The sequence below is a fragment of the Micromonospora arida genome, assembly GCF_003857035.1.
In the GTDB taxonomy this organism is placed as follows: Bacteria; Actinomycetota; Actinomycetes; order Mycobacteriales; family Micromonosporaceae; genus Micromonospora; species Micromonospora arida.
Genome location: NZ_QGSY01000275.1, coordinates 1 through 56,347 on the forward strand (window position 1 = coordinate 1; position 56,347 = coordinate 56,347).

The following is a 56,347-nucleotide window of genomic DNA, read 5'->3' on the forward strand; positions in this document are numbered from 1 at the left end:
CTATCGTTCTGGCGTGCAGATCCGTTTTGACGTCCCCGCCGATCCCGCCTACCCGAGCCGGGTGGCCGCGGCGCTCGGCAACGTCCGGCTACGCAGATTCGGCTACATCGGAGCGGTCCTGACGGCGGTCGGGGTCATCGGTCTCGTCGTCTCGCGGGGGTTCGGGTGGGGCGAGCGGAGTTCGCCGCTGTGGACCGCGCTGGTCGTGGCCGGCGTGCTGTCGATGCTGTACCGGCCGTGGGTGCTGGCGCGCGCCCGACGCCGTTCCGGTAGCTACGCCGTCGAGGGCGCCTACGACATCACCGAAGACAACATCATGATGCGCAGCGGCTCGGAGTCCGGCGGCATCGCCTGGGACGGGGTTGCCCAGGTGCGGGACGCCGGAGATTTCTGGGTCGTGTACGTCGGCCGAATGCCGGCGACCGTGATCCCCCGCTGGCTGATGTCCGCCGAGGATGCCGAGACGTTGCGCGCCTACATGACCGAACGAGGGCTGCTGCCCCGTCGCTGAACTCGGCTGCCGCACGCCGCCGAGGATCGGGTTACCGCGTCCTAGCCGGTCACGAGGGGGCGCCGAGGAGTACCTCGTACTGGTGGAGATCATCGTTGCTGCCGGTGTGCCGGAAGCCGGCACGTTCGAGGGTCCGCCGGGAGGCGACGTTGTCGCCGGTGGTCTCGGCGACAACGCGGGACAGCCCGTGCGCGGTCGCGAGGTCGAGCAGGGCGGCGAGTGCCTCCGCCGCGTAGCCGTTTCCCCGGGCTGACGGGGCGAGGCCGTAACCGACCTCGATGCGTCCGTTCTCCGACCGACCCTTGAAACCGATTCCTCCGATGGCCTTTCCGTCGGCGGTGCGGGTGATCCGGTAGTGCCCGAACGGACGTCGGTCGCCGTAGGCGGCGGCGGCGGCGAGAAAGCCCCGCACGCCGAGGACGTCGCCGTCGAAAGGGAAGTCCTCGGCCCAGTCGTCCCCGGCCCCGGCGCGTCGCCCGACGATGCGTTCACCCTCTGCGGTGTCGATGGGGTGCAGGCGCAGTCGCGGCGTACGAAGCTCGGTCACGGGCAACAGCGAAGCAGCCCTCAGGAAACAGTACAAGCCGATTTACGCGCCCGGCACAGGCCGGCTTCGCGGAATCGAACCTCCGTGTCGGCGTCCCAGCCCCTAATCGTCTGCGGCTACCTATCCTCGACGGAGATGCACCGATCCGAGTAATGGCCGTCGGCCCGACGGCTCACAGGAGGCCGTCATGAGCACCAAGGATCGACCTGAGGGGATCAGCCCCACAGCTGTGGAGTCAGCACCAGGGCTGTGGCGGATCGATCTGCAACGGCACGACCTCAGCATCCCCGGGCGAGAGGTCATTCAGACCCGGGTGGAGTTCACTCCGGATTCGCCACCGTTCAAGCATTTCCACCCCGGCGAGGAAATCATCTGCGTTCTGCAGGGAACGCTCGAATATCGGCTGGAGGGGCAGCCACCCGTGGTGTGCAATCCCGGCGACGCGCTCACGGTCCCCTACGGTGTGCATCACCAGGCGCGCAATGTTGGCGAGGGTATCGCCGTCGAACTGGCCACGTACGTCGTCGAGAAGGGGAAACCACTTCTCACCAAGGTGAAGTGAGATCTCCACGGGCGGCCGTTGATCGACGGGTGCGGCGCTCGCGCCAAGGCCGCCCGCCCTATCAATGCCAGCGCTTTACACCAACCGCCCAGTGCCAGGAGCACGGGGGTACGGGGAACAGCGGCGGCGGCACGAACCTTAAAGTGAACGGATGTCGGTCAAGCAGTTCCAAGTGACTTTCGACTGCGCCGAGCCTGTGCGCGTCGGTCGTTTCTGGTGTGAGGTGTTGGGGTACGTCCCGCCGCCACCCCCGGAGGGGGTCGCCACCTGGGACGATGTCAGTTCCGAGCAGGGTTCGTGGTTCGCGGGCAGTGACCCTTCGGGGGTGGGTCCGCGGCTGTATTTCCAGCGGGTGCCCGAGGGGAAAACTGGTGAACCAAGAACCGGTCGCCCGGATGCATCTTGACGTCATGTCCACCGACCGGAGTCGCGATGACGCGGTTCCCCGGTGAGCGGACGAGTAGCCCGGCGTCGTCCGCGATCGCCCCGGCCGACCGGGCCGCCGAGGCAAACGGGGGCACCCCGGGCGGCGCGGGCCAGCCTGCTCCGGGCGGGATCGGCGACCCGGGCGGCCGGGGCGGCGGGGTCGGTCGGCATCCGCGCCGTGGCGCACCTGATACCGGCGGCGCGGGCGGCCCGCGCGAGCCTCGCCACCAAGGGCCGGTCACTGTCGCGGGACAACCTCGCGGACGCTATGCGCGACGACGGGCACGGCGTGTCCAACGCACGCGCGTCACTCCTACTCAAGATCCTCAAGGCAGAGCACGACGTGACTACCATCGGCCCGGTGTCCGTCCGGCCCCGTCGGCAAGAGCCGGAACCGCTGTCGGAGGTGGTGGCGTAGCGTCGGCCGTGAGGCGTCGATAGCGAGGGGCCCCACTGGCCCGTCAACGGTCCGCCGCCAACGCGGAGGATCGCGCAGGGGAACGCAACGACACCGGGGGTGCCACCGAGATCCGGTGGCACCCCCGGTGTCGTTGTCCATGATCGCGGAAGCCTTTGCGTCGCCAGGTACGTTGGTTTGGTGACCGCGCGCACTGCCGTCCCGGACGGCAAGACCTACGAGGCCCTGATCTTCGACTGGGATGGCACCCTGGTCGACTCCCGCGACGTCTGCTTCGGTGCCCTCGCTCGTGCGATGGGTGATGCGGGGGTCAAGCTCGACCCGGATTGGTACTGGCCGCGCCAGGCGATTGCCTCGCCGGACATGCTGATCGTGTGGGAGCAGGAGTTCGGGCCGCTGCCCGAGCCGATTGACGAGATCATCGGCAGGTGTCGCTTTTACGTGCAGGCTGCTGCTCCTGACCTGAAAGTAGTCGAGGAGATCGCGCGGGTGGCTCGTGCTGCGCGGCGTCGCGGTCAGCGGCTTGGCATCGGCTCGAACGCGTCCACGAATACCGTGTGGGCAGGGCTGGAAGCCACGGGTCTTGATGCCCTGTTCGATGTTGTCGTGACGTGGAGCGATGTTCCGCAGGGCAGAGGTAAACCTGAGCCGGACATCTTCCTACTGGTGGCACAGCGACTCGGTGCCGATCCGGCCCGCTGCTTGGTGTACGAAGACGCCGAAGTGGGAGTCACGGCGGCCCTCTCGGCTGGCATGACGGCCTACAACGTGCAGACCGGTGTTCTCCACAGGCCGGTTGGCAGTCCGATCAGTGCCGCTCCGGTACATCGGCCCGCGTTCGCGGCACCAAGCTTGGCTGATTGATGAGCCTCGCTCGCTGTATGGAATCCTTGCGTAATGCGTTCTGTGGACGAGGTTCTGGCGGCTTTTTGCGCTGACGACATCCGGGCCGCTGAGCTGCCGGTCCTGGCTCGCCTGCCCGAGGGCGGCTTGATGGACAGGGCCGCTGCGGCACTCAACTCGGTGTGTGCCCGGATACTGCGGGAGAACAGCGGTGGAGTCTACGGCCGCCGTGTCGTGATGCTGGTTGGTAGCGGCAACAACGGAGGCGACGCGCTTCTTGCCGGTGCTCGTCTTCAGCGTGGCGGTGCGCAGGTCACCGCCGCAATGGTCGGAGGCCACGCCTATGAGCGTGGTCTCCGAGCGTTCGTCGGTGCTGGCGGCCGAGTCATAGATGCACGGGAACCCGCAGGTGAAGACCGGGTAAGCCGCCTTCTCGAACGAGCAGAACTCGTGCTCGATGGGATTGTTGGCATAAGTGGTCGGCCTGGCCTGAGCGGGGTGTCGAAGCGACTGGCAGCGGCGGTTCCACGCGCAGCTACGGTCGTCGCAGTGGACATGCCCAGCGGTCTTGACCCGGACACCGGCGAGATCCATGGGGACTGCCTGGCCGCCGATGTGACCGTGTCCTTCGGCACGTTGAAGCCTTGTCTCCTCCTGCCACCAGCGGCCCACGTCGCTGGACGGCTCGTGCACGTGCCGGTCGGCATTGACGAGGGTCTGCCGTCTCGGCCGTACGTGCGCCGGTTGACCGACGCCGGTGTGGCGGCGCGGTGGCCGGTGCCGAACCACGCCGGTCACAAGTACACGCGGGGTGTCCTCGGCGTGGTGGCGGGCTCGGACGCCTACCCCGGCGCGGCCGTGCTCGCCGTGCTGGGCGCGCAGCGGGCGGGCGTCGGGATCGTGAGGTTCATCGGCCCGCGCCAGGTGACGGACCACGTGCTTCGCGCCGTGCCGGAGGCGGTGCCTGGCAAGGGCCGCGTTCAGGCGTGGCTGTTGGGCTCGGGTGTCGAGTCGGACACCGACCAGGACGAGGCGATCGATCAAGCTCTGGCATCTGGCCTTCCATGCGTCGTGGACGCGGGGGCACTCGCGGCGTGCGTCAGGCAGCGGTCCGGTGGAGTTCGAGCCGCCGAGGCGGACACCGTACTGCTGACTCCGCACGCCGGCGAGGTCTCGCAGATGCTCGGGCAGTTGGGCACGCCGGTCCCGCGCAGCGAGGTTGAGGCTCGGCCGGCCTTCTACGCAACGCTGCTGGCCAAGCAGGTGGACGCGACGGTCCTGCTGAAGGGACCGACAACGCTGGTTGCCAGTCCAGAGGGCTGGCTATCGAGTCAGAATGACGGGCCGTCGTGGTTGGCGACGGCGGGAACGGGCGACGTGCTGGCCGGGATCGCTGGCGCGCTCATGGCACAAGGGGTCGGGGCGATGGATGCTGGTGCGATGGCGGCCTTCGTCCATGGGCGGGCCGGTGCTCGGGCGTCGGCGGGCGGCCCCATCGCTGCGGGCGACGTCGCGGCGGCGACTCCGGCGGTCATCGCTGGCCTCCTGACGAGCCGCTCGTCCGGCACCGATGGCTGGATGCGAGGTCATCGTTTCAGTTCGCTGGGATGAGGCCAACTCGTTGGGCGAGTGCGCGCACATGTGTCCGTGCTCTCGCCCTGTCCCGGAAGATCAGTTCACGCAGGAGTTCGCGCACCAGTGTCGAGTCCCGTACCTCCTCCTGCGAGATCTTCTCCGCGTCGAGCAGAACGAGGATTGCTGACTCGTCCTCGCCTCGGCGGACGAAGCCGCGAGCGGTGTTGATCAGCGCGGCGGCCCGACGCTCGACACTTGGTATGTCATCGATGTGTAGACGCGCGGAGTACTCGACGACGTCATCCGCCCGACCAAGTTCGGCGCTGATGGCCAGGCCATGGATGTCGACGTTGGCGGGACCGAAGGCGGTCCATGGATCGTAGTGACGGCCGATCGCGCGGGCGGCTTCCTCGGCGACTCGGTGGAATGCCCACGCGCGCCCGTCGTCGTCGGACTGGGCGGCGCTGATGGACGCGGCTAGGTGAAGCATCCCGTAGTCGGCGAGCAGCTTCGGATCGGGCGCAGATTGATCAATGTGCGCCCTCAGTTCGTCGGCGGCGGCGAGGCACAGGCGGGTGGCCTCGTCTTGTTGCCCGGCCCGGCGATAGGACGCCGACAGCGCCCACGCCCCGATCGCGATCAAGTGGGGATCGTCGGCTTCGCGTGCGGCGTTCATGGCTCGGTCGGCGGCGATCCAGGCGAGGTCTCCGTCTGGGATGTGGTGTAGCCACTGCCGGGCGACCTGGTACGTGCCAGCGAGGTTGCGGGCGGCCGAGCGGCGGTCCTCGGCGGCGCGGTAGGCGGCGACAGCGTCGACGATCAGGCCGGGCAGCACGCCGCCCAGGATGGTGTGCGCGGTCGGCGAGCTGTGCCAAATCGTCCACGCCGCGATTACCCGTTCGCCGATGTTTGGCACGGGCTCGGCAACTCGGGGGAAGGCGGCGGGTGCCGCTGCCCGCATGATCGCTTCTCGGACGGCGGCTACCGCCTCGCCCGCGGGGCGAGGTCCGGGAACGAGGTTGTCCACGGAGCGGCCGATCAGGTCCTCGATCGTGCACTGCACGACCTGCGCGATCCGAAGCAGGTCGGTAAGCCGCTCCGCGTGTCTGCGGCCCTGCTCCACAGCCGACACCCACTGGACCGACTTGCCGATCCGTGACGCGAGTTCCTGCTGCGTGACCCCGGCGGCACGTCGGTGAGCAGCGATGTTCGCCCCGATGCCGCGAATGAGGCTCGGCTCAATATCCATATCCACCACATTCCATGACCATCACGATACGGACACTGCTACCGATGTAGTAGTTCCGGTGCGCGACAGCTCCATAACGTCAGGTCACATAGATCGACGCCGTAAATCGGCGGCAACCAAGGTGGTCGCCCTGGCCGGGCGTGACAGGAGCCTCCGTCCGGCTGGGTGCCCTCACGGTGAGAGGGGGGAACAAGAGATGACAGAGATCGCCGGGAATGGAGCGGGCGCGGTCGACGCCAACGTTCGGTGGGCGATGCAGGCAGTGCGAACTATTGCCCGATCGAGTGGCCGGAATGCAGCCGCTGCTTGAACTGTCACGCGCGGTTCCCCTGCGCTACCTACGGGTGGGCCTTCGACGTGGCTGGTCAACGTCGGATGGAACGCCAGCCAGATTGACGCTCTGGATGCGAGGACAGGCCCATGGTCGTGATCATCGAAGCTGATAAGGCGCACGCCGACGAGATCGCCGACGCGCGGTCGGTCCTGCTGGTGCATCGGGCGGAGCCCGATGGGCTGTGCTGGGGATGCCATGAGGTGTCGTGCAGGTTCGCCTGGTTTCCGTGCCCGCAGGCTCGCTGGGCGCAACGGGTGCTCGCAGCGGACGGGGGTGATGGGCGGTGAAAGCCTTGAGCGCCAACGTGTTGACCGTGGCGAGCGTTCCGCGTCAGCGCATCTATGACGCGCTGCTCGCTGAGCCGGGGCGGGACTGGACGGTCAGCCAGCTCGCCGCGCTGCTGCACGACGTGTCGGTGGAGGCGGTGCGCACGACGGTGCACCTGCTGCTCGGCGACCACCTGATGGAGATCGTGCCTCGCACCCGAGCCCTGACGGTGCGGTTGACCGGCGAGGGCCGGGCCACGGTCGCCGAGATCCGGTCCCGGTGGGCATCAACCCAGACACCGCCTGGCGAAGGAGGATCGTGATGGCGACGGCGACCGTGCGGGCGTCGGTGAACGGCAGCGCCTTGCATGGAGTGGAAGCGGCCCACAGCGTGATCGCTGCGCATCTGCGCTGCGATCGCGGCGGCCGGTGCCTTGCCTGCGGCGAGTTGGAGCCGTGCAGCCAGCGCAACACCGCGCACGTCGCGCTGTTCGGCCACGACCGGCAACTTCCCCGCAGGCGGCCCCTGCAACTGATCGGCCCCAACGGTGACTTCACAGCCGCCGACCGCACACCGTTTCACGCGTTCGGCGCTCCCGCCGATCGAGAGGCTTCCGGCCGTTGACGCCTCGCCAAGGCGGCCGGATGGTTGCCCGCGCGGAGCTGCGTACCGCGCGGGCAACCCACAACCCCTAGTTCGATGCCGCCGACGTGGCGGCAGGAAGGACCACCGCGATGAGAACCCCAACCCTGCCCAGGGTGGTCGCTCCGCTGTTCTCGCCCCCGGCGCTGTTGCCGATGGGTGAGCCCGGCGGCGTGGCCTACCCGATGTCTCACATCCCGGGCGAGCTTCGGCCGTATGCGGCGAGTCTGGCTGTGCCGATGCCGCTACAGGGCAAGCACAACACCACTTCCACCTCGCCACGGACTTCCATGGCGACCGAGACGTCTTCGGACGGCAAGGTGTCCCGCGACAGCCAGACCGACACCGGCTCGGACAGCTAGGAAGCGGGGGCGACGGCCGTGAACACCAAAGACACGATCCTGGTCCTGACCAGCGCTGACGACCCGACAGCCGACGCTGTGGCGGCTGCGTTGGCCCACGCCGGAGGCAAGGTCGTGCGACTCGACACCGGCGACTTTCCGATGGAGCTGCGGTTGTCCGCGACGACCACGGCGGAGGGCGGCTGGGCCGGCATGTTGAGCACCGCCGCGGACACGCTCGATCTGGAGCGGGTGCGCTCGGTGTTCTACTGGCGGCCAACCAGCTTTCGGCTGCCTGCCGGGATGTCACCGGCCGATGAGGTGTTCGCGGCCGTCGAGGCCCGTCACGGCCTCGGCGGGCTTCTGGCCAGCCTGGATGCGCTGTGGGTCAACGACCCGGTCAAGTCCGCCGCTGCCGAGTACAAGCCGCTGCAACTGACGCTGGCCGCCCGGTGCGGGCTGGCGGTGCCGTGCACGCTGCTGAGCAACGTGGCCGCCGATGTGGCCGCGTTCGCCAAGCGGGTCGGCGGGCAGGTGGTGTGCAAACCGCTGTCGTCGCTGGTGTTCACCGAGGACGGCCACCAGGCGACCAAGCCCTACACCACGATCATCGACCCCGCCGACATCTCCGCTGAGGCGTTCGCGGCGACCGCGCACCTGGTGCAGGAGTATCTGCCGAAGGCGTTCGAGGCCCGGGTGACCGTGGTCGGCGTGCTGCCGATCGCGGTCGCGATCCGCTCGCGCTCGCAGGCTGGACGGGTGGACTGGCGGGCCGACTACGACTCGCTCACCTACGAGCACATCGACGTGCCGGAATCAGTCGCAACGGGCGTGCGCCGCTTCCTGGAACGGCTGGGGTTGAGCTACGGCGCGTTCGACTTCGTTATCACCCCCGAAGGCCGCTGGGTCATGCTCGAATGCAACCCGGCAGGTCAGTGGCTGTGGCTGGAACATGAGACCGGTGCGCCGATCGCTGCGGCACTGGCCGATCTGCTGGTGAAGGGAACTCGCGCATGAGTAGGTGGCAGGACCACGCGAACGCACTGGTTGCCGAGCTGACCCGGCGGGATGTGCTGGCTCCAGGCTGGCGGGAGGCGTTCGCCGCGACGCCCCGGCACGTGTTCGTGCCGCACTTTTACGACGACGACAACGAGCGGGTCAGCGCCGACACGCCCGAAGGGTTGGCGGCGGTATACGCCGATGAGTCGCTGGTCACCCAGATCGCCGAACACCCGGGCGGCGGCTTCTGCTGGCCGACCAGTTCCTCGACCCGCCCAAGCCTGATGGCGCAGATGCTCACCCTGCTCGACGTCGATAGCGGAATGCGCGTGCTGGAGATCGGCACCGGAACCGGCTTCAACGCCGCCCTGCTGTGCCACCGCCTCGGCGACGCGAACGTGACCAGCATCGACATCGACACGATGCTCGTGGAGACCGCCCGAGCGCGGCTGGCTGGCCTCGGCCACCGGCCGTTCCTGGCCGCAGGGGACGGGGCGCTCGGGGTGCCGGTCCGCGCGCCGTACAGCCGGATCATCGCCACCGCCGCCGTCGCCACGATCCCACCGGCCTGGATCAGCCAGCTCGTGCACGGCGGGCGCATCGTCGCCGACGTGCGAGGCGAACTCGCGTCCGCGCTCCTGGTCGCCGACAAGACCACGCCCAGCTCGGTGCGGGGCCGCTTCCACGACACCCCCGGCCACTTCATGTGGCTGCGCTCCCGCGCCGACCACCCGCTCCGCGACGGCACCGACCCGGACACCAGCTTCGACTTCACCCAGCCGACGCAGACCACCAGCGACATCCCCGCCGACGCGTTCGACGAGCGCGAGCTGCGGTTCCTGCTGCAACTGGCCGTGCCCGGTCTCGGCCCGATCAGCAAGAACCTGCCAGATGGCGGCGAGGGCATCTTCCTGCACACCGAGACCGACTGCTCGTGGGTGCAGTACCGGCCCGGAACCGACAAGGCCACCGTCACCTACGGCGGACCCCGCGCCCTGTGGCCCGCCATCGAGGACGCCTGGCAGCGTTGGAACCGCTGGCAGCTTCCTAGCATCCGCCGCTTCGGGATGACCGCCTACGACGACGGACGCCACCACATCTGGCTCGACCACGACCAATCGGTGATCCTCACCGGCGAGCCGGTCGCCTAACAACCTAACCCGGCCTAGACAACACACGACGCCCCGGCGGGCGGCACCCAGCAGGCCCGCCGGGTGCCTCACCCTGGCACGCCCACACACTCCGCGCGGGCGGGGCTAGGAGAGGGGCCCGCGCACCGCTGCGGAGTGCGCGTACCGCTCGCCTAGCCCGTGCCTGCCACCACAACCACGCATTTCAGGGACGGATGTACACAGTGGCGTATCAACCGGGGCCGAACGAACTGCTGCGCAACGCTCGGCGGGCGCGGCGGTCCCCATCGGGGTCGGGTCGGCCGATGTCGCGGCAGGAGTTAGCCGAGGCGGTCAACGCCTATCTGTACGAGCACGCGGGACGACACTTCGCCATCCATGCTGGCTACATCGGCAAACTCGAACGTGGCGAGCATCGATGGCCGGCGGCGCACACCCGCACCGCGTTGCGGGCGGTGCTCGGCCGGGACACCGATGCCGAACTTGGGTTCTACATCATCCAGGGGCACGCCAGCGACGCGCCGACGGTCGAACCGGACGCGTCCGGCGAGGCTGGCCCGGCCGAGCCTGGCGCGGCGACGACGGGCGTGGGCATCGCACCGCCCGCCGCGCCGGTGGCCGAGGCGCTTGCCGCCCTCACCGGGGCGGACGCGGACGCCGGGGCGGCGGTGCAGGTGGACGTGAGCGCGGAGGCGGGAACGGCGGTCACGGTGGTGTGCCAGGACGGCGCGGCGGGCCGGGTGGCGGTGCTGGCCGGTGGGGTGTGGGTGCTGATCGACGCGTCCGGCGCCGGTCCGGCGAGCCTCACCGCGGCCGTGGTCGACTTCCCGGCGGTTGCGGGTGGTGCGCAGGTGTACTCGCTGGCTGAGCGGCGGGCGCGGTAGCGGTGGCGGGTACTCAGCTCACGCGGCCGGGCAGGATGGCCCGGCAGGTACCCGGCAAGCCGCGCCGCCTCGGCGCGGCGGGTGGAATCACCCCGGGTCAGGTGGCCGAGGCACGCAAGGATCTCGGCCGGCACTTGGCCGCCTGGCGTGGCGTCGCTGGGATGACGCAGGTCGAGCTTGCCAAGCTCATCTGCTACTCCCGCAGCCAGATCGGCAACGTCGAGATCGGCCGGGAGAGCACCACCCGCCGGTTCTGGCAGGGCGCCGACGCAGCGGTCGGCGCGGACGGAGCCCTGTTGGCCGCGTTCGATCAGGTGGACGCGCTCGTGCGGGACTTCCATGCCCAGGAAGTACAAGCCCGCGAACGGCAACGCCGGCACCACGCGGCGCCGCCGGCCGTGCCCACTGCGGAAGCGGAGTGTCCGGGTGAGTGCGGGTGCACGCCGATGGTCGTCGGCCGGTGGACCGGGCGGGAGGTCCGCGCGTTGCGCGAGGCGCTGCGGATGAACGTCCGCGCGTTCGCCGAACACCTCGGCGTGACCACGGCGACCGTCTCTCGCTGGGAGCACCGGAGGGCGCCCGCACCGCCGAGGGTCGCGGCGCAATCGGCGCTGGATCAGGCACTCACGCTCGTCGACACCGACTCCAAAGCCCGGTTCCGGCTGCTCCTCACCAGTGCTGACGACACCACACCTCGCGCGCACGGTGGCCGAGCCACGAAAGGCAGGTCCACCGTCACCCCGATCCACCAAGCGGACCGGACACGCCCCGCCTCCTGACACCCCAGCGACGGCCGCGACGAGAGGAACGGGGGCCGCGATGCATCGACCGATTCCGACCTTGCGCGGCACTCTGACCCACGCAACAGCTGTGGAGCTGTACCAGCGTCACGAGGGCACAGCGGCTGAGGCGTGCGCGAGGTGTGGCAGACCGACGCCGTGCGCGGTGCGGGCGTTCGCCGCAACGGTCATCGCGGCGGCCGGGGAAGACCCCCGCTGGTACGACGGCGGACGCGCTCTCCCTGCACCTGCCGGACCGGTAGCCGGTCAGAGGCTCGGCAACCCGATCCCATTCCGGCGACCGATCAGGACCGGGGGCGGGCGCAACCGGAGTACGGCGGCTATGCGGTCGGCGGGCGTAGTGCGCCGTTGGACGCCGAGAACTTGCTGTACGAGCGGGAGCACTGATGATCCGCCACGGCAGACACCCGGAGGCGATGCATGAGCGTGCCTGGGCACTGGCCGAGTGGGATGCCGTAGCCGTCCACACCGGTCGAGCGCTTCATACCTTTGCCACGGTCGACCGGGGAGCGGCCGGCCCGGTCCCCACCACATGGGGCCTTGGTGATCGCGCCGTCAGCGCTGACGTCTGCCAGGTCGAGGCCGATCATGCGGTCATAGGCGTCCAACGCGAGTTCGTGGAGTTGTTCGCCCAGCCCGGCCTCGGCCCACAGGTGCAGGCGTCGGCGGATCGTGCGGTCCGAGCACTGGTCGGTGGCTACCCGTTCGTACCCGGATCCATGGACCAGAGAGGCGATGAGCAGTTCGAACACGACCCGGTTCGGGATCCGGCGGCGGTGGCAACCGAGGGGATGGCCCGGGTCGAACCCGGGTTGCTCGGGACACAACGCGGCGAACTGGAGGAAGATCGGTTCGAGCAACGATGATGGCAGCGCAGGCACGGGACGCCATCGGTCACAGAGCGTAGAGAACTCCGATGATCGATGGACCCGTGCCTGCTTGCTGCCTGCGGGTACCCGCCTGTCCGGATCTTGGACCTATTGCCGGTCGCTCTTACTCGAAAGTGAGCATGTACTCCTCGGGCTGGCCGAGTCCGCACACGGAGGGTGGGCGCGACGCCTACCATACGGTTATGTCGCCCTCGACCAGGGAACTCAGCCGGGAGCGGGAGGTCTTCTTCAGGGCCTTGCCGTCGCGTGCGGGCCGCGTTTTGCCCGGTTGGGTGGCCGGCACGTTGTTGATCAGGGTGGAGTACGCTGACAACGCGGAGCTGTGGCGGTTCATCATGCGCGACCGGGCGGTGGCGTTGGACCACGGCGTGGAGCCGGCTGAGGCGACGTTGGCGGTGCCCGCCGCTCTTCTTCATCAGCTGATGGCGGGGAGAGAACAGGTGATCGCCGCGCTGTTGCGGAACGAGGCGACTCTGGTCGGTGACGTCAGGCTCTTGTTGGCCTTCAGGCGGTTTTTTCCCTCGGCACCGGGGTCGGGCGACCCGAGGGGCCGATCAGGTAGCAGTTGGTGGCGGGAGCGGATGAATGAGACCGTCGCCCGCGGTAAGCCCGCGGAGGGGTTATGAACCCTTTGGTCAACATCCTTGACGGCAACACGTTTCTGGTCAGCGACCGGCAGGGAGATGTCGATCCCTCGCCCGTCTTTCCCACGGGGCTCTTCTCCTACGACACCCGGTTCTTGTCGGTGTGGCAGCTGACCATCAACGGCGACCGCCTGACCGCCCTGTCGGTGGATGACCTGCAGTACTACGAGAGTCGGTTCTTCCTGGTCCCTGGTGAGCCGACCCACTACGTTGACACGGAGATCTCCGCGATCCGTCATCGCAGCATCGGCGGGAGTTTCGTTGAGGATCTCGCGGTTCTCAACGAGGGTAACGAACCGGTGGACTTGGTGGTCAGAGTAGAGATGGGTGCGGACTTCGCGGATCTGTTCGACGTCAAGAACCCGACAAACAAGGTCGCCCCGATCAGCGTTGTTGTCCAGGACGGTCTTCTCTGTTTCGCCTACCGTCGCGGCAGCTTTCAACGCGAGACAGTGGTGTCCAGCAGCGTTGCCGGCGATGTCGACGAGCACGGCATGACGTTCCGCATCCGGATCCCAGCGCACGCCGAGTGGCGCACCCGTTTCCATGTGGCGACGAACATCGTAGGCGCGCAGGGACACGACTTCCGTGACAGCCTGCGTCTGCATCGCCCCCGGTCCGCGACGCAGATCGGCGAGGCGCTGAGCACCTGGCTGAGCGAGACGCCCCGGCTGATCAGCGACAACGAGTCGATCACCACCGCCTACCGTCGCAGCCTCACCGACCTGGCGGCGTTGCGCTACACCTCCGTCAGCACGGGCACCCAACTCGTCGCCGCGGGCCTTCCGTGGTTCATGACCCTGTTTGGCCGTGACAGCCTGTTCACCTGCCTGCAGTCCCTGTCCTTCCTGCCGCACCTCGCGCCGCCGATCATCACCACGCTGGCCCTCACCCAGGGCTCTCGCTTCGATGACTTCCGGGACGAGGAACCGGGAAAGATCCTCCACGAACTGCGGTACGGCGAGTCCGCCGCTTTCGGGGAGCAGCCCCACTCGCCCTATTTCGGTTCCGCCGACTCGACAATGCTCTTCGTGATCCTGCTCGATGAGTACCACACGTGGACCGGTGACGATTTGCTCCCGCAACGCTTCGAGATGGAGGCCAGGGCGGCGCTCGACTGGATCGACACCTACGGCGACCTGCTCGGCACCGGCTACGTGTGGTACCAGACGAGGAACCCCGACACAGGGCTGCAGAACCAGTGCTGGAAGGATTCGTGGGACTCGATTTCCTACGCCGACGGCCGGCTACCCGGCTTCCCGAGGGCTACCTGCGAGTTACAGGGCTATGCCTACGACGCGAAGATGCGCGGCGCTCGGCTCGCCCGTCTCGTGTGGAACGACCCTGCCTACGCGCAGCGACTTGAGCAAGAGGCAGCCGACCTCAAAGCCCGGTTCAACCGGGACTTCTGGGTTGATGACGGACGATACTACGCCCTGGCCCTCGACGCGGAAGGCCGGCAGGTAGACGCCCTGTCGTCCAACATCGGGCACCTGCTGTGGAGCGGCATCGTCGATGAACAGCGGGCATCGGACGTCGCCGCCCACCTGCTCGGACCCCGGATGTTCTCCGGCTGGGGCATCCGCACCCTCGCCACCGGCAACGGCCGCTACAACGGGTTGGGCTATCACGTCGGGACGGTGTGGCCATTCGATAACTCAATCATCGCGTGGGGCCTGTGGCGGTACGGGTTCCGGGAGGAGGCCGGCGTCATCTGCCAAGCGATGTTCGACGCGGCCCGTTACTTCGAAGGCCGCCTGCCGGAGGCATTCGCCGGATACGATCGTGAACGAACGAAGTACCCGGTGCAATACCCGACAGCCTGCAGTCCACAAGCATGGTCCGCCGCAACCCCTCTTCTCCTCATCCGGGTGATCCTCGGGCTGCAACCCCACGGAAATCACCTCGTCGTTGATCCCGCGCTGCCCAGCGGCACCGAACGAATCGAACTGCTCGACATCCCAGGCCGGTGGGGAAGGGTGGACGCCCTCGGCCGTCGCCGGCCAGACACCAACCACAACGAACGCGGTATCGCCTCAGCCAACTGAAGGAAAGCCCGAACACGGGCGAAGGAGGCAAGGGATGAAAACAGCAAAAGAGATATTCTTTTTCGAACTCGCGGCGATGCAAGACCTCGAACGCGAAGCGATATCCATCCTCGGGCTCCTTGTCCGATCTCGGGTCCGCGACGACACACTCAAGCAAATCCTCGGCGATATGGTCAGCATGAGTGATCGACACTCCGCCAGAATCGACACATGCCTGCGCCACCTCGGCGTGACTCCCTTGCATACCCGGTCGGGACCGATCCACGGAGTGCGGGAGGACTTCCAGAATCTCCTGCGGATACCTCACGACGACGCGGTTCGCGACCTATTCGCGCTGAACTCCGCACAACGCATAACCAATCTGGCCATCGCAGGCTACGAACACCTCACCGACTGGGCCATCACCATCGGATCGGTGGCCTGCACGAGGTGCCTGATCAAAAACCTGGCAGAGAGGACAAGAATCGCGCAGCAGTTAAGAGAACGGAACCAGACCCTCAGCGAAGAACTGCTTACCAGTCACACTTGACCCTCCGGCCGGGCTCCGGCCGGAGGGGCGAATCTCGTATGCCCAACATCGGCCGGTTCCGCCGAGCGCCCTGTGGTCGGTGTAGAGCCAGGTGGGATGCGGCACTGGCTCGACAACCCACCAAGAGCCGCCCCACCACCCGGTTCCACTACACCCGCGACGTCGACAACGACCCTCTCTGTCGGCTCCGTGCACTTCGATGGACGCCCCAACGGGGACACCCCTTCCTCTGGGGATCAACATCCAGTCTCAGGGTGTCCACATCTCAGAGGGAAGCCCAGGCCGTCGACTTCCCCGACGACAAGGACATGTGCATCAGCCACGAGGCGATCCAACAGGCGCTCTACATCCAAGGACGCGGCGCGCTCAAGCGTGGGCTGGTGGCCTGCCTGTCAATCCTCTGGAATCGTGGAGGGCTCTGTTGCACCGCTGGTTCGCTGGGTGGGACGGTATCGGGGGCCGTGGCGGAGGTGGCAGGCTGACGCATGTGAGCGACCATGACGCTGATCGGCGCGCCGGGGCGGCCGTGCCCGTCGAGGGGGGTGAAGCGGCGCGGCGGCTGGCCGAGCGGCGGGCGTGGCGTATCGCGCGTAGCGCCGAGTTCGCGCTGGAGCTGGCGATTCTGCCGGGGCGACGGTGGGAGTCGTCCAAGGGGGCGACCTTGGCGTTGATGGCGCGGGTCAGTGCGGTCCCGGCGATCGAGGAGGCGGTGTTCGCGGTGTGGGACCTGGCGCGCGAGGACCCGCCGCCGGGTCGTGATCGCGTGTACGCCGCCCGTGGGGACGAAGCCCCGATCGTGGTGGGGCACGCCGAGTCGGCGACGCTGGTGGCCCGATCTGGCGGGCCGGTGCTCGTCGTGGCGGACGCGCTCGGTCGGACGGTGTGGCGGGTCGAGGCTGATCAGATGTGGGCCGAGGACTTGGCGGAGATCTTCCGCGAGTTGTGGGAGGTGGCTCACGGCCGACCCGCCGTGGACGAATCCGCGGTTCCGGCTATGCCCCCTCTGCCGTGGCAGCAGGATCGCGTCTGACGGCCTTGGCGCGCCCACTGGCCGGGCGGCGCCCGGCGATGCAGTAGAAGGCGGCGATGGCCTCCTCGGTTCGGCGGCGGCGTTTGTAGGCGGCATCGACGCTCAGGCCGAGGTCCGCTGCGGCCTCGGTGAGTTGTTGCCGGTCGAGCAGGGTGCGGGCGATCAGCTCCAGACCTTGGGGGTCGAGACGGCGGCCGGCGGCGGTGAAGTCGTCGGCCATGCCTTGCACGGCTTCGGTCCAGTTGTGCGGGCCAGTGCCGGGCGTGGCGGTGGGGTCGGGCGCGTGGAGGGCGTACTCGACGGGAAGGTGGGTGCGGCGGGCCTTGCGGGCCTTGCGCGCGTTGTACCTTGCGGCGTCCACAAGCCTGCCCGCGATGTTGGGCCTGCTGGTGTCGACGGTGGCCAGGCGGTTGAGGAACCCTTCGAGCAGGTCGGCGTGGATGTCGCCGCGCTCGTCCACGGTCGCGGCGCGCATACGTCGGTCCACGGCCCGCAGTCGTTTGAGCGCGAGCCCGCACGCCAGCAGCTGCCACACCCGCCCGGCCTCGCCGGGCTGACGCGCTTGGGCGATGACGGCGGTCCATAGGTCGTCGGTGGGCTCCTTGTCGTCGGTGCGGCGTTCGAGTTCGGCGCGCAACAGCTCCGGGGTGCAGTCGGTCGGCGGGAAGTCGGCGGTCAGCGCCAGGGCCGGGATGTGCACACGCTGGGCGAGGGTGAAGAAGACCGGGTCGAGCCAGCCCAGGATCGGCCGCTCGGCGACGAACACCGGGGCGACCGCGACAGGCTCCACAGCTCTCGATTGTCGCGGCGACAGGCTCGCCACAGAGCACCCGCCGTGCCGCTGCCAGGTGGGCGTTAGACGTGAACTGGATCACACCTTGTCCAGAGACGCGGGTTTCGGTTGCCCAAGAGGGGTGCCAGGCGAACCTGTCAGGCCGCACGCCGCACCCCCGCTGAGCTGCGTTGTCAGGTCGCATCCGGCCGTGGTCAGGTCGGGTCAGGTTCGGGTGGCGTTCGCCAGACCGGACAGGCCGGGTACTGGAGTGCAGCGACGCTCTACTCGACAACCCGCCCCGCGCCAATCCGCCGCGCCCCGCCCCGGCGAGGCCATACCGAAGGAGGAACCCGCAACCGAGCCTATCGTTCGACCGCGTCCGATCGCAGACCAGTCCCCGTGAGGATGACGGACCCGACAGCCGCGACGACCACGCCGAACCCCACCCACGGCTGTCGGCCGCTGCACACAGCGGCCCTCGCCCGTGCCACCCAGCACCGCCGCACCGCCGTACCCGGACCGTCGAGGCGCGGCCGGGAGCGTCGGTCAGCGGACATGAGTCCCGGTCCCGTCCGTCCGGTCCTCGGTCGCGTCCAGTATGGCGCGGACACGGACGAGACGGCCGAGGACTCGTCACGACCGTCCGCACCCGACCTGTCAGCACCTCGACCGGAGCGCTGACAGGACCTCGACCGGCGCATCACGCTTCTGCCGGACCCCGCAAGCACCACGGACATGCCCATCAGACAGATGTCTGGCTCTCGAAAGGCTTCACCCGATGAACATCGTTCGCTATCTCACCCACCATGCCGACAAGCTCTTCCCCACAGACCCGGATGCCTTGTGCCGCTTGGCGTTTGCTGCTCGCGGTGCCGGTGTCCGTGGCGGGGTCGGTGTTGGGCTCCGTCCGGCCGTCCGTCTTGACACCGACCCCCAAACCGACCCCATCAAACGCCTAACAGTGCAGGTCGGGCCGCCCAACAGCGGTCCGCGAAGTATCCAGACAGACCCTTCACGGGGTCTCTCCCCCCAGGGGTGTACGTGAACACATCCAGTAGACGAGCAACGCTCGTGCCACCGCTGCTGCGGCTGCAAGCCTCCATCACGAACCGAGACGATCGCCTGCTCGCCTGGCTCTACGACCACGGAGTCCTGACCACCGACCAGATCGCCAAAGCCCTGTTTCCCTCCCTCGACTTCGCCCAACGCCGACTCCTGCGCCTGAGCACTCTGGGCGCGGTGGCCCGCTTCCGGCCGAACAAGCTCGACGGAGGTTCCTACCCCTATCACTACGTCCTGGCCCAGCTCGGCTACGAGCACGTCATGGGCCAACGCGGCGAGGGCTTGCCCCGCCGGGACCAAGCCCGCCGCCGCTACCAATCGTTGATCTCCCGGCCGGATCTTCCGCACCTGCTCGGCGGGAACAGCGTGTTCATCGACCTCGCCTTCCATGAGCGCACCCACCCCGGCGCGAGGCTCGCAGTGTGGCGGCCGGCAGCGGCGTTCCACGAGCCGGGGGCCTTGTTCCGCGACGGCTCCGACCACAGGCTGATGACCAAGTTCCTTGGCCTACCGCGCCCGGACGCAGCGGGCGTGTGGGTCGAGGACGGGCGGGCGGTGCCGTTCTTCGCCGAGTACGACACCGGGAGCGAGCGCCTCGACCTGCTCACCGAGAAGGTGAGCAAGTACGGGCTGCTGTTCGCCTACGCCAAAACGTGGGGCTGGCCCGTGCTCTTCGTGCTGCCGACCGTGCTGCGTGAGCAGCACTGGCATGACCGGCTCCGCGTCGCCTACGCCGACCGGCCTCCGGCGATCGTCGCCACCACAGCCGCCGACTACCTCACCGGCACCGGCAAGACTCCCGCCGAGGATGTGTGGCACGTCTTCGGCAGCACGACCACCGGGCGGCAACGCCTCATCAAGCTGCCCTACATCGACCCCGACCACGACGCCCGCTGGAACCCGACAAACAAAACAGTTCATCGATGAGTCCAGGCCAAGCCTTCCTCCAACCCGCAACCCACCTTCTGCACACCGAGGGTCCGAGCCTTCCGCCGCGACCGTCGCGGCGGCCACGAAGCGCCCCCGAGGCGCAGAACAGGAGAACCCCGTGAACGCAACACCGAGCCCCAGCCAGACACACACATTGATGGAGCCGTATGGCCGAAGACGTCCCGGCCACTGACGCCGGAACCCCAACCCCTCAACGCCAGGCACTGCCAGATCCACAGTCCGCATCCCACCCGAGCGCCGCAGCGCCCACCGTCGCCGTCGGCGCTCGGCCCGATGCGAGCCACGCGACCACACCCGAGCCGCAGGAGCCATCGCTGGTCGGCCGGCAAGCAATGCGGGTCTTCCGGTCCGCACGCCGCCGCAGGCTGGCGATGCCTGCCGATCAGCGACCCCGGCTCAGCCGCGGGCTGATCGCCGAACTCGTCGCCCGCGGCTGGGACGTCCCCGCCGAGCTACGCCCCGTCGACACCACCTCGCCAGCAGACAGCGAGAATCCCGAACCCGGATGACGTCACGTCGTAGCGTCAGCCGCCAGGCCGGGCGTGCAGCGGCTTCCGCCAGATGACCTTCACCCGGTCGGAGTCGAACCGCTGCAACCCCGGCCTGGCGCGCTCGATGACCACCTTCTCGATGTAGTCATCGATCACCTCACGTCGCTCGTCCAGCGTCATCACGGCCCAGTCGGCCAGGATCGCCGCCGGATCACGACCCTTGCCAGCCGTAGGAAGCCTGCGAAGTTCGGACTCCAACCGATGCTGCTCAGCATCCAGAGCAGAACGCGCCTCAGCCCACTCGACACCGGTCAACTGCTTCAACGCCCACATCCGAGCGAGGTCCTTGCGCTGCTCATCCACGTCGTTCAACGCATTGTCGAGTTCGTCGCGCCGAGCACCGACGGCCCCATCGTCAATCTGCTGATCGTCCTTGCGGCGCCTGATCTCATCGAACAACTCGGCAACCACAAACTCCTCGGTCGGAATCGCCATGATGCCGACGCAAGACTTGCCGCCGGTCTTCGGATGACAGAACAGGTACGGCACGGTGTAGACGCCCCGAGACTTGTTGCGCAGCTGCTTCTCCGAGCCCACCAGCTCGGCCTTGCACACGCCGCACCGGGCCTTCCCGCCGGTGAGCAGGTACCGGCGGCCAGGAGCCCGGCCACGATGACTGTCACCGATGACGTACGTGCGCCCCTTGACCGTCGTCACCTGCCGGTCGCCGCCCAGCTTCGCGCCCACCAGACGCCACGTGGACCTGTCGAGGATGGGCGTCCAGTTGCCGTCGCCGACCTCGACGTCCCTGCGCACGTTGATTCCGGCGACCGCCCGGTTGGTGAGCATGCCCTTCACCGTGGCGCCGGTGATCTCCGATGGGCGAGTGACCGGCCGACCGGTCTCGTCGGTGACGACCTCGCCGTTCTCATCGCGGACCTTCACCCGGTGAGCGCCACAGACACCCCGCTTCCGCAGCCGTCGCGCGATGTTCTCCAACGACCAGCCATCCAGAACCAGCCCGGCCGCCTCGCGAATCACTGCCGCCTGATCCTCCACGATCACGTACGTCCGGTCGCCGTTGTCCAAACGACCGTGTACATACCCGTAGGGCCGCGAGCCGGGCGGAACGCCACGAGCCGCCTGGGCATCGAACTTGTCCGCGATGCGCTTCTTCATCTTGCGGACCTCAGACGCCGCCAGCACCGCCTTGATACCAGCCACCTCGTCCTGAACCCGCACAACGCCGTCGCGGTGCGTGTGCAGCAACTCGATACCCACCGAGTCCAGCAGCGCCGCCATCTGAAACCACGGCACCTCCCGCCGCTCGATGCGAGTCTGCTCCACCGCCCACAAGTGCCGCACCAACCCGGCCTTGATGGCCTCCTTCAACGCCTCATAACCCGGCCGATGAACATCGTCGTCGAACGCCGACAGGTCCGGATCGGAGTACACCACCACCGGCACACCCGGCCACATCCTGTCGGCATACCTCCGCCCGATCGCTTCCTGATCGAAGCAACTCTCGGCGTTGCCGTACTTGTCCTTACTGATACGCGTGTATAGCGCGACGTGGGGATACGTCACGCCGATCGGGGCCTGGGGATCGATCGCTGCCACAGGATCAGCATACCCATCGGTTCTTACCGAATCTAGGTTGCCCGAGGGCAAAATCGTCAAGAACCGGGTGCACCTCGACGTGCGGGTCGGCACCGGGCTCGTGGGCGAAGAGCGACTGGCCGCCCTTGAGGCCGAATGCGCGCGGTTGATCCCGCTCGGCGCCGTACGCGGGCAGCTGTTGCTTGCCGACGGCGAGAACGAGTCGTGCCTCAACATGCAGGACGTCGAGGGCAACGAGTTCTGCCTCGACTAGGGCCTGGCTCCAGCCGAGGGGCGCTAGTCTCGGCCCTCATGACCTGGCTGCCCGAGGAGTTCGTCCACCCCGTCCACGTGCCGGTGCCCGGCACCGCGTTGCATCTTCGGCCGATCCGCGAGGCGGACACCCCGCTCGACTACCCCGCCGTGATGGGCTCCCGTGAGCGCCTGTGGGAGATCTTCGGTCCGGCCTGGGCGTGGCCCAGCGAGACGATGACATACGAAGAGGACCGCGTCGACCTGCTGCGGCACGAGATGGAGATCGCCGCGCACCAGTCGTTCAACTACGCGTTGCTGGACGAGGGGGAGACGGCGATCCTCGGCTGCGTCTACGTCGACCCGCCGGAGCGCACCGGCTCCGACGGCGAGGTCTCCTGGTGGGTGGTGGACGACCTGGTGGGCAGCGAGGTGGAGGCCGCGGTCGACGCGCTGGTGCCGCAGTGGATCGCCGCGGACTGGCCGTTCCGCCAGCCCCGCTATCTGGGCCGCGACATCACCTGGCAGGACTGGCTGGCGTTGCCGCGCGTCCCCTGAGTGCGACCGAGCCTGATGGGGGCCAGGCGAGGTCGCCCGGCCCCCCTTCGGGCTCGGTCAGCCCAGGTACTTCTCCCACGGGCCGGTGATGGCCAGGGTGAGGCCCGGGTCCTGCATGTTGACGAAGAGCACCTTGCCGTCCGCGCTGAAGGTCGGCCCGCAGAACTCCGAGTCGTTGAGCTGGTTGCGGGCGATCGCGTAGGTGGGCCCGCCCGGGATCGTGCTGAGCACGTGCGAGGCGCCCGAGCCGTCCTCGGCGAGCACGAGGCTTCCCCACGGGGTGACCGTCACGTTGTCCGGGCCGTCGAAGGTGATGTCGGTGTACTTGACCGGCGTGCCCTCCTCGGACTGGGTCTGGTGCGGGAAGTACGTCACGAGCTGGATGGTCTGGTCCTTGAAGTTGTAGAACCAGACCATTCCGTCGTGCGGCGCCGCGTCCGCCGGCAGGTCACCCTCGTCCCAGGCGTACGAGTTGACCACGTACACGCCCTCGTCGGTGGCCCACACGCCCTCGAACTTGCGTCCGCGGGTGACCTGGCCGTCGGCGAACTGCTCGCGCACCGACCTGGTGCGCGCGTCGCGGTCCGGCACCTCGATCCAGCGGACCGGGAAGGGGCGGCCCAGCTGGGCGGAGGTCAGGTAGGCGACGTCCGGCAGCACTGAACCGTCATCCATGATGATCTGCATCGCGGCGAGGACGCCGGCGTTCGGTGCGAGGCGGGTGAGCACGCCCGGGCCCAGCTTGACGCCGTGTGGCGCCGTCCAGCGGTAGAAGAGGCCGTTGGGCTCGTCGGCGTCCTCGGAGAGGTAGATCCGAGTGCGGTCCTTGTCGACGGCCACTGCCTCGTGGGAGTAGCGGCCCAGGCACTTGATGGGCTTCGGGTCGGCGCTGCCGTCGGCCCACACCTCGAAGACGTAGCCGTGGTCCTTCTGGTAGACGCCGGACCGGCCGCCCTCTTCCCACTTGTCGCCGGCCCGGTCCTCGGTCTCCTCGCAGGTGAGCCAGGTGCCCCAGGGGGTCGGCCCGCCGGCGCAGTTGGAGATGGTGCCGGAGAGCGCCACGAACTCACCCAGGTTGCGGCCCGCGAGGTCGGTCTTGATCACGGTGCAACCGCCGGCGTCGACGGCGCCCGCGTCGTAGACAGTGCCCTTGACGTGCGGCACGCCGAACTCCGCGCCCGGGTCGATCTCGTGGTTCTGGATCAGGGTGTACCGGCCGTGGCCGGCGTCGTAGACGGCCATGCCGTCGTGGTCCGACGGGGTGGTGCCCTGACCGCGGTCGAGCCGGGTGACACCGGTCCGGGTGATCACGGTGTAGCTGAAGCCCTTGGGCAGGGCCAGGATTCCCTCGGGGTCGTCCACGAGCGGCGGGAAGGGCACGTTACCGGGCTTCACCGGCGGGTGCGGCCGGGCCGGGCTGGCCTGGGCCAGGGACGGCAGGCCACCCGCGACGGCAAGGCCGACGCCGGCGGCGGCGCCACTGGCGAGGAAGGTACGACGAGAGGAAGGCACGTGGATCAGCTCCTGGTCAAGACAAGTGCGACGACTGGCAGCCAACTCCTTCGGGCGAACAGCGACACGTCACCCGGGGGATCGCGCGGTGACATCGGAGTGAAGAGTTACCTGCGGTCCCAACCAAAGCCCGACTGAGGCCGGCCGCATCGGCGCTTGACCTTGACGCTGCGTCAACCCTCCATGCTGCTGCCATGAGCAATTCGCACACAACAGCTCAGGCCGAGCAACCCGCGATCCACGTGCACGGCCTGGAGAAGTCGTTCAAGCAGCTGAAGGTGCTGCGCGGCGTCGACATCGCCGTCGCGCGGGGCAGCATCTTCGCCCTGCTCGGCTCCAACGGTGCCGGCAAGACCACAGTGGTGAGGATCCTGGCCACGCTCCTCGGGGCCGACGGCGGGACAGCCCGGGTCGCCGGCTTCGACGTGGCGACCCAGGCCGCCGACGTACGGCAGTCGATCAGTCTCACTGGGCAGTTCGCGGCGGTCGACGAGATCCTCACCGGGCGGGAGAACCTGATCCTGGTCGCCCGGCTGCGGCACCTCAAGGAGCCCGGTGCGATCGCGGACGACCTGCTGAGGCGTTTCTCGCTGACCGAGGCGGGCGCCCGGAGGGTGCGGACGTACTCCGGCGGCATGCGTCGCCGTCTCGACATCGCGATGAGCCTGATCGGGGACCCGCCGGTCATCTTCCTCGACGAGCCGACGACGGGGCTGGACCCGGAGGCGCGCATCGAGGTGTGGCAGGCGATCAAGGAACTCGCCCGTGGCGGCACGACGGTGCTGCTCACCACCCAGTACCTCGACGAGGCCGAACAACTCGCCGACCGGATCGCGATCCTCCACGAGGGACGAATCATCGTGAACGGCACCCTCGACGAGCTCAAGCAGCTCCTGCCACCCGCCGAGATCGAGTACGTCGAGAAGCAACCGACCCTCGAGGACGTCTTCCTCACCCTCGTTGGCGCCAAGACCGAGAAGGAACAACGATGAACAAGCACTTTGTCGGCGACACCACAGTCCTGCTGGGACGCTCACTGCGCCACATCGCCCGCAGCCCGGACACCATCATCACGACCGCCGTCATGCCGATCGCCTTCATGCTGCTGTTCGTCTACGTCTTCGGCGGCGCGATCGAGACCGGCTCCGACTCGTATGTGAACTACCTGCTCCCCGGCATCCTGCTCATCACGATCGCCTCGGGCATCTCGTACACCGCCTTCCGGCTCTTCCTGGACATGCAGGGCGGCATCTTCGAACGGTTCCAGTCCATGCCGATCGCGCGATCCTCGGTGCTCTGGGCGCACGTGCTGACCTCGCTGGTCGCCAACCTGGTCTCGTTGGTCGTCGTCGTCCTCGTCGCTCTGCTCATGGGCTTCCGCACCGGCACGAGCGTGCTGGGGTGGCTCGCCGTCGCTGGCATCCTGGTGTTGTTCACCCTGGCGCTGACCTGGATCGCCATCATCCCCGGCCTCACCGCTCAGTCTGTGGACGGCGCGAGCGCCTTCTCGTACCCCCTGGTCTTCCTGCCGTTCGTCAGCTCGGCCTTCGTGCCCACCGCGTCGATGCCCGGCCCGGTGCGCGCCTTCGCCGAGCACCAGCCGGTGACCGCCATCGTCAACGCGATCCGAGACCTCTTCGCGCAGGAGCCGGTCGGATCGGGCATCTGGACCGCCCTCGCCTGGTGCGTCGGCATCCTCGTGGTGGCCTACCTCTTCGCCAACCTGACCTACCGCCGCAAGATCTCCTGAGCTGGATTCGAGTGGGGCCGAGCGACTTGAGGGGCAGGATCAGGGCATGCTGACGATCAGTCAACTCGCGGCGTACGCCGGCGTCACGGTGCGGGCGGTACGGCACTACCACCAGATCGGCCTGCTGCCGGAGCCCGAGCGGGACGCCTCGGGTTACCGGCGGTACAGCGCGGGGGCGGTGGTGTCCCTCATCCGGATCCGGATTCTCGCCAACGCCGGCGTGCCGCTGTCCCAGATCGGTCAGATGCTGGAGGCCGACGCGTCGACCTTCGCGGCCGCGGTCGAGGAGATCGACAGGCAACTGGGCGACGAGATCGCACGACTGGAGGCCAGCCGGAAGCAGATCGCGCAACTCGCCGCCGGGGATCGGCTGGCGCTCGCACCAGAGGTGATCACCTACCTCGACCGGCTCCGGGACATCGGCGTCTCCGAGCGGGTGGTGGCGGGTGAGCGAGACAGCTGGATCCTGATGTCGGCTCGCTGGCCCGATCGCGTCCGCGAATGGATGCCCGGCAAGATCGCGCAGCTCGACGACCCGCAGCTCGTTCGGCTCTACCGGATCCTGTCGGAGATCTTCGAGAGCGACACCGGCGACGACGCGCTTCTGGTGGAGGCCGCCGACATCCTGGCGAGCCTCGCCGAGCAGGCATACCGCTCTGGTGAGATCGACCTCGGTGAGGTGGCGCAGGACGATCTACCGTTCGACCTTCTGGACGCGTTGGCCGTCGAGTCGGACTCGCGGGTGCAGCGACTGCTGGATCTGATGCGCGAGCGCGGCTGGGATGGTCTGGCGCGGCTGGAGCGGCTGGCAGAGCCGTCCACCTGATCGACTGTCAGCTCTGTTGGTAGTTGACCGCGGCGAACCCACAGGGCTGGTGCAGGTGCAGGTAGTAGGCGCCCTCGCCGAACTCGTCCAAGTCCGCGCCGCCGATCAGGCCCACGTAGTCCATCGGCTCCCCGCACCCGGGGCAGTCGGCGTGCTCGGCGTCCTGGATCCAGTCCGGTCGGCCGCCCAGGGTGGAGCCGCCCTGGTTCCAGGCACTGGCCTGGTACGGGCTTGCCAGGGCCGGCCCCGCAACCGGGAGCAGGGTCGGCGGGTCCTCCGGTCCGGTATCGCCGCCCAGGTAGCTCGGCCGGGTGTTGTCGGCCCACCAGGTGGTGGCACCGGCCGGCGTGACCCGGCTGTACAGCGTCGTGTAGCAGGCGCAGAAGTGGCAGGTCTCGACGACCAGGCGGCCGGACCAGCCGGTGTGGGCCAGCGCGGCGCCGATGGCGGGGTCGGTGGTGTCGAGGTCGGCGGCGACCCAGAGCGGGGACGCGCACCAGGGGCAGGCGGATCGGTCCGCGGACGCTGGCGCGTCCCGCATGACCCACCGGTGCGCGACGTCAGCGCACAGGTCCCGTCGGTTGCCGTCCGGGCCGATCGTCCAACCGCCCTCGGCCGCGTAGCTCAGCACCCCCACGTGCAGGTCGTCAGCACCGGCTGGCGGGTGCGTCGACCAGCGACGCAGGGCGTCCTCGGCGAGCGGGTGAGCGCTGTGGGCCAGGATGAGGAGCAGATGGTTGAGTCGGTCCGGCGTCCGCCCGCCGTCGACCTGCTCGATGACCCGGCCGACCACGTCGGCGCCCGCCGCCCGGTACAACGTCGCCGGCCACAGCAGATCGAGGTCGAGCAGGGCCCCGTGGTACGGCGACAGTCTCTGCGGATCGGCGGCGGCGATCTCGCCCAGCTCCTCGATCGCGTCGTCGTCCTCGTCCGCCGCTCTCCTGATCAAATCCTCGATCACCAGCGGATGTTAGCTCCCAGCTCCGACGCTCAGCATCCCGCTGCCGGGGCCGGCTGAGGTCGACGATCTGTGGGCGTGTCGGGTGTGTCGCGCCACCAGCGGCGGGACGCCAGCGCCGCCAGCCCGGCGCCGGCGGCGTTGAGCAGGACATCGTCCACCGACGACACCCGGTCCAGCCGCAGGACGTACTGGGCGGTCTCCACCAGGACCGAGCAGCCGGCCGCGAGAGCCAGGACGCGCGGCACCGATGCCAGCGCCGGGAACCGCAGCGGGGCGAAGAACCCCAGGGCCGCGAAGACCAGCAGGTTGCCGACGACCTGGACCGTCGCCGTCAGCGGCCCCCCGTCGGAGAAGATCGTGAACAGGTCGCGCAGCGGCACCACTGTCACCCGGCCGGGGACTGCGCCGGCCTGGTCACCCGGCAGCATGATCATCCATACCCAGGGGATCGTGCCGTAGACGATGCCGACATCGGCCAGCGACGTGCGCCATGCCGACGTGGTGCCGGCGGCGCGTCGGCGGCGGGCCAGGGCCCACACCGCCAGCACGGCCAACGGCAGGACGATGACCGTGATCAGGACGACGCCGTTGAACGTACCGAACCAGCCGTGCCAACCCTTGACCATCCGACCCCCGCCATTCGCCCAGCCCCGAAACCTACCCGGCCCGGGTGGCGGGCGATCGCCCGTTTGTGGCACCCGCGCGCCGGGCACACACCAGCGTGGCGATTGAACGAGCCCCGCAGATCCTGTTCATCCAGGGTGCCGGTGCCGGCGTATACGACGAATGGGACAACAGGCTGGTCGACAGCTTGCGCCGTGAGCTCGGGGACGGGTTCGAGGTCCACTACCCGCGGATGCCCGACGAAGCCGACCCGGGCTACGCCACCTGGGGCGTAGCCATTCGGCGGGAGATCGCGGCGCTGGACGACGGCGCTGTCGTCCTGGGTCACTCGGTGGGCGGGACGCTCCTCGTCCACACGCTCGGCGAACGGCCACCGGAGCGGGCGCTCGGTGCGATCGTGCTGATCGCCGCACCCTTCGTCGGTGCTGGCGGCTGGGCCGGTGAGGAGTTCGAACTGCCGCCCGATCTGGGCGCAAGACTGCCGCCCGGAGTGCCGGTGCATGTGTTCCACGGCCTCCAGGACGACACGGCGCCACCGTCACACGCAGATCGGTACGCCGCAGTCATCCCGCAGGCGCACCTGCACCTGCTCCCCGGTCGCGATCACCAGCTGAACGACGATCTGAGCGAGGTGGCGACGGTGATGCAGCGCGATCTGGCGACCGCAGCGGATGGTGCCCTGCTGCGGCTGCCGCTCGTCCGACCCGAAGCTGGTGTTCAGCGCATCACGGGCTCATCGGTTGACGTTGACAGGGACCGCTCTTTTCGGGATGCGGCGACGGGCGAGGTGCCTGATGCCGGTAACGGCGGCCGCGATCACCGTGATGAGGATCGCCAGGGGTAGCGGCTGACCGTCGAAGTGCTGCATCGCCGTGTTGACGAGCAGCGGGTCGGGGATGAGCCATCCGGCCAGGAAGCCGGTGAGTCCGACGCCGACGATCACGGCGGGCCGGTGGCGGCGGACCGCGAAGGCGGCGGCGACAGCGGCGGTGGCGGCAGCGAGGATTCCAATGACCGCCGGCACGGCGTCGAGAACGTAGACGCCGTGGCGTCCCCACTCACCGGTGCCTTTCCAGGCGAGGACGCCGAGCGGGACGAGGGCCCACCAGAACAGGCGCGGCCGGGGCGCGGTCCACCGCTCGCGGGCGGCGATCGCGAGCAGGACGAGGGTCGAGACCGGTACGGCGTACGTGAGGAGTTGTTGGCCGGGGTTGGTGCCCATGGCGGTGCCGTTGAGCACGTCGATGACGAACCAACCAACGGTGACCGTCAGGAACATGGCTTGCAGGGTGAGGGCTGTCCGGTTCGCGCCGCACAGCCAGGCGATCAGCGGTGCGAGGGGCAGCAGGCCGAGAGCGACTATCTGCGGCCAACTGGAGATGACGGCCGGCATGTCGGTGGCGAGGACAGCGCCGGTGAACAGGTCCAGGGTGTCACCGGCGGGCCGGGTGCCGGCGGCGACGAGCAGGGCACTGAGTCCGGTGGTGAGGGCCGTGCTGGTGACGGGCGTGGTGAGTCGCAGCCTGATCGCCAGGGCGATGATGTTCAGCGCCTCGTGCGGGCTCGGGTGTCGGCGGCCGTGGTCGAGGTCCAGCAGCAGCCCGAGCAGTTCCTCGCCGCGGGCGGTGCGGTGCGTGGCTGGCAGCAGGCGCAGCAGCCGTCGATATCGTCGTTCCAGAGGGCTCATGCCCGGGCCCATCAGATGGCCCCGAGGCGCGGGGCGTTGCGGGCGGCACGCTTGTTGAGGCGCTCCTCGGCGAGCCGGACCGCGGCGGCCATCCGCTGGCTTTCAGCGCGGATGGCGTCTGCCCCCGCGTCGGTCAGTTTGTAGAAACGGCGCAGCCGGCCCTTCTCCACCTCGTCGTGGTCGGGGGCGATGAGCCCTTGGGTGACGAGGCGGTCGAGGGCCCCGTAGAGGGTGCCGGCGCGTAACCGGATCCTGCCGCCGGTCATTTCGTCGACCTCCGTCACCACGGCGTAGCCGTGCCGAGGTTGGTCGGCGAGGGCGGAGAGGATCAGGAACGTCTGCTCGCTGATGTCCATGCGCTATATATATCGCATCACGATATATATAGCAAGGATGTCCGCGTTGACACGGCGGGGCCGTGATCGGTGCGAGAGGCCGCCGGTCGTGCCGCCCCCGGGAAGCTCGTGGGGTCGGCACGACCGACCGATCGTGGGGTGGTCAGCTGCGGGTGGACCACCGCTGGTTGGTGCCGCCGTTGCAGGCCCAGAGGATGAGCTTGGTGCCGTTGGCGGTGCCGGCGCCGTTGGCGTCGAGGCAGAGCCCCGATTGGACGCCGGTGAGGGTGCCGTTGGAGTTGAGGTTCCACTGTTGGTTGGTGCCGCCGTGGCAGTCCCAGAGCTGGACCTGGGTGCCGTTGGTGGTGCTGCCGTTCGGTACGTCGATGCAGCGGCTGGACTGGGCGCCCACGACCTGGACGTTCTGTTGCGGGTTGCTGCCGCCGGCCGGCGCGTAGGCGGCGGCGTTGATGTTGGCCTGGACGGCGTTCTCGGTGGCGGCCGTCGGGTAGCCGGACGTCAACACACCCTCGAAGAAGGTGCCGCGACCGGTGATGCTGTTGTCACCGCCGATGCCGAGCAGGATGGCGCCTTCCTTCTTCATCGGGTGGTAGCCGTTGGGGCGTGGCCCGTCGAAATAGGTCGTCAGGCTGCCCGACTGGGCGTTGCCGCCCCGGATCGCCCAGTGGTTCGGCTCGCCCTTGACCATGGCGGTGACGAAGCGGTGGTTGATCGACGCGATGTTGTTGTAGCCCGCGTTGACTCCGGAGAACAGCCCCCACTCCAGATCGGCCATGATCCAGGGGCCGGCTCCTGCCCCGTAGCCCCACTGCTTGTTGGCGCCGAAGTAGACGGTCTCCATGATGGCGCGTTCGTCGGCGAGATTGTTGGTCTGCGCGTTGCCGTAGTCGAAGCAGCACCACTGGTTGTAGTGCGTGCCGTCGACGACCGCGTAGATGCCCTCGGGCTGGTCGCCGGTCGCGACACCGTTGGTGTTGTTGTTGCGGTAGCCGGTGCCGGGGGCGATGTAGACGCCGTACGCCTTCTGGCCGCCGACCGTGACCGGTGCCGCCTTCGCGTCGGCGAGGTTGTCCCATCCGCCAGGGGCGGGCCCGGCGAAGCCGCCGGGGGGTGCCTGCGTGAGGCGGTTGTTACGGCCGGACTGGTCGTAGATGATCGTGATGACGCAGGTGGTGTTGACGCAGAACGTGTCCTGGGTGGCGGCGTTGGCGTAGCCGCCGCCCTCGCTGAGCACGCCGACGTCGCGGGTGGTGTTGTCCGACGATCGTCGGACCTGGTAGAGCGGGCCGTTGTAGGCGCCGTACAGCGCGCGGGTGGTGCTGTGGGCGGCCACGCACGGCGTGCCGCCGGAGGCGTAGATGTCACACGGGCCCGTGCCGGCGGCGTGGGCGATGCCCGGCGCGTCCGAGACCACGTAGGCGCCAGCGCCGACGACGAGGACGAACAGGGTCCCGGCGGCGGCCATCAGGCGACCCAGTTTTCTCTTCACTTTCATCGGATCCTTTCGGGTGCGTGATGGAGGTGGGTGCGGCGACATTGACGTCACACGTCATACCTGTGACATTAATGGTCGTCCATCGATTAGCGCTAGTTGGCACGCGTTGGTCATCGATCGATGAGCCTGAGGACAGATATGCTGGTCGGCAGAGCAAGGTGCGTCCCCGTGTCGGGGCAAAAATCGATTCGAGGGCGACTGATGAATATCGGGGAAATCGCCCGCCGGGCGGGGGTGTCCCGCAGCACCGTCTCCTACGTGCTCAGCGGAAAACGCAGCGTGTCGGAGGCGACCCGGCAACGGATCCAGTCGGTCATCGACGAGTTGGACTACCGGCCGAACGCCAGCGCCCGTGCTCTCAAGGAGGGGCGCACCCGCACCCTCGGGCTGGTCATCCCGCCCGCGAGTCAGCGGTTGACCGACATGCAGCTGGGCTTCGTCGCCAGCGTCGTCGAGGCCGCCGCCCGCCACGACCTCGACGTGCTGCTGTCCCCCTCCGGTGGCGACCATGACCGGTCGTTCGAGCGGATCGTCACCGGACGTCGGGTGGACGGCGTGGTCCTCATGGAGATCCGGTTGGCGGACGACCGGGTGACCCGTCTGACCAAGGCCGGGCTGCCGTTCGTCACCATCGGCCGGACCGCCGAGCCGCACGGGATGAGCTGGATCGACATCGACTACGCCGGGCTGATCGCCCGGTGCGTGCAGCACCTGGCCGACCTGGGGCACCGGCACGTGGCACTCGTGAACCGGTCCGCCGAGTTGGTGGCCGCCGGGTACGGCCCCAGCCATCGCGCGCTGACCGGCTTTCGTGCGGCGGCCGTGGAGCGGGGGTTGACCGGCGTGGAGGTGTGCAGCGGCGACGACACCGCCTCCGGCGAGGCGTGTATGGAGCAACTGCTCGCGACGCACCCGGAGGTCACGGCGGTGGCCACCATCAACGAGGCCGCACTGCCCGGAATGCAGCGCGCGTTGACCGGCGCCGGGTTGTCCGTGCCACGCGACTTCTCCGTCACCGGAGTCGCCGCGCAGCACTGGGCGGAGGATTTCCGCCCGCCGCTGACCGCCGCCGACGTGCCGATGGTCGAGATGGGCGCCGAGGCGGTGTCGCTGCTTCTGGAGATCATCGCGGCTCCCGGCGCCGTGCCACGACACCGCCTGTACAGCCCGCCCATCTCGTTGCGTTCCAGCACCGGCCCGGTCCGGGGCTGCTGATCCGACCGGCTACCCGCCCCTGACCCGCCGCTCCTCCTGGGCGGCGGCGAGGATGAGATAGCTGCTGGCGGTCCAGGTGTAGGCGCGGTCCCGCAGCCCGGTGCCGGTCTCGGCGTCGAAGTTCTCCGCGAAGCCGGACTTCTCGCACAGCGCGAGGAACCGCCGACTGATGTCGTCGGCGATCCTGGTCTGCCCGGCCCGGCGCAGGCCGTCCTCGACGAGGACGGTGGAGGGCGCCCAGATCGGGCCCCGCCAGTAGCCGTCGGCGAGGTAGTGGGCCGAGTCCGTCGGCTCGGTGGCCAGACCGTGCGTGGTCAGGTGGGTTTCGACGCCGCGCGCCAGTGCGGCGGCGACCGGGGCCGGGAGGTCGGCCCCGAGTGCGACGGGCATCAGGTCGAGCAGGCTGCGGCTCCTTCGTCGGTGCCCGGTGCGGGGGTCACGGGCGGTGAAGCGTTCGCCGTCCCACAGGTCGCGCAGCATGGCCCCGTGGATCCGGTCGGCCTCCTGCCACCAGCGGTCGGCGGGCTCACCCAGCTCGGTGGCGAGGTCGGCGAGGCAGCGAAGCTGCGCGACCAGGAACGCGGCGAGGTCGGCCGTCTCCAGGACCCGGTTCTCGTCGAAGGTGGTGGCGTTGTCCCAACCGCTGTCGTTGCCGTGCTGATAGTGCGGCAGGTCGTGGCCGGGGGCCCGCCGCGCGTCCAGCCAGAACTCGGTCCAGCGGGCGAGCCGGTCGTACGTCTGCGCCAGCGCCAGCCGGCTCGGCGGCTGGGGAAGGCGTCGGCGCAGGTGACGGAGGGCCCAGCCGTGGATGGGGGGCTTGACGTAGTTGTGCAGGACCTCCGAGTGGGTGACCGAGTCGGGGAGGGCGCCGGTCTCGTCCTGGTGGTCGAAGGGCAGCTGGAACTGGTGCCAGGCCAGCTCCGGGTCGCCGGCCGCCAGGGCGATCGCGTTGAAGCAGTGGTCCCAGCTCCACACCTTGTCCATCCAGTGCTTGGACATCAGGACGGCCGGCCGGGTGACGAAGCCGGCCGGGGCGACCGTGGCCGACCACAGGACGTACGCGGCCAGCTCGGCGGCCGGGGTCTCCGGGCCGCGCCAGGGCGCGATCGCGTCGACGAACGCCGTGAACTCCGCGAACCGGTCGCGGCGCAACTGCTCGAAGGCGACGGCTCCGACGTACGGGCGGCGGGCGGTGGCGTACTCCTCGATCGCGATCTCCCAGGGCTGGTCGCCGGGAAGGTACAGGGAACGGTCGGCGGTGCCGAGCGCCTGCGCGCCGTCGGTCCGCGGCAGAGCGCCGGAGAGCACCGTGATGCGGTAGCGGCGACCGGTCTCGTACGAGGTGAACACGTGTGATCCGTCGACCGGATCGGCGTACAGGTAGGTCCCGCTGAACGGGGTGAGGGTGTGCGCGGCCGCGGCCACCCGCAGGCCGAGCCGGTGGCCCCGGATCCGCAGGGTGTCCGGCCCGTCGTAGACGGCCTCGATTCGGTCGGCCCCGTTGCGCCAGGTCAGCAGCGCGGGCGTGGCGACGACGGTGGTGCCGGCGACCGTTGGGGTGAGCCGCAGTACTGGGTGCAGCCCGGTCTGGTGGGAGACCAGGTGCAGGTCGTCGGCGTACGTCTTCTCGGCTACCACCGGGGAGATGTTGAACCAGGATCCGCGGTAGCTGAAGGGGATGTCCTGGATTCCGAACTCCGGACCGGACGGGGCGACGGTCATGGGTGGCGGGTGCCTTTCTGTGGTGCGGGTGGTCAGTCCTCGACCGCCGCGGATGGTCAGTCCTTGACGGCGCCGGCGGTCACGCCCATCGAGACGTACCGCTGGGCCAGGATCAGCAGCGCGGCGGCGGGGATCGAGGCGACGACGGCGGTGGCCATGATGGCGTTCCACTGCTGGTTGTTGTTGCCGATGTAGTGGTAGATGCCGAGGGTGATCGGCTGGTGGTCGCCGCCGCCGGCCAGGGTCGAGGCGAAGATGAAGTCCGACCAGGACCACAGGAACGCAAAGAGCGACACCGTGACGATCGAGTTGCGGCTGACCGGCAGCACGACCGACCAGAAGGTCCGTAGCCGACTGGCGCCGTCGACCACGGCGGCCTGGAGCAGTTCCTCGGGGATGCCGGACATGAAGGCCGTGAAGATCAGGACAGCGAACGGCACTGCGAGTGTGGTGTCGGCCAGGATCAGGCCGGGCAGCGTGTTGAGGACGCCGAGGGTGAGGTAGATGGCGTAGAAGCCCATCGCCATGATGATCCCCGGGATCATCTGCGCGATCAGCAGCAGGAAGCTCAGCGCCGGGCCGCCGGGTGGCCGGAGCTTCGCCAGCGCGTAACCGGCGGGCGCGGCCAGCGCCACGGTCAGCGCCACAGTGCCGAGGCCGACCAGGAAGCTGGTGCCGAGGTACGGCAGTTGTTGGTCGAGCACCGCCCGGTAGCCGTCCAGGGTGCCGTTGGTGGGGAACAGGTGCGGGGGACTGGCCCGCATGTCCTGGTCCCGGGTGAAGGAAACATTGATCATCCAGTAGACGGGGAAGAGCATCAGCCCGGTCAGCACCAGGCCGACGCCGGTCTTCCACCAGGCCCGAGGCGTCGAGGTGGTCATCGCAGCTGCTGCCTCCGCTCGATCCGGATGTAGACGAGGCCGGCGATCAGAGCCAGCACGATGAGCAGGTTCCCGATGGCCGCGCCCGGGCCGAACTCGGGCAGCAGGTTGCCGAAGCCGAGCCGGTACGACCAGGTGGCGAGCGTTGCCGAGGAGCCGGTCGGGCCGCCCTTCGTCATGATCCAGATGATGTCGAAGACCTTCAGCGTGTAGATCAGCCCCAGCAGCAGCGTGATCAGGGAGACGGGACGCAGCAACGGGAAGGTGATCCCCCAGAACCGTTGCCACCCCGTCGCACCGTCGAGCGCGGACGCCTCGTACATCTCGGTCGGGATCGCCTGTAGGCCGCTGTAGAGCACCACCAGGTTGAACGGGATGCCGATCCAGACGTTCGCGATGATCACCGAGGTGAGTGACCAGCCCGGCGAGGTGAGCCAGTTGACCGGGTCGATCCCGACGACGCCCAGCGCCGCGTTGACCAGCCCCGAGTCGCTGTTGAGAAGCCACGACCAGGTCGACGCCGAGACGATCAGCGGCAGCAGCCACGGTACGAGAATCAGCGCCCGCAGCGTGCGCGACAGCGGGAAGTGCTGGTGGAAGAAGAGGGCCAGGGCCATGCCGATGGTGAACTGGAAGGCGAGCGAGGTCGCGGTGAAGACCACTGTGTGCGTCAGCGTCGGCCCGAATGCGGGGTCGGTCAGGACCGTCCGGTAGTTGTCGAGGCCGGCGAAGGGTGCCCCGCCCTGCACGAACGAGCGGACGGTGTACTCCCGCAGGCTCAACTCGACGTTGCGGTAGAGCGGGTAGGCGTAGAAGGCAGCCAGGTAGATGGTCACGGGTGCCAGGAAGCCCCACGCCCACCATCGGCTGGGTCGGCGGGCACGGGACGGGGGAGGCCCGGGCGGGGCGGCGGTCGCCGCCCCACCCTGGTCCCGTACGGCGGTGGAGGTCTCTGTCGTGGAGGGCATGGTGTCGGTTCGGATCGCTTACCTGGTCGTGGCGGCGGTCTGCGCGGCGGCCAGTGCCTCCTGTGGCGACTTTCCGCCGCTGAGGGCCGACTGCACAGCGGTCCACAGCGCTTCGGAGATCTTCGGGTACTTCGTGCCGAGGTCGTCACCGGTGCGGCCCTTGGCTGCCCGGACCGCCTCCACCCAGACCTTGAGCTTGGGGTCCGCGGTGGCCTGTCGCTCCTGTACGGCGGCGACGGGCGCGACGTAGGAGAGCGTGGTGTCCGTGGTGAGGAGGTTCTCGGCGTTCGTCAGGCAGGTGACGAGCTTCTGCGACGTCTCGTACCGGCCGGTCTTCTTCTGCACCGGGATGGAGACGAACTCACCGCCGGTGGGCGCCGGGGCCGGGCCGCCCGCGCTGGCCGGGATCGCGATCGTGCCGTACGAGAAGCCGAGCTTCTCCGCGTTGGCCAGCTGCCAGGTGCCGTTCTCGGCGAACGCGTAGTCGCCGGTGGCGAACTCCTGCCAGCTCGTGGTCTGGGTGTTGTTGATGACGGAGTTCGGGGCGTGGCCCTGCTTGAGCCAGTCGGTCCAGAGCGTCAGCGCGGACACCGCCTGCGACGAGTCCAGACTGGTCAGTTGGGCACCCGATCCCCAGAACCAGGGCAGGAACTGGAAGCTGCCCTCCTCGGTGCCGATCGCGGAGAAGGTGATGCCCTTCTTCCCCTTGGCCTTGACCTTGGTCAGCGCCGCGGTCAGTGAGGTCCAGTCCTTGACGGCGGCGGGATCGACGCCGGCCGAGGTGAGCAGATCCTTGTTGTAGTAGAGGGCGAGGGTGTTCGCCCCGATCGGCACCCCGTAGGTCTTGCCGTCGCTCTGGCCGGCGCCGAGCAGGTTCTTCTCCATGGCCGAGACGTCCAGCTTGTTGTCGTCGGTGGTGGTGAGCGCACCGGCTTCGGCCAGAGTTGAGATGACCGGGTTGTCCACGATCAGCACGTCGGGTGAGTTTCCCTGCTGGGCGGCGAGCAGCGCCTTGTTGGTGAGGTCGGTGGTGTCGTAGCCGGTCCGCTCGACCGTCACCCCCGCGGAGGTGCCGCACTTCTTGAGCAGCGCGACCCACTCGGAGTCGTCGGCGAACTGCGGATACGGGTCCCAGACGAGGTAGGCGCCACCGTCGGCGGGGCCGTCGGCGGACGACGAGCAGGCGCTGCCCGTCACTGCGGCGAGAGCTATCACGGCGACGGCGGCCAGGCGCCGCCGACGACTGAGTCCGGTCATGTGGTGCCTCACTTCAAATCGATCGTCAGGTGGGGTGTGTCGGTTGATCGTCGCGGGTTGGACCAGTCCAACCATGAGGCGAATCGATTCGACGAATCGGTTCGCCCGAAGATAGGTCTGGCCGTACCCGGGGGTCAAGGGTCAGTTGGTCGAGCCGGGAGGATCGCTGGGAAACGAGGACGTCACCGCGTGGTCACTTCATTGACATGGTTCAGTTCCCGGTCCTACGATCCGTGCGAATCGATTCGCAAGTGCTGCCCTCCGGAGAGCGTCCCCCGCGCCCCACCAAGGAGCCGCCCGTGAAAACCCCGTCCCGCAGCAGGTCAGGACGAGCCCGCGTGTTCGTGGCCCGACTCGTCGTCGGCCTGCTCGCCGCCGCTGCCGCCGTCACCGTCGTCCCGCCCTCCGCCCAGGCCGCGGACGAGTCGATCAGCGTCAACTTCGCCACCACCAACGGTGCGCCGACCTACCGCGCCTCCGGCTGGATCTACGGCATGACCGAGAACGCCAGCGGTCCGGCCGACCACTTCTACCGGGACGTCAAGTTCCAGTACATGCGTGCCGGCGGCGCACAGCTCCCGGGCAGTGGCTGGGTCGGCGGAACCTACGACCGTCGCTGGAACTCCACACTCGCCCAGGCGCGTCGGACCACTGCACTCGGCGGGAAGTTCATCATCCTGCCGCACGACCTCTGGGGTGCCGACGGCGCCGGAATCTCCCGCTTCCCCGGTGACAACGGCAACTGGACCGACTACGACAACTTCCTGACCCGCCTGATCAACGACGTCCGGGCGTCCGGCCTGTCGGTGCAGTGGGACATCTGGAACGAACCCAACATCACCATCTTCTGGAACCGGCCGATCTCCCAGTACCTCGAACTGTGGCGGCGGACCTACCAGCGCATCCGGGCGGAGTTCCCCAGTCAGCTCATCGTCGGGCCGAGCTGCGCCTGCGTACCGTCGACCACACACACGTTCTGGAACCAGTACCTGGACTTCGTCCGCTCGACCAACACGGTGCCGGACATCATCAGCTGGCACTCGCTGCCCGGTGATCCGGTCGCGAACGTCGCCGCCGCCAACGCCACCCTCGACCCGCGCGGCATCGCCCACCCACGTCCGTACCAGATCAACGAGTACGGCGCGCCCGACGAGCAGAACCCGGCCGACGGCGCCTGGTACATCGCGCGCCTGGAGCGGGCCCGGGCCGACGGCCTGCGGGCGAACTGGGCCAGCGGCGGCAGCCTGCACAACGACCTCGGCAACCTGTTGATCCGTAACTCGGCCGGCCAGCACCAGCCCAAGGGGGAGTGGTGGAACTACCGCTACTACGCCTCCCAGGTCGGGGAGATCGTGGCGGTGACCCCCAGCCAGTCGTACGACGCTCACGCCACGAAGGCTGCCGGGGTGGCGAAGGTGCTGGTCGGCGGTGGCCGTACCACCGGGAACCTGAGCGTCAACCTGCAACGTCTGGACACCACCAGCGGCATCGTGCAGAACAGCCAGGTCCGGGTCCTCACCCAACGCATCCCGCACAACGGTGGCGGCGCGGTGGCGGGGCCGGTCACGGTCTCGAACAACGTGGTCGGGGTGTCCAACAACAACGCTACGGTGACCTTGCCGTACACCAACCAGAACGACACGTACACCGTCACGCTGCTGCCCCCCTCGGACGGTGGCTTCCAGTCGGTGGCGGTGGCCCAACACTCGCAGCAGTGTCTGAACAACGCCGGTCTGAGCACCGCCGACGGCAACGTCCAACAGCAGAACTACTGCGACGGCGGTGACCAGCAGCTCTGGAACTTCGTCCCGGTCGCGGGCGTTGCCAACACCTACACCGTGGTCAACCAGCAGAGTGGCAAGTGCCTCGACGTCAGCGGCGTGTCCACCGCCGACGGCGCGGCGGTGCACCAGTGGACCTGCCTCAACAGCTCCAACCAGCAGTTCGCTCTGCGCAAGGTGACCTACTCGGGCAACGACTCGCACGACTACCAACTCGTCGCCCGGCACAGTGGCAAGTGCGTCGATGTCAACGCGGTCTCCACGGCGGCCGGCGCACTGGTCCACCAGTGGACCTGCAGGGCGGTCAACCAGGGCAGCCCGTTGAACCAGACGTGGCGGCTCCTGGGGCGGTAGGCCTCCCGGGGGAGGTGGGTGCGCTGGCGGTCCGCCCAACGGTCAGCGCACCACCCCGCTACCGCATTCATTGACATGAATTAAATAAAGGTCATACGATTCGCTGCGAATCGATTCGCCATCGCCACCACCCCTCCCGTGGCGCGTCGACAATCCCCCGCGCTTCCACGACTCCGAGGAGCCACCTCGTGCGAAATCCGTCCCCCGTCGGGCCAGGAAAGGCCCCTGATCTCATCCCGAGGCGTCGGCGCGCCCGCCGTCTGAGCGCCCTGGCGGGTGCTCTCGTCGCCGTCCTTGTCGGCATCGGCGCCACCCCCGGTGCCCCGTCACCGATCGCCGAGGCCGCCGCCGCCCCGATGGCGGCCGCCATCCAGCCGGGGCAGAGCACCCCGATCGTCGGTACGCCGTCCGGCCGCTGCCTCGAAGTGCCCAACTCCAGCACCACCAACGGCACCCAGACGCAACTCTGGGACTGCAACGGCAGCGCCGGCCAGACCTGGACGTGGACGTCGACCAAGCAACTCCAGGCGTACGGCAACAAGTGCCTGGACGCCTCCGGCCGCGGCACCGCCAACGGCACCCAGGTGATCATCTGGGACTGCAACGGCCAGAACAACCAACAGTGGAACGTCAACAGCAACGGCACCATCACCGGCGTACAGTCCGGGCTGTGCCTCGACGCCAACGGCGCCGCCACCGCGAACGGCACCAAAATCATCCTCTGGGCCTGTAACGGCGGCGCCAACCAGCAGTGGGCCTCGCCGACCACCACCACCCCGCCGCCGACCAACCCGCCGACCGGCGCGCGTCCGTGCGACATCTACGCCTCCGGCGGCACCCCGTGCATCGCAGCGCACAGCACCACGCGGGCGCTCTACGAGGCGTACGCCGGCAACCTGTACCAGGTCCGACGCTCGTCGGACAACACGACCCGCAACATCGGGCTCACGGGAACCGGTGGCACCGCCAACGCTGCTACGCAGGACTCGTTCTGCTCCGGCACGACCTGCGTGATCACGGTCGTCTTCGACCAGTCCGGGCGCGGCAACGACCTCTGGTACCAGGGGTCGAGCGTCGTTCCGGGCTCCCCGCAGAGCAAGCCGGCGATCGCGACCTCGGAATCGCTGACCGTGGGCGGCGCGAAGGCGTACTCGCTCTACATCAACCCCGGTAACAGCTACTGGCGCGACGGGCACCTCACCGGCGTGCCGACCGGCGCGGCACCCGAGGGCATGTACATGGTGACCAGTGGGACCCACGTCAACAGCGGCTGCTGCTTCGACTACGGCAACAGCGAGACGACCAGGAAGGCCGACGCCGCCGGGGCGATGGACGCCATCAACTTCAGCAAGCAGTGCTGGTTCGGCGGCTGCTCCGGCAGCGGGCCCTGGGTGCAGGCCGACCTCGAGTGGGGTCTCTTCCCGGGCGGCAGCAGCTCCTGGAACCCGAACCAGCGCGCGTTCACCAGCAAGTTCGTCACCGCGACGCTGAAGAACAACGGCACGACCCGGTTCGCCATCAAGGGTAGCGACGCCCAGTCCGGCAGCCTCTACACGCTCTACGACGGCTCGCTCCCGCCGGGATACAGCCCGATGAAGAAGCAGGGCGCGATCATCCTGGGCAGTGGCGGTGACTGCTGCAAGCCCGACGGTGGCGCGAACCTGAGCGCCGGCACCTTCTACGAGGGGGCGATGGTCGCCGGCTATCCGTCCGACGCGACCGAGAACGCGGTGCAGGCCAGCGTGGTGGGCGCCGGCTACCGCTGACCCGGTGACGCCGGAACGGGTCGTGCGCCGGTCACCACCTGCGTGGTGACCGGCGCACTGTCTCGTCGACGCCAGCCTGGTCTTAGGCGATGGTGCAGGACGCGCCGTTGAGGGTGAACGAGGACGGCCGGGCGTTGTTGCCGTTGTGGGTGGCCTGGAAGCCGATGGTCACCGAGCCGTTGGCGGGGATGCCGCCGTTGTAGGCGACGTTGCGGGCCGTCACCTGCCCGGAGTTGGGGGAGTAGGTGGCGTTCCAGCCCGAGGTGATGGTCTGCCCGCTCGGCAGGGTGAAGACCAGGGACCAGCCGTTGACGGCACCGGTGCCGGTGTTGGTGATGGTGATGTTCTCGGTCAGGCCGTTGTTCCAGGCGTTGACGGCGACGCTCACCCGACAGGCGCCGTTGGTCGGCGGCGGCGTGGTGGGGTTGGTCAGGCCGAAGAACTGCACGGCGGCGGCGGCCATACCGCCGGAGGGCAGGCTGTGCCCGGCACCCTGGATGCTGTACGCCTCGACCTGGACGGTGCCGCTGGAGTCGGCGTACCGACGCCGGTTCCAGTTGGCCTGGGGCGTGTCGGTGGAGGTCGGTGTCTGGCTCAGGCCGAACACGTTCGTCCACTGCTCGATCGTCTCCTGCAACAGCGAGTACGGCACGAGCGTGTCGCTGGTGCCGTGCCACAGCTGCACCCGCGGCCGGGGTCCGGAGTAGCCGGGGTACGCCTGGCGCACCGCGTCGCCCCACTGCTGGGGAGTCCGGTTCATGTTCCCGCCGGTGCACTGGCTGCTGCCGGGCGGGTAGTCCGCCGCGTTGGCGAAGCAGTTGTACGGCACGCCCATGAATGCGGCGCCGGCCTTGAACACGTCGGGATAGAGGGCCAGCATGTGGTTTGTCATCATGCCGCCGGATGAGCTGCCGGTGGCGTAGACCCGCTCCGGGTCGGCCGAGTACTGCTGTTGCACGTACCGGATCATGCTGATGATCGACACCGGGTCGCTGCCCCCACCACGCCGCTTGGCGGCGTCCGACCAGGTGTCGAAGCAGTTGCCGAAGCCGGCCTGCTGGGTCGCGGACGGGTAGATCACGATGTATCCGTACCGGTCGGCCTGGCTGGCGAACTCGCTTCCGGAGTAGAACCCGGGGCCGGACCCGCCGCAGCCGTGCATTGCCACCACGACCGCCGGCCGGGCAGGGCGGTTGTCCGGCACGTAGACGTGCATGCGCATCCGGCCCGGGTTGTCGCCGAAGCTGGTCACCTCGGTCAGTGACGCCGCGTACGCGGGCCCGACCGTGGGGGCCACCAGGCCGGCCGCGACCAGTGACGCGGCCAGCGCGAGTAGCAGTTTCCTTCTGATTTTCACCGCACGACTCCTTCGATTGCCTGTGCAGGCTGGATTGGTCGTGCGATCCGGTTGCGGGTCTGCCCGACTCCCGCGGTGATCGCACGATGCCCGCTACCTGTGGCTCGCCCAGCCCGGCTTCGGATGGCGTCGCGTAGCAATTAGTGTTCCCTGCGGACCAACAAGTGTCAATCGAGGATGCTCTATTTGCAGCAGGTCGCGCCGGTCCGTCTACAGTCGTCATACCGTCCCCGAGGAGCACGGAGCGCCTGTGGCAAGCCTCTTCGACATCGACGAGATCTATCCGGACGACGGCGACCACCCACTCCGGCTGCCCCGCCGGCAGGTCGGCAACTCACCCCAGGGTGTCGCGGTGACCCTGTTGGCCGACTACACGCTGCGGACCCGGGTCGCCCTCCCGTCCGCCGCCATCGTCGCGCTGCTCGGGGAGACTGGCGTGACGACGGCCGGAGCGCGGACCGCGATCAGCCGGTTGGCCCGCCGTGGCGTGTTGGAGGGCAGCCGACTGGGGCGACGCAGCTCCTACCGGCTCAGCCGCGCCGCCGCCGCCAATCTCTCCGCCGGAGGGCACTGGATTCTCGCCTCCACCACCTCGACGGGCCGGTGGGACGGTCGCTGGACGATCGTCGCCTTCTCGCTGCCGCAGGACCGCAGTACGCAGCGCCGGGCCCTGCGGGCGCAACTCCGGTGGCTCGGTTACGCGCCGCTGTACGACGGTTTGTGGATCTCGCCGCAGGAGTTGACTCCCGCCGCTCGGGCCGAGCTCGACCGGCTCACCCTCGGCGCCGTGACGGTGTTTCGTGGGCGGCAGAGCGCGCTGGCCTCGGCCATTCACCGCGCGCCGATCGAGGCCTGGGACATCGAGGCGATCAGCCGGAGCTACGACGCGTTCCTGCGTCGTTGGACACCACTGTTGCCCGCCGTGGTGTCCGGGCAGGTCGACGGTGCCGCGGCGGTGCGGGCCCGGACCGAGGTCATGGACACCTTCCGACGTTTCCCGGTCCTCGACCCGCAGCTGCCAGTGGAACTCCTTCCACGGGAGTGGCTCAGGCGGCCGGCGCGGGAGTTGTTCGAGGCCGTCTACGACGGCCTCGCCGCACCCGCCGAACGACACGTCCGGGCGGTCGTCGAGCGGTTCGCCGACGCCGCGCAGCCCGGCATCGAGGCGCACACCACCGCCGACCTCGTCGCCGGCATACGCGCCGATGTCGAACCGGCGCAGCCGTCTGCGAGTGGCACGGCCACCGGGTGTTCGTGAGCCGCCAGCAGCCGCTGCCGGCTGACGACTGTGAGCGATAACAGGATTGCCCTCTGAAGCGATCCAGGTGGCACGGCGGTACGACTCGTCACCTGGTCGCGCGGCGGTTGAGCACTGTTGCCCCGGGCGTTTGGTACCGGGCGAAACGCGGCGTTCCGGGAGGTCGGCGTGAACGGCCCGTTACGTCTTGACGTACGGCATGTTATCGCTCACTCTCGATATAGAGGACGATCGTTCCCGTGGCTCACCGGGCGAGCCGCACGGGTCGTACCTCCGATCACGACGTCCGCAAGGGCATGCGGCCGTCACCTCGGGACCCGGCAGTTGCCGGCGACAGCTCTCTCGGACCGTGCGTGCTGATGCCGGGCGGCCAGGAAGACCGTCCCGATCGGTCGCCCCGAGTGAAGTGGCACATCACCACCACCGATGCAACCACTGAAAAGGAACGCCATGAAACCCATGAGAACGATGCTGGCGGCGGCGACCATGGCCGTCGCCCTCACCACCGGCATGACGGTCGCGCTGACCCCCGCATCCGGTGCCGGCACGACCCTGAAGGCGGCCGCCGCCGAGAAGGGCCGCTACTTCGGCGCGGCTGTCGCCGTCGGCAAGCTGTCGACCAGCGCCTACACGACCATTCTGAACCGTGAGTTCAACAGTGTCGTGCCCGAGAACGAGATGAAGTGGAGCTCGACCGAGCCGCAGCAGGGCACCTTCACCTACTCCAGTGGTGACCGCCTGGTCAGCCACGCGCAGGCCAACGGCATGAGCGTGCGGGGTCACACGCTGTTGTGGCACGCGCAGCAGCCGGGCTGGGCGCAGGGCATGTCGGGCAGCGCGTTGCGAAACGCGGCCATCAACCACGTCACGCAGGTCGCGACGCACTACCGGGGCAAGATCTATGCCTGGGACGTGGTGAACGAGGCGTTCGCCGATGGTGGCAGCGGTGGGCGTCGGGACTCGAACCTGCAGCGCACCGGCAACGACTGGATCGAGGCGGCGTTCCGGGCGGCGCGGGCTGCGGATCCGGGTGCGAAGTTGTGTTACAACGACTACAACACCGATGGGATCAACGCGAAGTCGACGGGGATCTACAACATGGTGCGGGACTTCAAGTCCCGTGGCGTGCCGATCGACTGCGTGGGTTTCCAGTCGCACCTGGGCACCTCGCTGGCCGGTGACTACCAGGCCAACCTCCAGCGGTTCGCCGATCTCGGTGTGGACGTGCAGATCACCGAACTGGACGTGATGACCGGCGGCAACCAGGCCAACATCTACGGCGCCGTCACCCGCGCCTGCCTGGCCGTCTCGCGCTGCACCGGCATCACCACCTGGGGCGTGCGGGACTGCGACTCGTGGCGTGGCTCGGACAACGCACTGCTGTTCGACTGCAACGGCAACAAGAAGGCCGCGTACACCGCCGTTCTGGACGCCCTCAACGGCGGCTCGACCCCGCCCACCACGCCCCCGCCGGGGTCCGGGGTGGACACCAGCGCCTGGTACGTGTTGCTCAACCGGAACAGCGGCAAGGCGCTGGACGTGTACGCCTCGGCCACCAACGACGGGGCGCGGATCAGCCAGTGGACGCGCAACAACGGCGTCAACCAGCAGTGGCAGTTCGTGGACTCGGGGGATGGCTACTACCGGGTGAAGTCCCGTAACTCCAGCAAGGTGCTCGACGTCAGCGGCTTCTCCACCGCCGACGGCGGCGCGATCGTGCAGTGGTCCGACCTCAACGGCACGAACCAGCAGTTCCGACTCGCGAACTCGTCCGACGGCTACGTACGCCTGATCAACCGCAACAGCAACAAGGCAGTCGAGGTGCAGGGCGCGTCCACCGCCGACGGCGGAAACATCGTCCAGTACGCCGACTGGGGCGGCAACAACCAGCAGTGGCAACTGGTCCGGATCGGCTGACGACCGCCGCCATCGACTGGCTGCCGGCCCTCTGAATCCGTCCGGCGCCCGCCCCGGCGAGGTGTGACCAGTGGCGGCCCGCCCCATCCGGGGCGGGCCGCCGTGACCGCCAGGTCGCGGCTGACTACGACCGCGCGGATCGATACGCCACCACCAGGACCCGGCACGCACGCCACGGCACGCGCGGGCGCTCCCGCTCGTGGGTGACCCCGATCGAAGGAGTGGACCATGAAAGCCCTCGGTGAGGCTCGTCCCGCCTCTCGACAAAGATCTCGCTGGCGGTCAGGGTTGGCCGCGGCGGCGGCCGCGGTCATGGCAGCCAGCGCACTCGTCGCGGTCAACGCGGCGCCCGCGGCGGCAGCGACAGTGGACACCAATGCCTCCTACGTGCTGGTGAACCGCAACAGCGGTAAGGCGCTGGACCTGTACGGCTCGGCCACCAACGACGGGGCGCGGATCAGCCAGTGGACGCGCAACAACGGCGTCAACCAGCAGTGGCAGTTCGTCGACTCCGGGGGTGGCTACTACCGGATCAAGTCGCGGCACTCGGGCAAGGTGCTCGACGTCAGTGGTTTCTCCACCGCCGACGGCGGCGCGATCGTGCAGTGGTCCGACCTCAACGGGACGAACCAGCAGTTCCGGCTGGCCGATTCGGACGGCGGCTACGTTCGGCTGATCAACCGCAACAGCAACAAGGCGGTCGAGGTGCAGGGCGCGTCCACCGCCGACGGCGGAAACATCGTCCAGTACGCCGACTGGGGCGGCACCAACCAGCAGTGGCAGCTCGTCGCCGTCGACGGTGGCACCACCCCTCCACCCACGGGTGGTAGCGGGTGCGGCAAGACACCGACGCTGGCCAGCGGCACGCACACGATCCAGAGCAATGGCAAGAGCCGGACCTTCATCCTTCGGGTGCCCGCCAACTACAACAACAGCAACCCCTACCGGCTGATCTTCGCTTTCCACTGGCGGGGCGGCACCATGCAGGAGATCTCCTCCGGCGGCACCAGCGGGACCGCCTGGTCCTACTACGGGCAGCAGGAGCAGTCGAACAACAGCGCCATCCTGGTGGCGCCCCAGGGGTTCGGCAACGGCTGGGGCAACTCCGGCGGTGAGGACATCACCTTCGTCGACGACATGATCAGCCGGATCGAGAGCAGCCTCTGCGTCAACCCGAGGCAGCGGTTCGCGCTCGGCTTCAGTTGGGGCGGAGGCATGAGCTACGCCGTCGCCTGCGCCCGAGCCAACGTCTTCCGGGCCGTCGCGGTCATCTCCGGCGCGCAGATCAGCGGGTGCAGCGGCGGTACGCAGCCGATCGCGTACTTCGGGCTGCACGGCATCACGGACAACGTCCTGAACATCTCCCAGGGCAGAGCGCTGCGCGACACCTTCGTCCGCAACAACGGTTGCACCGCGCAGAGCCCGCGCGAGCCGGCCGGCGGCAGTCGTACCCACATCACGACCGCCTACTCGGGTTGTCGGGCCGGATACCCGGTGCAGTGGGCCGCGTACGACAACGGCCACATGCCCGGCCCGGTGGACGGCACCTACGCCGAGAGCGGCATCACGACCTGGACCAAGGGTGAGATCTGGAGGTTCTTCGCCCAGTTCTCGTGACTCTTGTCGGCCTCAGCTGGCGGCGCCTGCCCCCCCGTACCTCGGGGGCGGGCGCCGTCCGTTGCCTGTGACGGTCAGCGTTCGAGGCGGACGGGGCTCCCCGAGCCACTGCGGCGGACCAGCCAGGCCTCGGTGATGTGGGTGAACATCGCCTCGGCGGCGCCGTTGGAGTCGTGGGCGGCGATGCGCTCGTAGATGCGTCGGTGACCCTGGTTGGACGCCACGCACAGCGCGCGCTCGGTCCGGCCCATGTAGCGGGCGGTGTTGATGACCTGGCTCTCCAGCGCGCGTACGACGCCCCGAGCGATGCGGTTGCCGGATGCCTGCATGATCGTGTCGTGGAAGGCCCGATCGTGGTCGTGGTAGGTGACGTGATCGTCGACGAGTTCGTCCATCCGGTCCACCATGGCCCGCAGCCGATCGATGGTCTCGGTGTCGGCGAGGCGGGCGGCGACGTTCGCCATGTCGGACTCCAGCACCCGCCGGGTGACGACCAGGTCGTCGAGGATGGCGAGGCTGTCGTCCACCGCGATGGTCGCCGCGAGGACCAGCTCGTCGAGCATGTCCCAGTGTGCTGGTGGGGTCACCATGGTGCCGGCGCCCTGGCGGACCTGCACCAGCCCCTTCTCCTGAAGGATCTTCACTGCTTCCCGGACGACGGTCCGGCTCACGCCGAAGGTCTCGCAGAGGATCGGCTCGGGGGGTAGGGACGACCCGGACGGGTGTACGCCGCGGACAATGCGCTCCACCAGTTCGGCGGTGACCGCCCTGGCGAGGTTGGTCGGCCGACGCACCCATGCCGGGGTCCCCGGGCTGTTCAGGGCTGTTTCCTGCGGTGGCGTCATGTCCCCCTCCGATGGCTCGCCGTGGCACGACGTCCGGATCAGTGTACGGCCGACCGTTGACGTAACACGTCATACGAGTTACCTTCCGGTCAACATTTGGCTAGCGGGGCACCCGCCGGCCACCCCCCATATAGAGGTGACAACTGATGAGACAGCGCGCGATGTGGTCGGCCGTCCTCGTTGTGGGCCTGGCCCTGGCCGGTTGTGGAAGTGCTAGCGATTCGGGCAAGTCGACCAGCTCCGATGGCAAGTTGGTCGTGTGGGACTGGAAGTCCGGCGAGCCATTCGCCAAATCCTATCTGGACAAGGCCAAGGCCGACTTCAAGAAGAAGCACGCCGACGTCGAGGTCGAGTTCGTCGCGCAGCCGTTCGACCAGTACTACACCCTGCTCGGCGCGGCAATCCAGTCCGGCAAGGGCCCCGACGTCATGATGTTCAACGGCGGTGGCCAGATCCGCGACCGGGTGGACGCGTTGGTGCCGATCACCGACTACGTCGCCGAGGACAAGCAGCGGCTGGCCGGATGGGACGCGTTCACCAAGGACGGCAAGGTCTACGGCGGCCCGGTGACGCTGCAGGGTTACCCGATCTACTACAACAAGGAGATCTACCGGAAGGCCGGCCTCGACCCGGCCAGCCCGGCCACCACCTGGGACAAGTTCGTAGCGGACTGCGCCGCCATCGCCAAGGCCAGCTCCAAGTGCTTCGCCCTCGGCAACAAGGAGGGCGTCGGCATTCAGTTCTGGATGTCGAGCCTGGGCTCGACCACTCTCACCGCCCAGGAGTACGACGCCTGGATCGCCGGCAAGCGCGACTGGAACTCCCCCAACGTCAAGCGGATCTTCCAGACCTGGAAGGAGGCCGGTGACAAGAAGATGAACACGGACGGGGCCAACTCGACCGCGATGTTCAACGACTCCTTCGCAGCCTTCCAGTCCGGCAAGGCCGCCCACGTCATGGGCCTCATGTCCGACGTCGGGCACTGGAAGTCCTTCAACGAGTTCCTCACCGCGGAGAAGCTCGGCGTCATGAAGGCCCCGGTCGTCACCGCCGGCACCACCCCGAGCCTGCCGTACGACGGTGGCATCGGCTACGCCGTGGCCAAGTGGACGAAGGACCCGAAGGTGGCCGCCGACCTGGTGCGCTCCCTCACCTCGGCCGACGCGTTGAAGGCGTTCTACGCCGACGCCGGCGCGATCGCCGCCGACATCACGATCGACGTCTCGCAGGCCGGCCCGGCTGCCTCCACGATCGTCGCCGAGCTGAAGACCGGCAAGCCGGCTCTGCACGTCGCGCTCTCCTCGAAGACGATCGACCTGATGGGGCGCCTTTCCCAGCAGCTGCTCAGCGGTTCGATCACCGTCGACGAGGTGGTGAAGCAGTTGGCCGCTTCCGACCAGGCGGGCTGACCTCGTGCCGATCGGAAACACGCAACCGTCGGTCCGCCTGGCTTCGGCCGGGCGGGCCGGCGGCCCGGCGGCCACCTCCCCCGCGCGCCGCGGTGGCACCCGTCCCCGTCGCACCCGTGGCGGCCTGGGGGCCGAGCGCTACGCCCCCTACATCCTGATCGCTCCGGCCGTCCTGATCATCGTGGCGCTGCGGCTCTACCCGCTGATCCTCGGGGTCAACTTCTCCTTCACCGGCGATGGTGACCAGAACGGAGAAGCGGTCGGGTTCGGCAACTACCAGGAACTGTTCGCTGATCCGCTGTTCCGCACCGCTCTGGGCAACGTCGGCCTGCTGGTGTTGCTGCTTCCGGTGGCGGTGGCGATCCCCGGCCTCCTCGCCACCTTCATCTTCCTCCGGGTGCCGGGCCACCGCTTCTACCGCAGCGTCTACTTCTTTCCGGCGGTGCTCTCGCCGGTCATCGTCGGGGCGATCTTCAACCTGCTGCTCGCCTTCGACGGCCCCCTCAACGCCGTCCTCGGGTCGATCGGTGTCGGTCCGGTGGACTGGCTCGGGGACCCGGACGTCGCGATGTTCATGGTGGTGGGCGTGCACATCTGGGCCACCTTCGGCATGGCACTGGTGGTGTTCCTCGCCGGCTTCGCCACGCTGGACGCCGCGCTGCTGGACGCCGCCCGGGTGGACGGCGCCTCGCTGCGCCAGGTCGTCTGGCACGTGATCATCCCGAGCCTCGCCCGGACCATCCAGTTCGTCTTCGTGACCACGATGATCGGGATGCTGACCTCGATGTTCGGGCTGCTCTTCGTGATGACCAGTGGCGGCCCGGAGGGCTCGACCTACCTGCCGGAGTACTACATCTGGATCCAGCAGGGCCAGATGAACCGCCCGGCTCTCGCGTCCGCCGCGTCCACGATCCTCTTCGCGATCATGCTCGTCGTGGGAATGTTGCAGATCAAACTGCTCGAACGATCGGGAAAGGTGGACTGATGTCCCGCGTCCGACTGGGACGGTGGATGATCGCCATCCCGATGTCACTGCTCGCGGTGGCGACGATCTACCCCCTGCTCTTCACCGCGAACGTCGCGTTGAAGACCCGCCGGGACTACATCCTGGACCGGTTCGGCCTGACCACCACTCTGCAATGGGAGAACATCAGCACGGCGTGGACCAGCGTCGGCATGGGCCGCTACTTCGTCAACTCACTGGTCGTGGTGACGTCGTCGGTGCTGCTGCTGCTCCTGCTCGGGTCGATGGCCGGCTTCGCGCTGAGCCAGTTGCGATTCCGTGGCTCGTCGGCGCTGTTTCTGGGCTGCCTCGCGGGGCTCTTCATCCCGTTCCAGGTGATCATGGTGCCGCTCGCCCGGATCATGGCCGACACCGCGCTGATCGACACGTACCCGGGTCTGATCCTCGTCTACGTGGCCCAGTTCCTGCCCTTCACCGTCTTCCTGATGACGAGCTACTACAAGGGCATCCCACCGGAGATCGTCGACGCCGCCCGGATCGACGGCAACACCGTGTACGGCGTGTATCGCCGGATCATGCTGCCACTGGGCACCCCGGCGCTGCTGTCGGTCGGCATCCTCAACGCCCTGTTCTGCTGGAACGACGTCCTCATGGCGTTGGTGATGATGCCCTCGGCCGAGAACCGGACGCTCATGATCGGGGTGACCTCGTTGCGAGGGCAGTACTCCGACAACATCCCCACCTTCGCGTCCGGGGTGCTGATCGCCGCCATACCCGTCCTATTGGTCTACCTGTTCCTCCAGCGCCAAATTGCCGACGGCGTCGCCGCCGGTTCCACGAAGGGTTGACATGCGGATCACGGGATATCGGACGCTCACCACGGTCCAGGAATGGGGGCGCCCCGTCGGCGACGCCAACGGCGTGTTCGCCGACGGGGTGGTCCCGGTCTCGATCGTCCTCGTCGACACCGACGAGGGCATCACGGGCGTCGGCCTCGGGCCGCACGTCGAGATCGAGCGGATCTTTCCAGCCATCGAGGGCGAAGACCCCCGTGCCGTGACGTCCCTTTACGACCGCATGTTGCGGCACACCTTCAAGGCCGGCCACGCCGGCCCGGTGTTCGGCACCATCGGCGCTCTGGACACCGCGCTGTGGGACATCAAGGCGCAGGCCGCCGGCGAGCCGCTGTGGCGACTGCTGGGCGGACGGGACCGGCGGGTCACCGCCTACGCCTCCGGCCTGGACATCGGGCTCACCGACGACGAACTCGTGGCCGAGTACGAGGTCTACGCGAGCCACGGCCTTCGGGCGGCAAAGCTCAAGGGCGGCCTCGACATCGAGCGCGATCGACACCGCCTCAGCCTGGTCAGAGAGGTTCTGGCCGAGGCCGGGCACGGCCGGCGGCCCGGCCTGATGCTCGACGTCAACGAGGCGTGGACCCGCAAGCAGGCCGTCCGACACGTCTGCGAGCTGGAACGCACCCTGGACCTCATCTGGATCGAGGAGCCGGTCCGGCGCTGGGACGCCGAGGGTCTCGCCGCGGTCAGCCGAGGCGTGTCCGCGTCGGTCGCCACCGGTGAGAACCTGACCGGGCTCGAACAGTACCGTCCGCTGATCGCCGCAGGTGCGGTCGACATCGTCCAGATGGCGGCCGTCTGGGGGGTCACCCACTTCCTGCGGGCGTCCGCCCTGGCCCATGCCCACGACCTGCCGGTCAGCCCGATCGGCAACAGCCCCGTCGGTCTGCTGCACGCCGCGACCTCGGTGCCGAACCACCTGACCAGCGAGTTGCAGGACCTGCACACACCCGTTGGTGTCTCCATCGACCTGCACGTCGAGGATGGCGCCTTCATCCTCGGCGACGCACCCGGTCTCGGTGTCCGGGTGGACGAGGAGCGGATCCGGGCGGTCAATCGCCGTCCGCAGGCGCAGACGGCCGACAGCCCCAACGTCCGGCCGGAGCGGGCCGGACGACGGCTGCTGGCCGGAGTCGACGCGGTGATCCCCACCCGCCAGGTGCCCGTCGTGTCGCTGAACTCCCGCAACGAGGTGTCGCCGACCGTACGGCACTGAGCTGAGCACCAGAGAAGGAAGGGCGTGGGTGCATCGCGACGGCGATGCACCCACGACCATGCCCGGTCGGCACGACCGACGTACCGACCGTCGAGACGGAGGAACGATGAAGGCAGTCGTCTACCGGGGAGCGCGACACCTCGGAATCGAGAACCGCGACCCGGAGCCACCAGGCCCCGGCCAGGTACGGATCGAGGTGGCCTACACCGGCATCTGCGGTACGGATCTGCACATCTACCACGGGGACATGGACGCCCGGGTTGGTGACTCCGCGATCATCGGGCACGAGATGTCCGGGCGGATCGCGGCCGTCGGCGACGGCGTGACCGGCTGGAACATCGGTCAGGCCGTCACCGTGATGCCGACCCGGCCCTGCGGACGCTGCGCCGCCTGCCGGCGGGGCAACTCCCACGTCTGCCACGCGATGAACTTCCTCGGCATCGACTCACCGGGTGCCATGCAGTCCTCCTGGACGGTGCCGGTGGAGCTGGTCCTGCCGCTTCCGGAGGAGTTGCCCCTCGACCACGCGGCGCTCGTCGAGCCGGTGGCGGTCGCCGTGCACGACGTACGCCGGGGGAACGTGACCGCCGACGACCAGGTGGTCGTGGTCGGTGGTGGGCCGGTGGGCGTCCTCATCGCCACCGTCGCCCGGGGCCGTGGCGGGCGGGTGCTCCTCGTCGAGCCGGACCCGTTCCGACGCGAGGTGGCGGAGGGGATCGGGATCGAGGCCGTCGACCCGCGAGCGACCGACGTCGTGGCGCTGGTCAACGACCGTACCGATGGCGCGGGCGCCGACATCGCCTTCGAGGTGTCCGGCTCCCCGGCCGGCGTCACCACTGCTGTCGACGTCCTCACCACTCGGGGGCGGCTGGTCATGGTGGCGATCCATCCTCAGCCCCGCGAGGTCAACCTGCACCGGTTCTTCTGGCGTGAGCTGGAACTCCTGGGTGCCCGGCTGTATCAGCGCGACGACATGGTGGAGGCGATCCGGTTGGTCGCCTCGGGTGCGATCCCGGCACAGCGGCTGATCTCCCGGGTCGAGCCGGTCGAGGCGGCCGGCGCGGCCTTCGAGGCGCTGGAGGGTGGCGGCGTCATGAAGGTGCTGCTCGATGTGCGGGAGGGAAACCAGTGACGGTGTTGTTCGACCTGTCCGGCCAGACCGCCGTCGTGACCGGGGCGCGGCGCGGTATCGGCCTCGCCATGGCCGAGGCCCTGGCCCTGGCCGGCGCCGACATCGTGGGGGTCTCCGCCCAGCTCGAAGCGGAGGGCAGCGAGGTCGAACGCCGGGTGCGCGCCACCGGCCGCCGGTTCACCGGGCTGCGGGCGGACCTCGGCGACCGGGCGGCCGTGCACCGGTTGGCCAGCGACATCACCGCGCTCGGGCCGGTCGACATCCTGGTGAACAACGGTGGCACGATCGCCCGGACCCCGGCCGTCGAGCACCCGGACGAGATGTGGGACCAGGTGATCGAGGTCAACCTCAGCAGCCAGTTCATCCTCAGCCGGGAGATCGGCCGGACGATGGTCGAGCGCGGCCGAGGAAAGATCATTTTCACCGCGTCGTTGTTGAGCTTCCAGGGCGGCATCACCGTCCCTGGTTACGCCGCCTCGAAGTCGGGCGTGGCCGGCCTCACCAAGGCGCTCGCGAACGAGTGGGCGGCCCACGGGGTCAACGTCAACGCCATCGCGCCCGGCTACATCGCCACCGACAACACCCAGGCGCTGCGCGACGACCCCGACCGCAACCAGGCGATCCTCGGCCGGATCCCGGCCGGGCGGTGGGGCCGGGCCGACGATCTCGGCGGTGCCACCGTGTTCCTGGCGTCGACAGCGTCGGACTACGTCAACGGCGTGGTGCTGCCCGTCGACGGCGGCTGGTTGGGCCGATGACGGGCGCGCAGGAGCCCGGGCAGACCGGGATCGTCGACGCACACCACCACCTCTGGGTCCGGGCACGGCACCCGCAGCCGTGGATCGACCCGGTGACCATGGCGGCCATCGACGCCGACTTCGAACCCGCCGATCTCGCGCCGCCAGCCCGGGCGGCCGGGGTCACAGCGACAGTGGTGGTGCAGTCCATCGCCTCCGACACGGAGACGGTCGACCTGCTGGGAGTGGCCGCCGAGGACACCCTCGTCCGTGGGGTCGTCGGCTGGGTGGACCTGACCGCCGCCGACGTCGCGGAGCACCTCGACGGTCTGCGGGCAGCCCGAGGCGGGGAACGCCTCGTCGGCATCCGCCACCTCGTGCAGTCCGAGACCGACCCGGCCTTCCTGGACCGTCCCGACGGACGTCGGGGGATCGCGGCGGTGGGCGCCGCCGGCCTCGTCTTCGACCTGCTGGTACGCCAACACCAACTCCCCATGGCCGCGCGCCTCACGCGCGACCTGCCCGAGGTCAGCTTCGTCCTCGACCACCTCGGCAAGCCCGCGCTCGGCAGTCCGGAGATGGCCGAGTGGAGCCGGGACCTGCGGTCGTTGGCGGCCTCGCCCAACACGACGGCGAAGCTCTCCGGGCTGGTGACCGAGGTGCCGCACCCGTACTGGACGCCGGCTGACCTTCGACCCGCCGTCGAGGACGCCCTCGACGCGTTCGGGCCGGAGCGACTGATGTTCGGCTCGGACTGGCCGGTCTGCCTGCTCGCCAGTTCGTACCAGCGGTGGGTCGACACCCTGGCGGAGCTGCTGGAGGGCCGGGACGGGGCCGACCAGGCGTCGGTCTGGGGTGGGACGGCACGCCGCGTCTACGGGTTGGAGCCATCATGATGGCGCGCGCACTGCCGCGCCGCCCGCAGCTACGACTCACCGAGCTGGGCTTCGGCGCGGCCCAGGGGGGCAACCTGTACCGGACGACGACGGACGAGGAGTTCGCCTCTGCGGTCGACGCCTCGTGGGAGGCGGGCGTCCGGTACTTCGACACCGCGCCGCACTACGGTCTCGGGCTGTCCGAGCGCCGCCTCGGCGCGGCGCTGCGCCAACGGCCGCGCGACGAGTACGTGGTGTCGACGAAGGTCGGGCGACTCCTGGTGCCGTCGCCCCAGGACGCGCACCTGCGGGACTCCGAGGGGTTCGACGTTCCCGCGACCCACCGGCGGGTCTGGGACTTCAGCCGCGACGGCGTACTCCGCTCGATCGAGGCCAGCCTGGACCGGACCGGGCTGGACCGGATCGACGTCGTCTACCTGCACGACCCGGACGACCACTGGGAGCAGGCCGCGCACGTGGCCGTGCCGGCCCTGGTCGACCTGCGCGACCAGGGCGTCGTGGGCGCGATCGGCGCCGGGATGAACCAGTCGGCGATGCTGGCCCGGTTCGTCCGGGAGACCGACGTCGACGTGATGATGTGCGCCGGGCGGTACACCCTGCTCGAACAGGGCGCCGCCGCCGACCTGCTGC

At 68.8% G+C, this 56,347-nt stretch carries 54 protein-coding genes and 3 pseudogenes (1 of these 57 cut by a window edge); 40 read left to right on the forward strand and 17 right to left on the reverse strand.

Annotated elements, in window-relative coordinates:
- The first annotated feature begins 13 nt into the window (after positions 1–13).
- Complete coding sequence (locus tag DLJ58_RS27420) at positions 14–511, forward strand: YcxB family protein (RefSeq protein ID WP_124860566.1); 498 nt, start codon at positions 14–16, stop codon at positions 509–511.
- 49 nt (positions 512–560) lie between these two features.
- Here DLJ58_RS27420 and DLJ58_RS27425 read toward each other — a convergent pair whose 3' ends face one another.
- A complete protein-coding gene (locus DLJ58_RS27425) occupies positions 561–1,058 on the reverse strand; it encodes a GNAT family N-acetyltransferase (protein ID WP_158629633.1) in 498 nt (165 codons plus the stop codon).
- A gap of 187 nt (positions 1,059–1,245) precedes the next feature.
- Here DLJ58_RS27425 and DLJ58_RS27430 point away from each other — a divergent pair, with 187 nt between their 5' ends.
- From DLJ58_RS27430 to DLJ58_RS27445, 4 genes and pseudogenes are all read left to right on the forward strand, one after another.
- Positions 1,246–1,620, forward strand: a complete 375-nt coding sequence (locus DLJ58_RS27430; RefSeq protein ID WP_124860570.1) for a cupin domain-containing protein — start codon at positions 1,246–1,248, stop codon at positions 1,618–1,620.
- A gap of 151 nt (positions 1,621–1,771) precedes the next feature.
- A pseudogene (locus DLJ58_RS27435) lies at positions 1,772–2,002 on the forward strand (VOC family protein); the annotation flags it as partial.
- 642 nt (positions 2,003–2,644) lie between these two features.
- The gene (locus tag DLJ58_RS27440) at positions 2,645–3,328 is read left to right on the forward strand and encodes an HAD family hydrolase (RefSeq protein ID WP_124775107.1); all 684 of its coding nucleotides are present in this window, start codon (positions 2,645–2,647) and stop codon (positions 3,326–3,328) included.
- 33 nt (positions 3,329–3,361) lie between these two features.
- On the forward strand, positions 3,362–4,918 hold the full coding sequence (locus DLJ58_RS27445; protein ID WP_124775105.1) for an NAD(P)H-hydrate dehydratase: 1,557 nt from the start codon (positions 3,362–3,364) through the stop codon (positions 4,916–4,918).
- On the opposite strand, the gene DLJ58_RS27450 is transcribed toward DLJ58_RS27445, so the two are convergent.
- The gene (locus DLJ58_RS27450) at positions 4,902–6,131 is read right to left on the reverse strand and encodes a helix-turn-helix domain-containing protein (protein ID WP_124775103.1); all 1,230 of its coding nucleotides are present in this window, start codon (positions 6,129–6,131) and stop codon (positions 4,902–4,904) included. The genes DLJ58_RS27445 and DLJ58_RS27450 overlap by 17 nt on opposite strands.
- 420 nt (positions 6,132–6,551) lie before the next feature.
- On the opposite strand from DLJ58_RS27450, the gene DLJ58_RS27455 reads away from it, so the two are divergent.
- The 8 genes from DLJ58_RS27455 to DLJ58_RS27490 all read left to right on the forward strand — a co-directional run bounded on the left by DLJ58_RS27455 (position 6,552) and on the right by DLJ58_RS27490 (position 11,507).
- Positions 6,552–6,752, forward strand: coding sequence for a hypothetical protein (locus DLJ58_RS27455; protein ID WP_124775101.1), 201 nt, complete (start codon positions 6,552–6,554; stop codon positions 6,750–6,752).
- Positions 6,749–7,054 carry a hypothetical protein gene (locus tag DLJ58_RS27460; RefSeq protein ID WP_104114867.1) on the forward strand — a complete coding sequence of 102 codons (306 nt, stop codon included), beginning with the start codon at positions 6,749–6,751 and terminating at the stop codon, positions 7,052–7,054. Before DLJ58_RS27455 ends, DLJ58_RS27460 begins: the two co-directional genes overlap by 4 nt.
- Entirely contained in the window at positions 7,054–7,356 is a 303-nt protein-coding gene (locus tag DLJ58_RS27465; protein ID WP_124775099.1) for a hypothetical protein, read from the forward strand. Before DLJ58_RS27460 ends, DLJ58_RS27465 begins: the two co-directional genes overlap by 1 nt.
- Positions 7,357–7,490: 134 nt before the next feature.
- Positions 7,491–7,736: a hypothetical protein gene (locus DLJ58_RS27470; RefSeq protein WP_244219147.1), complete on the forward strand. Its 246-nt coding sequence runs from the start codon at positions 7,491–7,493 to the stop codon at positions 7,734–7,736.
- Positions 7,737–7,754: 18 nt separating this feature from the next.
- Positions 7,755–8,732, forward strand: coding sequence for an ATP-grasp ribosomal peptide maturase (gene tgmB, locus DLJ58_RS27475; protein ID WP_124775095.1), 978 nt, complete (start codon positions 7,755–7,757; stop codon positions 8,730–8,732).
- Positions 8,729–9,865, forward strand: coding sequence for a methyltransferase domain-containing protein (locus tag DLJ58_RS34965; RefSeq protein WP_124775093.1), 1,137 nt, complete (start codon positions 8,729–8,731; stop codon positions 9,863–9,865). The genes tgmB and DLJ58_RS34965 overlap by 4 nt, the downstream gene beginning before the upstream one ends.
- 284 nt (positions 9,866–10,149) lie before the next feature.
- A complete protein-coding gene (locus tag DLJ58_RS27485) occupies positions 10,150–10,728 on the forward strand; it encodes a hypothetical protein (protein ID WP_167493742.1) in 579 nt (192 codons plus the stop codon).
- Positions 10,729–10,763: 35 nt separating this feature from the next.
- On the forward strand, positions 10,764–11,507 hold the full coding sequence (locus DLJ58_RS27490) for a transcriptional regulator (protein ID WP_124775089.1): 744 nt from the start codon (positions 10,764–10,766) through the stop codon (positions 11,505–11,507).
- A gap of 461 nt (positions 11,508–11,968) precedes the next feature.
- Here DLJ58_RS27490 and DLJ58_RS34720 read toward each other — a convergent pair.
- Positions 11,969–12,409: pseudogene (locus DLJ58_RS34720) on the reverse strand (transposase family protein); the annotation flags it as partial.
- 191 nt (positions 12,410–12,600) lie between these two features.
- Here DLJ58_RS34720 and DLJ58_RS27500 point away from each other — a divergent pair.
- The 5 genes and pseudogenes from DLJ58_RS27500 to DLJ58_RS27520 all read left to right on the forward strand — a co-directional run bounded on the left by DLJ58_RS27500 (position 12,601) and on the right by DLJ58_RS27520 (position 16,669).
- On the forward strand, positions 12,601–13,044 hold the full coding sequence (locus DLJ58_RS27500) for a hypothetical protein (protein WP_124775085.1): 444 nt from the start codon (positions 12,601–12,603) through the stop codon (positions 13,042–13,044).
- On the forward strand, positions 13,041–15,110 hold the full coding sequence (locus tag DLJ58_RS27505; protein ID WP_124775083.1) for an amylo-alpha-1,6-glucosidase: 2,070 nt from the start codon (positions 13,041–13,043) through the stop codon (positions 15,108–15,110). The genes DLJ58_RS27500 and DLJ58_RS27505 overlap by 4 nt, the downstream gene beginning before the upstream one ends.
- 34 nt (positions 15,111–15,144) lie before the next feature.
- Positions 15,145–15,639 (forward strand): YciE/YciF ferroxidase family protein, encoded by a 495-nt coding sequence (locus DLJ58_RS27510; protein ID WP_124775081.1) that lies wholly within the window; start codon positions 15,145–15,147, stop codon positions 15,637–15,639.
- A gap of 284 nt (positions 15,640–15,923) precedes the next feature.
- Positions 15,924–16,031, forward strand: a pseudogene (locus DLJ58_RS27515) (IS30 family transposase); the annotation flags it as partial.
- A gap of 95 nt (positions 16,032–16,126) precedes the next feature.
- A complete protein-coding gene (locus tag DLJ58_RS27520; RefSeq protein ID WP_244219149.1) occupies positions 16,127–16,669 on the forward strand; it encodes a hypothetical protein in 543 nt (180 codons plus the stop codon).
- On the opposite strand, the gene DLJ58_RS34725 is transcribed toward DLJ58_RS27520, so the two are convergent.
- Entirely contained in the window at positions 16,632–17,459 is an 828-nt protein-coding gene (locus tag DLJ58_RS34725; RefSeq protein WP_244219150.1) for a hypothetical protein, read from the reverse strand. The two genes, DLJ58_RS27520 and DLJ58_RS34725, sit on opposite strands and share 38 nt — an antisense overlap.
- A gap of 1,056 nt (positions 17,460–18,515) precedes the next feature.
- Between DLJ58_RS34725 and DLJ58_RS27530 the strand changes: the two genes are divergently transcribed.
- Positions 18,516–19,433 carry a replication-relaxation family protein gene (locus tag DLJ58_RS27530; protein WP_124775137.1) on the forward strand — a complete coding sequence of 306 codons (918 nt, stop codon included), beginning with the start codon at positions 18,516–18,518 and terminating at the stop codon, positions 19,431–19,433.
- Between the two features lie 395 nt (positions 19,434–19,828).
- Positions 19,829–19,966 (forward strand): hypothetical protein, encoded by a 138-nt coding sequence (locus DLJ58_RS34730; RefSeq protein WP_244219151.1) that lies wholly within the window; start codon positions 19,829–19,831, stop codon positions 19,964–19,966.
- Between the two features lie 15 nt (positions 19,967–19,981).
- Here DLJ58_RS34730 and DLJ58_RS27540 read toward each other — a convergent pair whose 3' ends face one another.
- The gene (locus DLJ58_RS27540) at positions 19,982–21,568 is read right to left on the reverse strand and encodes a recombinase family protein (protein WP_124775135.1); all 1,587 of its coding nucleotides are present in this window, start codon (positions 21,566–21,568) and stop codon (positions 19,982–19,984) included.
- Between DLJ58_RS27540 and DLJ58_RS35230 the strand changes: the two genes are divergently transcribed.
- Both DLJ58_RS35230 and DLJ58_RS27550 read left to right on the forward strand, forming a co-directional pair.
- Positions 21,480–21,821, forward strand: a complete 342-nt coding sequence (locus DLJ58_RS35230; protein WP_208741356.1) for a VOC family protein — start codon at positions 21,480–21,482, stop codon at positions 21,819–21,821. The genes DLJ58_RS27540 and DLJ58_RS35230 overlap by 89 nt on opposite strands.
- A gap of 38 nt (positions 21,822–21,859) precedes the next feature.
- Positions 21,860–22,357 (forward strand): GNAT family N-acetyltransferase, encoded by a 498-nt coding sequence (locus DLJ58_RS27550; RefSeq protein ID WP_124860574.1) that lies wholly within the window; start codon positions 21,860–21,862, stop codon positions 22,355–22,357.
- 57 nt (positions 22,358–22,414) lie between these two features.
- On the opposite strand, the gene DLJ58_RS27555 is transcribed toward DLJ58_RS27550, so the two are convergent.
- A complete protein-coding gene (locus tag DLJ58_RS27555; RefSeq protein ID WP_124860576.1) occupies positions 22,415–23,869 on the reverse strand; it encodes an alkaline phosphatase PhoX in 1,455 nt (484 codons plus the stop codon).
- Between the two features lie 194 nt (positions 23,870–24,063).
- Between DLJ58_RS27555 and DLJ58_RS27560 the strand changes: the two genes are divergently transcribed.
- From DLJ58_RS27560 to DLJ58_RS27570, 3 genes are read left to right on the forward strand one after another with little or no spacing between them, the layout of a single operon-like run.
- A complete protein-coding gene (locus DLJ58_RS27560; RefSeq protein WP_124860578.1) occupies positions 24,064–24,861 on the forward strand; it encodes an ABC transporter ATP-binding protein in 798 nt (265 codons plus the stop codon).
- Complete coding sequence (locus tag DLJ58_RS27565) at positions 24,858–25,619, forward strand: ABC transporter permease (RefSeq protein WP_124860580.1); 762 nt, start codon at positions 24,858–24,860, stop codon at positions 25,617–25,619. The genes DLJ58_RS27560 and DLJ58_RS27565 overlap by 4 nt, the downstream gene beginning before the upstream one ends.
- A 46-nt stretch (positions 25,620–25,665) precedes the next feature.
- Positions 25,666–26,445: a MerR family transcriptional regulator gene (locus DLJ58_RS27570; RefSeq protein ID WP_124860582.1), complete on the forward strand. Its 780-nt coding sequence runs from the start codon at positions 25,666–25,668 to the stop codon at positions 26,443–26,445.
- Between the two features lie 7 nt (positions 26,446–26,452).
- On the opposite strand, the gene DLJ58_RS27575 is transcribed toward DLJ58_RS27570, so the two are convergent.
- A complete protein-coding gene (locus DLJ58_RS27575; RefSeq protein WP_124860584.1) occupies positions 26,453–27,406 on the reverse strand; it encodes a hypothetical protein in 954 nt (317 codons plus the stop codon).
- Positions 27,407–27,435: 29 nt separating this feature from the next.
- Entirely contained in the window at positions 27,436–28,032 is a 597-nt protein-coding gene (locus DLJ58_RS27580) for a VanZ family protein (protein WP_124860586.1), read from the reverse strand.
- Between the two features lie 44 nt (positions 28,033–28,076).
- Here DLJ58_RS27580 and DLJ58_RS27585 point away from each other — a divergent pair, with 44 nt between their 5' ends.
- Complete coding sequence (locus DLJ58_RS27585; RefSeq protein WP_244219152.1) at positions 28,077–28,874, forward strand: alpha/beta fold hydrolase; 798 nt, start codon at positions 28,077–28,079, stop codon at positions 28,872–28,874.
- On the opposite strand, the gene DLJ58_RS27590 is transcribed toward DLJ58_RS27585, so the two are convergent.
- From DLJ58_RS27590 to DLJ58_RS27600, 3 genes are all read right to left on the reverse strand, one after another.
- A complete protein-coding gene (locus tag DLJ58_RS27590) occupies positions 28,764–29,717 on the reverse strand; it encodes a hypothetical protein (RefSeq protein ID WP_124860588.1) in 954 nt (317 codons plus the stop codon). The genes DLJ58_RS27585 and DLJ58_RS27590 overlap by 111 nt on opposite strands.
- Positions 29,718–29,728: 11 nt before the next feature.
- Positions 29,729–30,073: a PadR family transcriptional regulator gene (locus tag DLJ58_RS27595; protein WP_124860590.1), complete on the reverse strand. Its 345-nt coding sequence runs from the start codon at positions 30,071–30,073 to the stop codon at positions 29,729–29,731.
- Positions 30,074–30,215: 142 nt separating this feature from the next.
- Complete coding sequence (locus DLJ58_RS27600; RefSeq protein WP_124860592.1) at positions 30,216–31,568, reverse strand: arabinofuranosidase catalytic domain-containing protein; 1,353 nt, start codon at positions 31,566–31,568, stop codon at positions 30,216–30,218.
- A gap of 201 nt (positions 31,569–31,769) precedes the next feature.
- Between DLJ58_RS27600 and DLJ58_RS27605 the strand changes: the two genes are divergently transcribed.
- Positions 31,770–32,783, forward strand: coding sequence for a LacI family DNA-binding transcriptional regulator (locus tag DLJ58_RS27605; protein ID WP_124860594.1), 1,014 nt, complete (start codon positions 31,770–31,772; stop codon positions 32,781–32,783).
- Between the two features lie 9 nt (positions 32,784–32,792).
- On the opposite strand, the gene DLJ58_RS27610 is transcribed toward DLJ58_RS27605, so the two are convergent.
- The 4 genes from DLJ58_RS27610 to DLJ58_RS27625 are packed head-to-tail and all read right to left on the reverse strand — an operon-like array spanning position 32,793 to position 37,611.
- Entirely contained in the window at positions 32,793–34,505 is a 1,713-nt protein-coding gene (locus DLJ58_RS27610; RefSeq protein ID WP_124860596.1) for an amylo-alpha-1,6-glucosidase, read from the reverse strand.
- A 56-nt stretch (positions 34,506–34,561) separates the two neighbouring features.
- Positions 34,562–35,386: a carbohydrate ABC transporter permease gene (locus tag DLJ58_RS27615; protein WP_124860598.1), complete on the reverse strand. Its 825-nt coding sequence runs from the start codon at positions 35,384–35,386 to the stop codon at positions 34,562–34,564.
- Positions 35,383–36,354: a carbohydrate ABC transporter permease gene (locus tag DLJ58_RS27620; protein ID WP_124860600.1), complete on the reverse strand. Its 972-nt coding sequence runs from the start codon at positions 36,352–36,354 to the stop codon at positions 35,383–35,385. Before DLJ58_RS27620 ends, DLJ58_RS27615 begins: the two co-directional genes overlap by 4 nt.
- 18 nt (positions 36,355–36,372) lie before the next feature.
- The gene (locus DLJ58_RS27625) at positions 36,373–37,611 is read right to left on the reverse strand and encodes a sugar ABC transporter substrate-binding protein (RefSeq protein ID WP_124860602.1); all 1,239 of its coding nucleotides are present in this window, start codon (positions 37,609–37,611) and stop codon (positions 36,373–36,375) included.
- A gap of 299 nt (positions 37,612–37,910) precedes the next feature.
- On the opposite strand from DLJ58_RS27625, the gene DLJ58_RS27630 reads away from it, so the two are divergent.
- Both DLJ58_RS27630 and DLJ58_RS27635 read left to right on the forward strand, forming a co-directional pair.
- Entirely contained in the window at positions 37,911–39,746 is a 1,836-nt protein-coding gene (locus DLJ58_RS27630; RefSeq protein ID WP_124860604.1) for an RICIN domain-containing protein, read from the forward strand.
- Positions 39,747–39,934: 188 nt separating this feature from the next.
- Entirely contained in the window at positions 39,935–41,512 is a 1,578-nt protein-coding gene (locus DLJ58_RS27635; RefSeq protein ID WP_208741359.1) for an arabinofuranosidase catalytic domain-containing protein, read from the forward strand.
- A gap of 82 nt (positions 41,513–41,594) precedes the next feature.
- Here the strand turns inward: DLJ58_RS27635 and DLJ58_RS27640 are convergent, their stop codons facing one another.
- Entirely contained in the window at positions 41,595–42,869 is a 1,275-nt protein-coding gene (locus tag DLJ58_RS27640) for an extracellular catalytic domain type 1 short-chain-length polyhydroxyalkanoate depolymerase (RefSeq protein ID WP_167493744.1), read from the reverse strand.
- A 250-nt stretch (positions 42,870–43,119) separates the two neighbouring features.
- Here DLJ58_RS27640 and DLJ58_RS27645 point away from each other — a divergent pair, with 250 nt between their 5' ends.
- The 3 genes from DLJ58_RS27645 (at position 43,120) to DLJ58_RS27655 (ending at position 47,661) form a co-directional block, all read left to right on the forward strand.
- Positions 43,120–44,127, forward strand: coding sequence for a PaaX family transcriptional regulator (locus DLJ58_RS27645; RefSeq protein ID WP_124860606.1), 1,008 nt, complete (start codon positions 43,120–43,122; stop codon positions 44,125–44,127).
- Positions 44,128–44,577: 450 nt separating this feature from the next.
- The gene (locus DLJ58_RS27650; RefSeq protein ID WP_124860608.1) at positions 44,578–46,044 is read left to right on the forward strand and encodes an endo-1,4-beta-xylanase; all 1,467 of its coding nucleotides are present in this window, start codon (positions 44,578–44,580) and stop codon (positions 46,042–46,044) included.
- A gap of 228 nt (positions 46,045–46,272) precedes the next feature.
- Positions 46,273–47,661 carry an RICIN domain-containing protein gene (locus DLJ58_RS27655; RefSeq protein ID WP_124860610.1) on the forward strand — a complete coding sequence of 463 codons (1,389 nt, stop codon included), beginning with the start codon at positions 46,273–46,275 and terminating at the stop codon, positions 47,659–47,661.
- 74 nt (positions 47,662–47,735) lie between these two features.
- Here the strand turns inward: DLJ58_RS27655 and DLJ58_RS27660 are convergent, their stop codons facing one another.
- Entirely contained in the window at positions 47,736–48,506 is a 771-nt protein-coding gene (locus DLJ58_RS27660) for a FadR/GntR family transcriptional regulator (protein ID WP_124860612.1), read from the reverse strand.
- Between the two features lie 146 nt (positions 48,507–48,652).
- Here DLJ58_RS27660 and DLJ58_RS27665 point away from each other — a divergent pair, with 146 nt between their 5' ends.
- The 8 genes from DLJ58_RS27665 to DLJ58_RS27700 all read left to right on the forward strand — a co-directional run.
- Positions 48,653–49,915, forward strand: a complete 1,263-nt coding sequence (locus DLJ58_RS27665; protein ID WP_124860614.1) for an ABC transporter substrate-binding protein — start codon at positions 48,653–48,655, stop codon at positions 49,913–49,915.
- Positions 49,916–49,919: 4 nt separating this feature from the next.
- Positions 49,920–50,900, forward strand: coding sequence for a carbohydrate ABC transporter permease (locus tag DLJ58_RS27670; protein ID WP_208741361.1), 981 nt, complete (start codon positions 49,920–49,922; stop codon positions 50,898–50,900).
- Positions 50,900–51,727: a carbohydrate ABC transporter permease gene (locus DLJ58_RS27675; RefSeq protein WP_124860616.1), complete on the forward strand. Its 828-nt coding sequence runs from the start codon at positions 50,900–50,902 to the stop codon at positions 51,725–51,727. Before DLJ58_RS27670 ends, DLJ58_RS27675 begins: the two co-directional genes overlap by 1 nt.
- A 1-nt stretch (position 51,728) precedes the next feature.
- Entirely contained in the window at positions 51,729–52,952 is a 1,224-nt protein-coding gene (locus tag DLJ58_RS27680) for a mandelate racemase/muconate lactonizing enzyme family protein (RefSeq protein ID WP_124860618.1), read from the forward strand.
- A gap of 106 nt (positions 52,953–53,058) precedes the next feature.
- On the forward strand, positions 53,059–54,084 hold the full coding sequence (locus DLJ58_RS27685; RefSeq protein ID WP_124860620.1) for a zinc-dependent alcohol dehydrogenase: 1,026 nt from the start codon (positions 53,059–53,061) through the stop codon (positions 54,082–54,084).
- A complete protein-coding gene (gene kduD, locus DLJ58_RS27690) occupies positions 54,081–54,842 on the forward strand; it encodes a 2-dehydro-3-deoxy-D-gluconate 5-dehydrogenase KduD (RefSeq protein WP_124860622.1) in 762 nt (253 codons plus the stop codon). The genes DLJ58_RS27685 and kduD overlap by 4 nt, the downstream gene beginning before the upstream one ends.
- Positions 54,839–55,717 carry an amidohydrolase family protein gene (locus DLJ58_RS27695; protein ID WP_124860624.1) on the forward strand — a complete coding sequence of 293 codons (879 nt, stop codon included), beginning with the start codon at positions 54,839–54,841 and terminating at the stop codon, positions 55,715–55,717. The genes kduD and DLJ58_RS27695 overlap by 4 nt, the downstream gene beginning before the upstream one ends.
- On the forward strand, positions 55,714–56,347 hold the 5' portion of the coding sequence (locus DLJ58_RS27700; protein ID WP_124860626.1) for an aldo/keto reductase. It continues 371 nt past the right edge of the window; 634 of the gene's 1,005 nt are visible here — the first part of the coding sequence; its start codon is at positions 55,714–55,716; its stop codon lies off the right edge, out of view. Before DLJ58_RS27695 ends, DLJ58_RS27700 begins: the two co-directional genes overlap by 4 nt.

Excerpts from the sequence above, each read along its gene's own strand:
- DLJ58_RS27430 (WP_124860570.1), top strand. The coding sequence starts at position 1,246 with ATGAGCACCAAGGATCGACCTGAGGGGATCAGCCCCACAGCTGTGGAG.
- DLJ58_RS27445 (WP_124775105.1), top strand. The coding sequence starts at position 3,362 with ATGCGTTCTGTGGACGAGGTTCTGGCGGCTTTTTGCGCTGACGACATC.
- DLJ58_RS27450 (WP_124775103.1), bottom strand. The coding sequence starts at position 6,131 with ATGGATATTGAGCCGAGCCTCATTCGCGGCATCGGGGCGAACATCGCT.
- DLJ58_RS27455 (WP_124775101.1), top strand. The coding sequence starts at position 6,552 with ATGGTCGTGATCATCGAAGCTGATAAGGCGCACGCCGACGAGATCGCC.
- DLJ58_RS27465 (WP_124775099.1), top strand. The coding sequence starts at position 7,054 with ATGGCGACGGCGACCGTGCGGGCGTCGGTGAACGGCAGCGCCTTGCAT.
- DLJ58_RS34965 (WP_124775093.1), top strand. The coding sequence starts at position 8,729 with ATGAGTAGGTGGCAGGACCACGCGAACGCACTGGTTGCCGAGCTGACC.
- DLJ58_RS27485 (WP_167493742.1), top strand. The coding sequence starts at position 10,150 with ATGTCGCGGCAGGAGTTAGCCGAGGCGGTCAACGCCTATCTGTACGAG.
- DLJ58_RS27490 (WP_124775089.1), top strand. The coding sequence starts at position 10,764 with ATGGCCCGGCAGGTACCCGGCAAGCCGCGCCGCCTCGGCGCGGCGGGT.
- DLJ58_RS27500 (WP_124775085.1), top strand. The coding sequence starts at position 12,601 with ATGTCGCCCTCGACCAGGGAACTCAGCCGGGAGCGGGAGGTCTTCTTC.
- DLJ58_RS27505 (WP_124775083.1), top strand. The coding sequence starts at position 13,041 with ATGAACCCTTTGGTCAACATCCTTGACGGCAACACGTTTCTGGTCAGC.
- DLJ58_RS27510 (WP_124775081.1), top strand. The coding sequence starts at position 15,145 with ATGAAAACAGCAAAAGAGATATTCTTTTTCGAACTCGCGGCGATGCAA.
- DLJ58_RS34730 (WP_244219151.1), top strand. The coding sequence starts at position 19,829 with ATGCCTGCCGATCAGCGACCCCGGCTCAGCCGCGGGCTGATCGCCGAA.
- DLJ58_RS27550 (WP_124860574.1), top strand. The coding sequence starts at position 21,860 with ATGACCTGGCTGCCCGAGGAGTTCGTCCACCCCGTCCACGTGCCGGTG.
- DLJ58_RS27560 (WP_124860578.1), top strand. The coding sequence starts at position 24,064 with ATGAGCAATTCGCACACAACAGCTCAGGCCGAGCAACCCGCGATCCAC.
- DLJ58_RS27565 (WP_124860580.1), top strand. The coding sequence starts at position 24,858 with ATGAACAAGCACTTTGTCGGCGACACCACAGTCCTGCTGGGACGCTCA.
- DLJ58_RS27570 (WP_124860582.1), top strand. The coding sequence starts at position 25,666 with ATGCTGACGATCAGTCAACTCGCGGCGTACGCCGGCGTCACGGTGCGG.
- DLJ58_RS27580 (WP_124860586.1), bottom strand. The coding sequence starts at position 28,032 with ATGGTCAAGGGTTGGCACGGCTGGTTCGGTACGTTCAACGGCGTCGTC.
- DLJ58_RS27590 (WP_124860588.1), bottom strand. The coding sequence starts at position 29,717 with ATGAGCCCTCTGGAACGACGATATCGACGGCTGCTGCGCCTGCTGCCA.
- DLJ58_RS27595 (WP_124860590.1), bottom strand. The coding sequence starts at position 30,073 with ATGGACATCAGCGAGCAGACGTTCCTGATCCTCTCCGCCCTCGCCGAC.
- DLJ58_RS27600 (WP_124860592.1), bottom strand. The coding sequence starts at position 31,568 with ATGAAAGTGAAGAGAAAACTGGGTCGCCTGATGGCCGCCGCCGGGACC.
- DLJ58_RS27605 (WP_124860594.1), top strand. The coding sequence starts at position 31,770 with ATGAATATCGGGGAAATCGCCCGCCGGGCGGGGGTGTCCCGCAGCACC.
- DLJ58_RS27610 (WP_124860596.1), bottom strand. The coding sequence starts at position 34,505 with ATGACCGTCGCCCCGTCCGGTCCGGAGTTCGGAATCCAGGACATCCCC.
- DLJ58_RS27615 (WP_124860598.1), bottom strand. The coding sequence starts at position 35,386 with ATGACCACCTCGACGCCTCGGGCCTGGTGGAAGACCGGCGTCGGCCTG.
- DLJ58_RS27620 (WP_124860600.1), bottom strand. The coding sequence starts at position 36,354 with ATGCCCTCCACGACAGAGACCTCCACCGCCGTACGGGACCAGGGTGGG.
- DLJ58_RS27625 (WP_124860602.1), bottom strand. The coding sequence starts at position 37,611 with ATGACCGGACTCAGTCGTCGGCGGCGCCTGGCCGCCGTCGCCGTGATA.
- DLJ58_RS27650 (WP_124860608.1), top strand. The coding sequence starts at position 44,578 with ATGAAACCCATGAGAACGATGCTGGCGGCGGCGACCATGGCCGTCGCC.
- DLJ58_RS27655 (WP_124860610.1), top strand. The coding sequence starts at position 46,273 with ATGAAAGCCCTCGGTGAGGCTCGTCCCGCCTCTCGACAAAGATCTCGC.
- DLJ58_RS27660 (WP_124860612.1), bottom strand. The coding sequence starts at position 48,506 with ATGACGCCACCGCAGGAAACAGCCCTGAACAGCCCGGGGACCCCGGCA.
- DLJ58_RS27665 (WP_124860614.1), top strand. The coding sequence starts at position 48,653 with ATGAGACAGCGCGCGATGTGGTCGGCCGTCCTCGTTGTGGGCCTGGCC.
- DLJ58_RS27675 (WP_124860616.1), top strand. The coding sequence starts at position 50,900 with ATGTCCCGCGTCCGACTGGGACGGTGGATGATCGCCATCCCGATGTCA.
- DLJ58_RS27680 (WP_124860618.1), top strand. The coding sequence starts at position 51,729 with ATGCGGATCACGGGATATCGGACGCTCACCACGGTCCAGGAATGGGGG.
- DLJ58_RS27685 (WP_124860620.1), top strand. The coding sequence starts at position 53,059 with ATGAAGGCAGTCGTCTACCGGGGAGCGCGACACCTCGGAATCGAGAAC.
- DLJ58_RS27695 (WP_124860624.1), top strand. The coding sequence starts at position 54,839 with ATGACGGGCGCGCAGGAGCCCGGGCAGACCGGGATCGTCGACGCACAC.